The 56,909-nt window shown below is 72.0% G+C and carries 49 protein-coding genes and 1 tRNA gene (1 of these 50 running past the window's edge); 25 read left to right on the forward strand and 25 right to left on the reverse strand.

Features of this window, described 5'->3' with window-relative positions; all coding sequences use genetic code 11:
* Window positions 1-583 precede the first annotated feature (583 nt).
* Window positions 584-1,105 carry a polymorphic toxin type 44 domain-containing protein gene (locus tag ASG96_RS24730; RefSeq protein WP_369813641.1) on the forward strand — a complete coding sequence of 174 codons (522 nt, stop codon included), beginning with the start codon at window positions 584-586 and terminating at the stop codon, window positions 1,103-1,105.
* Here the strand turns inward: ASG96_RS24730 and ASG96_RS19310 are convergent.
* The 5 genes from ASG96_RS19310 to ASG96_RS19330 all read right to left on the reverse strand — a co-directional run bounded on the left by ASG96_RS19310 (window position 1,098) and on the right by ASG96_RS19330 (window position 5,444).
* Window positions 1,098-1,319: a hypothetical protein gene (locus ASG96_RS19310; RefSeq protein WP_162262058.1), complete on the reverse strand. Its 222-nt coding sequence runs from the start codon at window positions 1,317-1,319 to the stop codon at window positions 1,098-1,100. The two genes, ASG96_RS24730 and ASG96_RS19310, sit on opposite strands and share 8 nt — an antisense overlap.
* A 762-nt stretch (window positions 1,320-2,081) precedes the next feature.
* Window positions 2,082-3,929, reverse strand: a complete 1,848-nt coding sequence (locus ASG96_RS19315; RefSeq protein WP_057589007.1) for a hypothetical protein — start codon at window positions 3,927-3,929, stop codon at window positions 2,082-2,084.
* Window positions 3,926-4,444, reverse strand: coding sequence for a caspase family protein (locus ASG96_RS19320; RefSeq protein WP_057589008.1), 519 nt, complete (start codon window positions 4,442-4,444; stop codon window positions 3,926-3,928). The genes ASG96_RS19315 and ASG96_RS19320 overlap by 4 nt, the downstream gene beginning before the upstream one ends.
* Complete coding sequence (locus ASG96_RS19325) at window positions 4,441-4,815, reverse strand: hypothetical protein (protein WP_057589009.1); 375 nt, start codon at window positions 4,813-4,815, stop codon at window positions 4,441-4,443. The genes ASG96_RS19320 and ASG96_RS19325 overlap by 4 nt, the downstream gene beginning before the upstream one ends.
* A gap of 152 nt (window positions 4,816-4,967) precedes the next feature.
* Complete coding sequence (locus ASG96_RS19330; RefSeq protein ID WP_057589010.1) at window positions 4,968-5,444, reverse strand: SRPBCC domain-containing protein; 477 nt, start codon at window positions 5,442-5,444, stop codon at window positions 4,968-4,970.
* A gap of 111 nt (window positions 5,445-5,555) precedes the next feature.
* Between ASG96_RS19330 and ASG96_RS19335 the strand changes: the two genes are divergently transcribed.
* Window positions 5,556-6,911 (forward strand): glutamine synthetase family protein, encoded by a 1,356-nt coding sequence (locus ASG96_RS19335; protein WP_057589011.1) that lies wholly within the window; start codon window positions 5,556-5,558, stop codon window positions 6,909-6,911.
* A gap of 1 nt (window position 6,912) precedes the next feature.
* A complete protein-coding gene (locus ASG96_RS19340) occupies window positions 6,913-8,085 on the forward strand; it encodes an amidohydrolase family protein (protein ID WP_057589012.1) in 1,173 nt (390 codons plus the stop codon).
* 82 nt (window positions 8,086-8,167) lie between these two features.
* On the opposite strand, the gene ASG96_RS19345 is transcribed toward ASG96_RS19340, so the two are convergent.
* From ASG96_RS19345 to ASG96_RS19355, 3 genes are all read right to left on the reverse strand, one after another.
* Window positions 8,168-11,773 (reverse strand): TIM-barrel domain-containing protein, encoded by a 3,606-nt coding sequence (locus ASG96_RS19345; protein ID WP_057589013.1) that lies wholly within the window; start codon window positions 11,771-11,773, stop codon window positions 8,168-8,170.
* Window positions 11,774-12,288: 515 nt separating this feature from the next.
* Window positions 12,289-13,506: a hypothetical protein gene (locus tag ASG96_RS19350; protein WP_057589014.1), complete on the reverse strand. Its 1,218-nt coding sequence runs from the start codon at window positions 13,504-13,506 to the stop codon at window positions 12,289-12,291.
* Window positions 13,507-13,632: 126 nt separating this feature from the next.
* On the reverse strand, window positions 13,633-14,259 hold the full coding sequence (locus ASG96_RS19355) for an antitoxin (RefSeq protein WP_057589015.1): 627 nt from the start codon (window positions 14,257-14,259) through the stop codon (window positions 13,633-13,635).
* 174 nt (window positions 14,260-14,433) lie between these two features.
* Here ASG96_RS19355 and ASG96_RS19360 point away from each other — a divergent pair, with 174 nt between their 5' ends.
* From ASG96_RS19360 to ASG96_RS19370, 4 genes are all read left to right on the forward strand, one after another.
* Entirely contained in the window at window positions 14,434-14,952 is a 519-nt protein-coding gene (locus ASG96_RS19360; protein ID WP_056750115.1) for a peptidylprolyl isomerase, read from the forward strand.
* Window positions 14,953-15,043: 91 nt separating this feature from the next.
* A complete protein-coding gene (locus tag ASG96_RS19365) occupies window positions 15,044-15,994 on the forward strand; it encodes a rhomboid family intramembrane serine protease (RefSeq protein ID WP_057589016.1) in 951 nt (316 codons plus the stop codon).
* Between the two features lie 7 nt (window positions 15,995-16,001).
* A complete protein-coding gene (locus ASG96_RS23400) occupies window positions 16,002-16,169 on the forward strand; it encodes a hypothetical protein (protein ID WP_157611042.1) in 168 nt (55 codons plus the stop codon).
* Window positions 16,166-16,585: a hypothetical protein gene (locus tag ASG96_RS19370; RefSeq protein ID WP_057589017.1), complete on the forward strand. Its 420-nt coding sequence runs from the start codon at window positions 16,166-16,168 to the stop codon at window positions 16,583-16,585. Before ASG96_RS23400 ends, ASG96_RS19370 begins: the two co-directional genes overlap by 4 nt.
* A gap of 321 nt (window positions 16,586-16,906) precedes the next feature.
* On the opposite strand, the gene ASG96_RS19375 is transcribed toward ASG96_RS19370, so the two are convergent.
* A complete protein-coding gene (locus ASG96_RS19375; RefSeq protein WP_056750107.1) occupies window positions 16,907-17,158 on the reverse strand; it encodes a cell division protein CrgA in 252 nt (83 codons plus the stop codon).
* Between the two features lie 182 nt (window positions 17,159-17,340).
* Here ASG96_RS19375 and ASG96_RS23405 point away from each other — a divergent pair, with 182 nt between their 5' ends.
* The 3 genes from ASG96_RS23405 to ASG96_RS19385 are packed head-to-tail and all read left to right on the forward strand — an operon-like array spanning window position 17,341 to window position 19,010.
* On the forward strand, window positions 17,341-17,487 hold the full coding sequence (locus ASG96_RS23405; protein WP_157611044.1) for a hypothetical protein: 147 nt from the start codon (window positions 17,341-17,343) through the stop codon (window positions 17,485-17,487).
* A gap of 52 nt (window positions 17,488-17,539) precedes the next feature.
* Window positions 17,540-18,340 carry a DUF881 domain-containing protein gene (locus tag ASG96_RS19380; RefSeq protein ID WP_057589018.1) on the forward strand — a complete coding sequence of 267 codons (801 nt, stop codon included), beginning with the start codon at window positions 17,540-17,542 and terminating at the stop codon, window positions 18,338-18,340.
* 31 nt (window positions 18,341-18,371) lie between these two features.
* Window positions 18,372-19,010 carry an aminodeoxychorismate/anthranilate synthase component II gene (locus ASG96_RS19385; RefSeq protein ID WP_056750102.1) on the forward strand — a complete coding sequence of 213 codons (639 nt, stop codon included), beginning with the start codon at window positions 18,372-18,374 and terminating at the stop codon, window positions 19,008-19,010.
* A gap of 91 nt (window positions 19,011-19,101) precedes the next feature.
* On the opposite strand, the gene pknB is transcribed toward ASG96_RS19385, so the two are convergent.
* The 7 genes from pknB to ASG96_RS19420 form a co-directional block, all read right to left on the reverse strand.
* Entirely contained in the window at window positions 19,102-20,952 is a 1,851-nt protein-coding gene (gene pknB, locus ASG96_RS19390; RefSeq protein WP_057589019.1) for a Stk1 family PASTA domain-containing Ser/Thr kinase, read from the reverse strand.
* 88 nt (window positions 20,953-21,040) lie between these two features.
* Window positions 21,041-22,402, reverse strand: coding sequence for a serine/threonine-protein kinase (locus tag ASG96_RS19395; protein WP_057589020.1), 1,362 nt, complete (start codon window positions 22,400-22,402; stop codon window positions 21,041-21,043).
* Complete coding sequence (locus ASG96_RS19400; protein ID WP_057589021.1) at window positions 22,399-23,859, reverse strand: penicillin-binding protein 2; 1,461 nt, start codon at window positions 23,857-23,859, stop codon at window positions 22,399-22,401. Before ASG96_RS19400 ends, ASG96_RS19395 begins: the two co-directional genes overlap by 4 nt.
* Window positions 23,856-25,199 (reverse strand): FtsW/RodA/SpoVE family cell cycle protein, encoded by a 1,344-nt coding sequence (locus ASG96_RS19405; RefSeq protein WP_056754119.1) that lies wholly within the window; start codon window positions 25,197-25,199, stop codon window positions 23,856-23,858. Before ASG96_RS19405 ends, ASG96_RS19400 begins: the two co-directional genes overlap by 4 nt.
* A 50-nt stretch (window positions 25,200-25,249) precedes the next feature.
* Complete coding sequence (locus tag ASG96_RS19410) at window positions 25,250-26,677, reverse strand: PP2C family serine/threonine-protein phosphatase (protein WP_056750092.1); 1,428 nt, start codon at window positions 26,675-26,677, stop codon at window positions 25,250-25,252.
* A 4-nt stretch (window positions 26,678-26,681) separates the two neighbouring features.
* Window positions 26,682-27,284 (reverse strand): FHA domain-containing protein, encoded by a 603-nt coding sequence (locus ASG96_RS19415; RefSeq protein WP_057589022.1) that lies wholly within the window; start codon window positions 27,282-27,284, stop codon window positions 26,682-26,684.
* 49 nt (window positions 27,285-27,333) lie between these two features.
* A complete protein-coding gene (locus tag ASG96_RS19420) occupies window positions 27,334-28,116 on the reverse strand; it encodes a DUF3662 and FHA domain-containing protein (RefSeq protein ID WP_057589023.1) in 783 nt (260 codons plus the stop codon).
* 222 nt (window positions 28,117-28,338) lie between these two features.
* Here ASG96_RS19420 and ASG96_RS19425 point away from each other — a divergent pair, with 222 nt between their 5' ends.
* The 5 genes from ASG96_RS19425 (at window position 28,339) to ASG96_RS19445 (ending at window position 33,084) form a co-directional block, all read left to right on the forward strand.
* On the forward strand, window positions 28,339-29,922 hold the full coding sequence (locus ASG96_RS19425; protein ID WP_057589024.1) for a hypothetical protein: 1,584 nt from the start codon (window positions 28,339-28,341) through the stop codon (window positions 29,920-29,922).
* 30 nt (window positions 29,923-29,952) lie between these two features.
* Window positions 29,953-30,777, forward strand: a complete 825-nt coding sequence (locus ASG96_RS19430) for an NAD(P)-dependent oxidoreductase (RefSeq protein WP_057589025.1) — start codon at window positions 29,953-29,955, stop codon at window positions 30,775-30,777.
* A 168-nt stretch (window positions 30,778-30,945) separates the two neighbouring features.
* Window positions 30,946-31,028 (forward strand) — tRNA-Leu (locus tag ASG96_RS19435).
* Window positions 31,029-31,380: 352 nt separating this feature from the next.
* Window positions 31,381-31,791 (forward strand): hypothetical protein, encoded by a 411-nt coding sequence (locus ASG96_RS19440; RefSeq protein ID WP_057589026.1) that lies wholly within the window; start codon window positions 31,381-31,383, stop codon window positions 31,789-31,791.
* A gap of 315 nt (window positions 31,792-32,106) precedes the next feature.
* A complete protein-coding gene (locus ASG96_RS19445) occupies window positions 32,107-33,084 on the forward strand; it encodes a serine/threonine-protein kinase (RefSeq protein WP_082591898.1) in 978 nt (325 codons plus the stop codon).
* A gap of 62 nt (window positions 33,085-33,146) precedes the next feature.
* Here ASG96_RS19445 and ASG96_RS19450 read toward each other — a convergent pair whose 3' ends face one another.
* The gene (locus ASG96_RS19450) at window positions 33,147-33,752 is read right to left on the reverse strand and encodes a winged helix-turn-helix domain-containing protein (RefSeq protein WP_057589027.1); all 606 of its coding nucleotides are present in this window, start codon (window positions 33,750-33,752) and stop codon (window positions 33,147-33,149) included.
* 236 nt (window positions 33,753-33,988) lie between these two features.
* Here ASG96_RS19450 and ASG96_RS19455 point away from each other — a divergent pair, with 236 nt between their 5' ends.
* A complete protein-coding gene (locus ASG96_RS19455; protein ID WP_157611046.1) occupies window positions 33,989-38,401 on the forward strand; it encodes a S8 family serine peptidase in 4,413 nt (1,470 codons plus the stop codon).
* An 84-nt stretch (window positions 38,402-38,485) separates the two neighbouring features.
* Complete coding sequence (locus tag ASG96_RS19460) at window positions 38,486-39,136, forward strand: LON peptidase substrate-binding domain-containing protein (protein ID WP_056750076.1); 651 nt, start codon at window positions 38,486-38,488, stop codon at window positions 39,134-39,136.
* Between the two features lie 213 nt (window positions 39,137-39,349).
* On the opposite strand, the gene ASG96_RS19465 is transcribed toward ASG96_RS19460, so the two are convergent.
* On the reverse strand, window positions 39,350-40,057 hold the full coding sequence (locus ASG96_RS19465) for a M50 family metallopeptidase (protein WP_056750068.1): 708 nt from the start codon (window positions 40,055-40,057) through the stop codon (window positions 39,350-39,352).
* A 131-nt stretch (window positions 40,058-40,188) separates the two neighbouring features.
* On the opposite strand from ASG96_RS19465, the gene ASG96_RS19470 reads away from it, so the two are divergent.
* Window positions 40,189-41,034 carry a matrixin family metalloprotease gene (locus ASG96_RS19470; protein WP_157611048.1) on the forward strand — a complete coding sequence of 282 codons (846 nt, stop codon included), beginning with the start codon at window positions 40,189-40,191 and terminating at the stop codon, window positions 41,032-41,034.
* Window positions 41,035-41,089: 55 nt separating this feature from the next.
* On the opposite strand, the gene ASG96_RS19475 is transcribed toward ASG96_RS19470, so the two are convergent.
* The gene (locus tag ASG96_RS19475; RefSeq protein WP_057589229.1) at window positions 41,090-42,022 is read right to left on the reverse strand and encodes a 2-dehydropantoate 2-reductase; all 933 of its coding nucleotides are present in this window, start codon (window positions 42,020-42,022) and stop codon (window positions 41,090-41,092) included.
* A gap of 148 nt (window positions 42,023-42,170) precedes the next feature.
* Here ASG96_RS19475 and ASG96_RS19480 point away from each other — a divergent pair, with 148 nt between their 5' ends.
* Genes ASG96_RS19480 through ASG96_RS19490 form a run of 3 tightly spaced genes read left to right on the forward strand, consistent with a single transcriptional unit; the run spans window position 42,171 to window position 46,221 of the window.
* Window positions 42,171-44,795: a molybdopterin-dependent oxidoreductase gene (locus tag ASG96_RS19480; protein ID WP_057589030.1), complete on the forward strand. Its 2,625-nt coding sequence runs from the start codon at window positions 42,171-42,173 to the stop codon at window positions 44,793-44,795.
* The gene (locus ASG96_RS19485) at window positions 44,792-45,730 is read left to right on the forward strand and encodes a xanthine dehydrogenase family protein subunit M (protein ID WP_057589031.1); all 939 of its coding nucleotides are present in this window, start codon (window positions 44,792-44,794) and stop codon (window positions 45,728-45,730) included. The genes ASG96_RS19480 and ASG96_RS19485 overlap by 4 nt, the downstream gene beginning before the upstream one ends.
* Window positions 45,727-46,221 (forward strand): metallophosphoesterase family protein, encoded by a 495-nt coding sequence (locus tag ASG96_RS19490; RefSeq protein ID WP_057589032.1) that lies wholly within the window; start codon window positions 45,727-45,729, stop codon window positions 46,219-46,221. Before ASG96_RS19485 ends, ASG96_RS19490 begins: the two co-directional genes overlap by 4 nt.
* Before the next feature lie 17 nt (window positions 46,222-46,238).
* On the opposite strand, the gene ASG96_RS19495 is transcribed toward ASG96_RS19490, so the two are convergent.
* The 3 genes from ASG96_RS19495 to ASG96_RS19505 all read right to left on the reverse strand — a co-directional run bounded on the left by ASG96_RS19495 (window position 46,239) and on the right by ASG96_RS19505 (window position 48,627).
* The gene (locus ASG96_RS19495; RefSeq protein WP_056750054.1) at window positions 46,239-46,727 is read right to left on the reverse strand and encodes a DUF1269 domain-containing protein; all 489 of its coding nucleotides are present in this window, start codon (window positions 46,725-46,727) and stop codon (window positions 46,239-46,241) included.
* A gap of 173 nt (window positions 46,728-46,900) precedes the next feature.
* Complete coding sequence (locus ASG96_RS19500) at window positions 46,901-47,398, reverse strand: DUF427 domain-containing protein (RefSeq protein WP_235506331.1); 498 nt, start codon at window positions 47,396-47,398, stop codon at window positions 46,901-46,903.
* A complete protein-coding gene (locus tag ASG96_RS19505; RefSeq protein ID WP_057589033.1) occupies window positions 47,395-48,627 on the reverse strand; it encodes a cysteine desulfurase-like protein in 1,233 nt (410 codons plus the stop codon). The genes ASG96_RS19500 and ASG96_RS19505 overlap by 4 nt, the downstream gene beginning before the upstream one ends.
* Before the next feature lie 127 nt (window positions 48,628-48,754).
* Here ASG96_RS19505 and ASG96_RS19510 point away from each other — a divergent pair, with 127 nt between their 5' ends.
* Both ASG96_RS19510 and ASG96_RS19515 read left to right on the forward strand, forming a co-directional pair.
* On the forward strand, window positions 48,755-50,536 hold the full coding sequence (locus ASG96_RS19510; RefSeq protein ID WP_056750038.1) for an FAD-dependent oxidoreductase: 1,782 nt from the start codon (window positions 48,755-48,757) through the stop codon (window positions 50,534-50,536).
* Complete coding sequence (locus tag ASG96_RS19515; protein WP_056750033.1) at window positions 50,529-51,944, forward strand: adenylate/guanylate cyclase domain-containing protein; 1,416 nt, start codon at window positions 50,529-50,531, stop codon at window positions 51,942-51,944. The genes ASG96_RS19510 and ASG96_RS19515 overlap by 8 nt, the downstream gene beginning before the upstream one ends.
* A gap of 58 nt (window positions 51,945-52,002) precedes the next feature.
* On the opposite strand, the gene ASG96_RS19520 is transcribed toward ASG96_RS19515, so the two are convergent.
* Window positions 52,003-53,418, reverse strand: coding sequence for an FAD-binding oxidoreductase (locus ASG96_RS19520; protein WP_057589034.1), 1,416 nt, complete (start codon window positions 53,416-53,418; stop codon window positions 52,003-52,005).
* 207 nt (window positions 53,419-53,625) lie between these two features.
* Here ASG96_RS19520 and ASG96_RS19525 point away from each other — a divergent pair, with 207 nt between their 5' ends.
* The gene (locus ASG96_RS19525) at window positions 53,626-54,174 is read left to right on the forward strand and encodes a DinB family protein (protein WP_056754113.1); all 549 of its coding nucleotides are present in this window, start codon (window positions 53,626-53,628) and stop codon (window positions 54,172-54,174) included.
* On the opposite strand, the gene ASG96_RS19530 is transcribed toward ASG96_RS19525, so the two are convergent.
* Entirely contained in the window at window positions 54,161-54,880 is a 720-nt protein-coding gene (locus ASG96_RS19530) for a hypothetical protein (RefSeq protein ID WP_157611050.1), read from the reverse strand. The two genes, ASG96_RS19525 and ASG96_RS19530, sit on opposite strands and share 14 nt — an antisense overlap.
* Window positions 54,881-55,053: 173 nt before the next feature.
* On the opposite strand from ASG96_RS19530, the gene ASG96_RS19535 reads away from it, so the two are divergent.
* Window positions 55,054-55,881: a CPBP family intramembrane glutamic endopeptidase gene (locus ASG96_RS19535; protein WP_235509231.1), complete on the forward strand. Its 828-nt coding sequence runs from the start codon at window positions 55,054-55,056 to the stop codon at window positions 55,879-55,881.
* 120 nt (window positions 55,882-56,001) lie between these two features.
* On the opposite strand, the gene ASG96_RS24560 is transcribed toward ASG96_RS19535, so the two are convergent.
* On the reverse strand, window positions 56,002-56,909 hold the 3' portion of the coding sequence (locus tag ASG96_RS24560; protein ID WP_056750023.1) for a LysR family transcriptional regulator. Its footprint extends 133 nt past the window's final position; the window shows 908 of its 1,041 coding nt (coding positions 134-1,041); its start codon lies off the right edge, out of view — the gene reads right to left on this strand; it ends in the stop codon at window positions 56,002-56,004.

Raw genomic sequence — 56,909 nt, forward strand, 5'->3', positions numbered from 1 at the left:
TCCGACGCCGGGGGCGACGACGCTGACGGTGACTCCGGTCAACCGTGGGGCCGCCTTGACGTGGACGGCCGTCCCCAGCGCGACGGAGTACTACATCTGGGTCCGCAACCTGACGATGCAGGAAACCACCTTCACGAAGCTCCCCATCCCGATCGCCGGCACGAGTTGGACGGCAGGTGACATGGTGGCGGGCGCGTCGTACGAGTTCAAGGTGCAGTCGATGAATGGCTACATCGCCGGCGGAACGTCATCGGCCAAGCCGGTGGTTCCGACCGGGGTGCGGCCGGCGGCGCCGACAGTCACAGTGACGTACGCCGGATCGACCGCCACCCTGGACTGGGCCGCGGTATCGAACGCCACGGCATACGAGATCTACGAGAAGAACCTCACTGACGGGGCAACCACGTTCACGAAGATCGGGATGTGGGCTCCGTGGACCTCCACCCAGTACACGCCGTACGTGCAGTGGGGTCAGACGATCCAGTACTACGTCGTTCCCATGAACGGGCTTCTCGCGGGTACGGCATCGAACGTCGCACGAGTTCGACTGCCCAGCAACCAGTACAACGAGATCGCGGCGTGGATGGCGGGTGAGATCCGCACCAACGCGGTCAGCGACGTGGTCAACGACATCAAGTGGGCACTGAGCTCATCGTGCACCGGGAACCCCTATGGCGGCGGCCTCGGATGCCTCTCGTACGCTGCGACCAAGTGGCACGATCTCGTGTGCACGGGGTGCGTCTGGGACCACAAGCCGATCATCGCGCAGACCTGGGACGACCGGGACCGCTATTTCGCCGATGTACCGGGCACCGGGTGGAAGATCTACTACGACGTGTGGTCGAACATCCACTACGGCTACGTCGGGCGGGCCGCCGGCTGGAGTCGCAGCGATCTGATCACTGGATCCCACATCTCCGAAGGTGCGGGCCACACGGACGCGGGCGACGACCTATCGATCAACATCGGCATGGATCTGTACGAGCAGTACGGAGCCACGGGACTCACCACAGCTCGCCTTGATGCTGCGATTCGCAGTCATCTCGCAGATTGGCGGTCACTGACGGGAGACCTTCAGGTGCGCGCGATCGACAACTTCAGCTAAGCAGCCAGGTCGGCCACCAGTTGGGGACGTTGTCAGTGCACTCCGCCCGCGGGCTCGGGTAGCCCGCGGGCGGGGCCGTCACGGCGAGCAGGCCCATCGACGTGAGCACAAAGACGAGGGTGAGCATGGCGACGGCCCGGCCGAGAGAGACGAAGCGCGAGACAACTAGGGCGATCGTCACGTTCACGGCGAGCAGGCCCGCACCCAGGAACACCAGGTCAGCATCACTTGCGCCGCCGTTCACTCCGAGATCACACGCGGCTCTCGCTTCGCCGCGCAGCCGCACGGTCGCGAAGGCGATCGCGACCGCTGCTGCCGTCGCCAACCACCAAGGCAGGCGACGAGAGCTGGACGACGACCGCATGCCCTACCGCGCTCGCCATTGCGTTGCAACGAAACACGTGATGAGGCATCGACGAGCATCCTCGCTGCATCCTCGCCCCATGGCTTGAACTCTATCCGTGGCCTCTCGTCAGACACAGATGGGCAGGCGTTTCGGCGACGGTCCTCCCGCACTCGCGATCGAGCGCCGGGACGCCACAGCCCACCCGGTACGGTCACCGACCACGTCAGACCTGCGATGGGTGTCCTCATCTCCGGTCTCCTTGCTCCTCATGAACGTCGTGCGAACCACGTGAGCTCCCTCAGTCGTGATCACGAACGGCGACCGGCAGGGCGTTGAGGCGCAGCTGGAGGCCACCGCGGACGTGGGTCAGGTCCACCTCGCCCCTGCCGTCAGCCGTTGTGACGAGCGTGCCCTGCTCGCTCCACCGTCAGGTCGGTCCACCGTCAGGTCGGTCCACCGTCCCTCGGCGGCGGAGGCTCGCGCTCGATCGTCACGAGCGACGCCCACCGCACCAGGCCGTCAACCACCGCCCGTAGGCGAGGACGCGACGGCGGGCGATGACCGCGCGAGCCGCGCGGGCCCCGCCCCTTCGTGTTCAGCTCCGGGGGCGGACCGTCGTGCTCGTCCCGGTCAGCCGGCCGCAGATGTTGCCTCGCCCGACTTTGCCGGGAGTACCGCTGCCGACAGCAGCAACAAGACGCACATGAGCGTGAGCACGGGGACGGCGTGCGGGTCGATGTACATGCGGTTGTAGTAGAGCCACTCCGAGACGACGAAGCTGAGGGCCCCCACGGCCCAACCACCGAGCAGGACCCGCCCCACGGCGGGTTCGAGGAGCACTGCCGACACGGTGAACCCCAAGGTCAACAGACCCCAGACCAGCGCGACAGCTGCCCAGTACGGCGACGCCTGCTCCACGAGGTGGATGGCGTAGGCGATGAAGATGGCCGTCGTCGCGAACCCGACGCACAGGGCCACGACCGCAGTCCACGTGCGCTGGTCGAACCGTCGGAACGGTAGCGATGTGCGTGAGGTCATGGCGAGGAGGGTCCCGAGCCCGGTCGCGCCGACCAGGAGCTCGCCGACCAGCGCCACCGACCAGCCGATGTCGACGCGGGTGGCCCCGTACACGTTGAACACCCCGATCAGCGTGAGCGCGCCTGCACCGCAGGCCGCGGCGGTCGAGGTGAGCAGCGCCACCGCCACCAGCGTCCTGACGCGGGGCAGGAGCATCGTGACGCCGGCGGTCAGGGCCAGCAGTCCGCGCGTCCCCATCGCGGGAAGCTGCTCGGGGGCGTTGTCGGCATAGGTCCCACCGTCGAACCAGGGCAGGAAGATGCTCACGAGGACGAGCAGCCCACCGAGAAGGGTCGCCCCACCCGCGACCCGTCGCCACACGGGAGCCGTCGTGCGGTGCGCTGCAGCAGCCTCGACCGGCTTGTGCTGCGCGGCAGGCCGGGTCGGTTCGGCAGGTTGGTCGACCGTGGCGCCAGCAGATGGGGGTTTGTTCGGTCCGACGGTCGCGGGGTCCGCTGTGTCGGTCTGCCCGGGAGCGGAGTCCGAGGAGGCAGGCTGAACGTCCGGAACGGTCGCCTCGTCGCCTGGAGTCCCGACCGGCTGGAGTCGTCGACCGACGAGACCCACACCGCCGGAACCGGATTCCGGACTCGGGTCCGTTCCGGCCGTGGGTGCGGGCTCGGGGGCGGGCAAGGGTGACTCTAGGAACCCTGTGCGGCGGCCCACCGAGGCGGTGACCGGGACGACGACGGACCCGGTGGGACTCGTCAAGGTGAGGCTGCCGGCATACGGCCTGTCGATCGGCGAGAACGTCACGGTCACCACGGAACGGTCCGCGACAGCGCTCAGCGGTGGGTCCGCATCGACACGAACCTCCCGGGCCAGAGGCACCCCGCTCACGTTGAGCTCGCGCTCGACGGCGGCGACGGCTCCCGAGGGGATCTCGCCGAAGTCGAGAGTCGGCGGGGTGACGCGCGGTAGGGCGCCCTCGATGACGGCGGCGGCATCGTCAGCGACGGACTTCGTGTCGGACCGGGCGACAGCCTGGAGCGCCTCGAGGGCGCCGAGCGCGACGCCCAGGTCCGGGTGTCCGAGCCGGTCGCGGAGCTCGACGACGGCGCCCCGTCGGTAGGTCGGGTCGGGCTCACGCAGGGCGGCGACGATCGCCTCCGGGATCGGCACCGGCCGCACCTTCTTGTGCCGGCTCTTGGCGAGGTAGACGTCGCCGGACATCTCGACGTCCCGACCGGGCGTCTGTCGAGGGTTCTGCTCACGGACCCGGTCGAAGACGTAGTCGTAGAGCTCGCCGAGCGACACCAGGCCGTCCTCGTCACGATCGGCTTCGCCGGTCAGCAAACCGTGCACCACGGCGGAGGTGAAGACGGACGGCTGGACCTCGTGGTCGCTGGTCAGCGTCGTGCCCTCGAAGGCGTACTCCATGGCACTGGACGCGCCGATCACCGCGCGTCCACGGCCACCTCCAGGCGACCCGCGGGGAAGCTCTCCATGACGTTGACCGGTCCGGCCGCCCGGACGGCGACTCCCTCGCCGAAGGCACCCCCGTAGCAGCAGTCCAGGAAGAGCACGATGGTGCGTGCTCGCGCGCCGCGCATGCACTCCTGGATGAAGTGGGCGGGCACGGCCGTGGACTTCAGGCGGTCCGGCCGCGTGTTCCTGGCTGCGACGAAGAGCTCGCCCGAGTCGCTCTTGAGGCCGTGGCCGGAGAAGTGGAGCAGCAGCAGGTCGTCCGGACGGCTCTCCGTGAACAGGTCGTCGATGTGCGACTGCACCTCGTAGGAGCTTGCGTTGTGCACGATCGACACATCGAAGCCGCCGATCTCCGGGTCTCCGAGAACGCTCGCGAGGGCCCGCGCGTCGGCCTCGGGCGCCCGCAGCTGGCTGAGGCTCGTGTGGTCGTAGGTGTCGTTGGCGATGATGAGCGCGCGTCGGGTGCCTGCCGCCGTGGTCTCGGTCATGGTGTCGCTGCGTCGTGGCGCGACAGGAAGACCTGCAGCAGGTGCTCCTGCTCGAGCGAGGTCGCCCCTGACAGCTCGATGACGTCGCCGCTGATCTCGAGCCGTACGGTTCTGGCCTCGTTGGGCGCGCGCCCGATCCAGGCGCGCACCGACGAGACGAGCCCCGCGAGGCCACCCGAGCCGATCACGGTGACAGCCAAGGCATTGACGGTCTCGGGGTCCAGCCCGCGTGCGCCGGGCTCGACCGGCCCGGGGCGCTCTGCCGCGGGCGGCACCACATCGACGGCGTCGACGTGCCGCAACTCCTGACGGAACTGTCGGTGCAGCATGTCGACACGCGCGGCATCGGCCCCACGCTCGTGGAGCGTCACGTCAATGCTCGTCCCCATCGGCCCACCTCACGGCGCCGGAACCCCTTCTCTCGATGGTAGCGGCGCCGACACCTGCCGGGCAGGCTGCCAGATGTCGGAGGGTGACGCGGCGAAGGCCCAGTGGTCGCCCTCGTGGGCCGCCACCTCCGCGCTCAGTCGTGCTCGCGGACGGCGAGCGTCAGGGCGTTGAGGCGCAGCTGGATGCCGCCGCGCAGGTGGGCCAGGTCGACGTCGCCCGTGCCATCAGTCGTCGTGACGAGCGTGACCTGCTCGGTCCACGTGAGCTGCGTCGACCGTCCGTCGTCGGAGGGCTCCAGCTCGACGGTCACGAGCGAGGCCCAGCGCACCACGCCGTCGACCACGGCCCGGTAGGCGAGGACGAGGCGGCGGTCCGGCTCGAGGTCGAGGTAGTGGGACTGGTTCTCGAGGACCTCGGGCGGTGCCTCGAGCGTGGTGAACGACGCCCGCGCCGTCTCACCCCCGCCCACGCGAAAGTCGTGCTCGTAGCTCGCGCCCGAGCCGGGCATGCGGACCCAGCGTCGCCGGATCGCGTCGTCGGAGAAGGCCGCCCACACCGCACTCGGCGCGGCGGGGACGGTACGCGAGAGGCTCAGGGTGTCGTGCCGCATGTCTGCTTCAAGGACGTGGAGGGCGGATCTACTCCCGCCGGACGCCAGCCGGTGCCCACCGTTCCGGTGGTTGGGGCGCCGTGACGGGTCGGGCAGGAGCAGACTGCCGTCATGAGCTCGAGCGTGCCGGACGCCGACGACCTCACCGAGTCCCTCACCCGCCAGGGCGTACGTGTCGTGGCGGGGTGGGCGACCAACGCCTCCAACCTCGTCCACGCGAAGTCGATGCCGGTGGAGCGGACTGCCGCCTTCGTCGCGGCCGGCGCGGGCATGTCGCCGGTCCACCACGGCTACTCGCTCGACGGCTCGATCCAGCTCACGCCGTTCTACGACGCGGTCGGCGACCTGCGGATGCGTCTCGTGCCCGAGGGCGTACGCGTGCTGCCCGGTGGTCTGGCCGCCGGGCCCACGCACGTGGTGACGCAGGACGGCGAGCCGGATCCGACCGCGCCGCGTCACGTCCTCGCGGAGATGGTCGACCGGCTGGCCGCCGCCGGCCTGACCGCCCGGGTCGGCCACGAGCTCGAGTTCGTCCTCGTCGCCCCGGACGGGTCGGCGCTCCCACACGCGGCGTGGACGCCCTACGGCCTGTCGGCCCTCGTCGACCGGTCGGCGCTCATCGGCGAGATCGTCGACGTCGCGACCGCAGCGGGGCTCGGCATCGAGCAGGTCCACGCGGAGTACGGCGCCCACCAGCTCGAGGTGTCCCTCGCACCGGAGACCCCCGTCGCGGCGGCGGACTCGGTGATCCTGCTCAAGACGGTGATCGGGATCGTCACCCGCGCGCACGGACTGGCGGCCTCCTTCTCACCGGTCCCCTTCGCCAGCACGGTCGGCAACGGCGCGCACCAGCACCTCTCCCTCGCCTCCGAGGGCGTCAACCTCTTCGACGACCCGGCGGTCACGACGCCGCACCGCATCTCGACGCGGGGTGGGCACGCCATCGCCGGTGTGCTCGACGGGCTCATCGGGGCGCAGGCCGTGCTCACGGGCTCGATCGTCTCGGGTCGTCGGCTCCGACCCGGCCTGTGGTCGGGAGCGACGATCTGCTGGGGCGCCGAGAACCGCGAGGCCGCAGTGCGATTCCTTGCCGGCGGACCCTCGAACCCGCACGGCGCGAACATCGAGGCGAAGCTCGCGGACCCGTCGGCAAACCCCTACCTCGCCTCGGCGGTGCTGCTCGGCCTGGCCCATGACGGCATCCAGCGCCGGTTGCCGCTCCCGCCTGAAACCGTCCGCGACACAGGGCAGCTCGACGACGCCGACCGCGCCCGGGCCGGACTCTCGCTCGTCCTGACCGACCAGGGTGCGATCCTCGACGCCTTCACCGGATCGGTCGCCGAGCGCGTCCTCGGTGAGCGGGCGGCGGCAGCCCTGATCGCCGTCCGACGCCACGAGCGGGACGCCTTCGCGGGCCTCGCACCTGAGCAGCTCTGCGAACGACTCCGACTCACCTGGTCGATCTGAGATGGCACCCAGGACCGTCGGAGCAGTCCGCGACCTGCTCGCCGTGGTCGGCGCCACTCCGCTCGTCGACCACCACGTGCACGCCGCCTTCCGCGCTGCTCCGAGCCGGGCGGCATACGGCGACGCCCTGAACGAGGCGGACACCGACCCGCTCCCGGCAGGCGTCGACCCCTTCGACAGCCAGGTCGGCTTCGCGGTCCGCGCCTGGTGCGCCCCGGTGCTCGGGCTCGACCGTCACGCGGCCCCCGACGACTACTGGGCCCGCCGCACCGAGCTCGGGGAGGACGAGGTCAACCGGCGCTTCCTCACCGCCGCCGGGGTCAGCGACTGGCTCGTCGACACCGGGCACCGGGCCGACGACCTGCTGACGCCGACCGAGCTCGCGACGGCCGGGGGCGGCCGCGCCCACGAGGTGGTGCGGCTGGAGTCGCTCGCCGAGTCGGTCGCGCAGGCCGGGACCGAGCCGAGGGCGTATGCCGCCGCCTTCGGGGCGCTGCTCGCCGACCGGGTGCGTGGTGCCGTCGCGGTCAAGTCGGTGCTCGCCTACCGCGCGGGCTTCGACGTCGACCTGAGCCGGCCGAGCGATGCCCAGGTCGAACGCCACGTCGCGGCATGGCTCAAGGAGGTGGGACGGACCGGCTCGGTCCGGCTCACCGACCCGCGGCTCATCGCGTTCGGCATCCACGAGGCGATCGGGCTGGCCCTGCCGCTCCAGCTGCACGTCGGGCTCGGCGACCGGGACATGGACCTGCGGCGCTCGGACCCGTTGCTGCTCACCGACTTCCTCCGGATGCCCGAGGTGTCGAGCGTGCCGGTCATGCTCCTGCACTGCTACCCGTTCGAGCGGCAGGCCGGCTACCTCGCGCAGGCCTTCCGCAACGTCTTCCTCGACGTAGGCCTGTCGGTCAACTTCCTCGGCGCACGGGCGGCGTCGCTCGTCGCGCGGAGCCTCGAGCTCGCGCCCTTCGGCCAGGTGCTCTACAGCTCGGACGGCTGCGGCCCGGCGGAGCTGCACTTCCTCGGAGCCCGCCTGTGGCGCAACGCGATCGCCCGGGTCGTCGGTGGCTTCGTCGCCGACGACGAGTGGGCGGCCGCGGACGCGAGCCGGGTCGTGCGGATGATCGCGCGCGACAACGCCGTCCGCGCCTACGGCCTGCCCGCGACCGGCTCCTGACGCGACGAAGGCCCGGTTCGAGGTATTCGCGTGCGTGTTTCCACGCGCGGAATACCTCGAACCGGGCCCGTCCCGGCGCCGGTTAGTTCGCCGTCGCCGTCCAGCGCTGCGTCGCTGCACCGGTGTCGGTCACCTGGACGGCCTTGCCGGCCCCGTCGACGGCGAGCGAGAGCCCGCTGTGCTTGGCGGTGATCTTCAGCTGCGTGCCCGACCGGGTGACGTTCCACTGCTGGTTCGTCGTGCCGGTGCAGGTGTACTGCCCGACAAGCGCGCCGGACGTCTGCGAGCTGTAGAAGACGTCCATGCACTGCCCGCTCTGCGCGTTCTTCACCTGGTAGGCGCCGGAGTCCTGCAGCGTCACGACCCACTTCTGCGAGCCCGACGACGACACCGCCGCCGTGCCGAGCTGGGACGAGTCCGACCCCGGTGCCTCGAGGGCGAGCCCCGACCCGACGTTGCCGAGGGAGTACTGCCCGTCGGCGATCGGCGGCGGCACGACGTCCTCGGTGCCCACCGTCATCGCGAAGACGTGCACCGCGGAGTTGGCCGGCAGGGTCACCGCGGCCACCTCCTTGGCCGGGTCGAGCCGCACCGTCTTCGTGTAGAGGCGGTACGCGACGGTCGGGTAGGCCGCGCCGGTGGGCGTGTTCTTGCCCATCGTCGTGACCGCCGTCCTCGCCCCGTAGGTGTCGGTCGCGAGGCAGCACCAGTTCGGGAAGCCGACCGTCACTGCGGCCGACGACCCGTCCGTGTAGTGCACGGTCGCCGCACCGCCGGCCGAGCCGCTCGTCCCGGTGCCCAGGAACGCCAGGGCGTTCCCCCTGCCCGACACCTGGATCGTCTCTCCGGCCGATGCGACGTTGTCCTTCGTGCCCGGCTGCGACGACGGCCACGTGAAGTCGAAGCCGTTCGCCGTCACCTTCGCCCCGGGCGAGACGCCTTGCGCTGCAAGGCGTTCGGCGATAAAGCTCGACCCACCGCCGTCGATGTCGCCTGCTGCGGGCGACGCCAGCGCCGTCACGCCGACGTTGCTGAAGGCGCTCGCCAGCGACGGGAACGCCAGACGGGTCTTCGTGCTGTCGGTGACGGTCCGCGAGACGTCCCGCGCGGTGTATGCCGCAGACGCGCTCACGGCATACGACCCGGGCTTCGCCCCGGCTGGGGGTGTCACGCTGAAGCGGGCGGTGAAGGTGGCGCCGTCCTTGAGGTCGGTGGCCGTCGTCGGCCCGGAGGCCACCGACGTCCAGCCGGTCGGCACGCCCACCGACGTGGACGTCACCTGGACCGGCTTGCCCGTGGAGTTCGTGAACGTCGCCGTGACCTCGCGAGCCTCGCCGGGAACCGAGATGACGGGTGCCTTGACGTCGAGGGTCGCGTCGAGCTCACCCGGCTGGGCGCCACCGACGGCGCCGGCGCCGGTGATCTTCACGGTGTGCGCCGACGCGGTGGACGTCGACGCCGTCCGGACGTGGATGACCCCGGTGGCCGAGTCGTAGAACCACCCGCTCACCGCGGCGTCCAGTGCCGCCTCCGAGCCCACTTCGGCGACGTCGACACCGTCGACGGCGACCGCCGACGGGGCCGAGTTCGTGTGCACGGCGAGGTCGTAGCCGCGCGAGGCGGGCTTGCCGGCGTACGAGCCGTTCAGCGACCCGAGGGTCACGGTCACCGGACCCTTGCCGACCGTCGGCGCCCCGACGTCGAAGCGCTGCGTCGCGCTCGCGCCGGACGCCCACGCCTGCGAGCGGCCGTCGTCCTCGTAGTTCGTGAACGTCGACGTGCCCGACGGGTAGACCTCGAGGTCGAGGCGACCCGAGTCCTTGCCGGCCTTCCAGTCGAGCGTGCCCTCGGGGAACATCGGCACCACGGCACCGGCCCGGACGAAGAGCGGCAGCCGGTCGAGCGGGGCCTTGTAGCCGTCGACCGTCTGCTTGCCGGCGTAGAGCCGGCCGGTCCAGTAGTCGACCCACGTCCCCTCGGGCAGGTAGATGCCGTCGCGCACCGTCGTGTCGGAGTAGACCGGCGCGACGAGGAAGTCGTCACCGGCGAGGAACTCGTACTTCGCCGCGTCGCCCCACGTCGCCGGGTCCTTCGGGTAGTTGGCGTAGAGCGGGCGCGTCGGCCCCAGACCGGTCTTCGACCCGTTGACCGTGTGCGTGTAGAGGTAGGGCAGCAGCCGCTCGTGCAGCTGGAGGTAGCTCCGGTTGATCGTCGTGTACGGCTCCCCGTAGCGGTAGGGCTGCTTGTCCTTGGCCGCCCACCCGCTCATGGCGTACGTCATCGGCAGGAACATCTTCCACTGGAGGTCACGCGTGTACGTGTCCGCGCTTCCACCGAAGATGCCGTCGATGTCGCCCGTCGTCACCGGCTGCCCCGAGAGCGTCGAGCCGGCGTACGTCGGGATCTGCCACTTGATGTAGTCCCACGACCCCGACTGGTCGCCGCTCCACATCGCGCCACAGCGCTGCGTGCCCGCCCAGCCCTCGATCGTGAGGACGGTCGCGCGGTCGGTGCTGCCCGACTGGATGCCGTCGCGGGCCTTCTCGCAGGCGTCGAGCGCGAAGCGGTAGCCCGGGCCGACCCAGGCGACGTCGGTCTTGCGCACCCGCACGCCGCTCGCGACCTCGTACGGCTGGTGGGTGAGGTCGGACTGGGTCCAGAGGCCGAGCTCGGACCCGTGGTCGACGAGCATCTCGTGGGTCTCGGGGAGGTCCTCGTGGCCGCAGCCGTAGCCGTCGTTGACGAGCGTCCAGCCGAGCGGCATGCCACTGGCCCGGTAGCCGTCGGCGATCGCCGTGGTGTCGCGCAGCGTCTCGCGCTCGCCACGGTTCGCGTTGTGGAGGTAGCAGTCCGCGTCCCCGAGCTCGAGCGCGTACATCGGCAGCATGTGGGGCCGGCCGGTCAGCTCGGTGTAGCCGTCGAGGACCTGCCGGGTGTCGCCGACGAAGTAGTACGCGTCGAAGCGCTGCTCCTGGTGGGTCGTGCGCACCGGCGAGTGGAAGTCGTAGGTGCCCGGGGCGAACGTGTTGCGCAGCACGCCGTAGCCCGCGCTCGAGAGGTAGAAGGGCGCGGCGTTGGGGTTGCCACCGTCGTCCCAGTTGTAGTCGCGGCTGATCGTGATCGCGGTGTCGCGGTGGCTGAAGCGGCCGTTCTGCATGCCCCCGCCGAAGAACTGCTCCTGGGCGCCCTGGGCGAGTGTCTGGGTCATGCCGCTCGCGTTCCAGGCCAGCGGCGCGGTCTCGCGCATCAGCTCGGCCCCGCTCGCGTCCTCGAGCCGGAAGGTGATCGGTGCCTTCGTCACCGTGAGCCGCGCCTTCGCCGTCGAGATGACGTATGCCGTGCCGGTGTCGGTCACGCTCGACGCACCGCCCGGGTAGTCCCGCTTGACGACGATGTCGGCGTCGGGCGCCGACGGGTCTGCCGGGTCCGCGCTCGCGGGGTCGGTGAACGTGCCGTCGGGGGCGACCTGCACGCGCAGCAGGTCGGTGTCGTCGACCTCGACGCGCAGCTTCGCCGTGCCCGATCCGAACGTGTACGTGTCGCCGCTGCGGCTGTAGGCCGTCACGTCGCCGAGGTGCGAGTCGGCCGCCTGCGCGGGGCCGGACACGAGCACCAGGCCGGAGAGGGTGACGGCGGCGCCGGCGAGGGCACCCACCCCTCTCCGCACTGTGTGTTTGAAACTGCTCATTCAAGCATCCTTTCGCTCACAATCAGTCACCCTCTGTGGGTAGGACCGTAGGGGTGGGCGGAAAGGGGCGTCAAGAGGTCGGGGCAAATCGGTCGTGCTCGGCGTGTCCCGACCACTCCCGAGGACCTACAGGCAATCCACGGGATCTTCCTCTGGCGCAACCTCGACTCTGGTGCCATGCTCAGTGGTGCAGCAATCTCCGCGCCTCTTCAGGGACGCCGGAACTCGTGGGTGTGATGCGTGGAAGGAACCGAACTGACGCGCTTGATGTGATGCAATCTTCATCGAGCCCCTCGCGCAACCAGCCGGACAGGGTCTAGACTGGTGGTAGCGAAGGGTTGGGCCCGCACGAACCGCGCCCAGCCCTTCTGCATGTGCTGGCTCGCACTGTCCCCCTGTCGGTGCGAGCCAGCTCAAGCAGAGAAGGACCCGGATGCCATGGGCATCCGGGTCCTTCTCTGTCCACTCCCGGTTCCGGCGCCGAGCCCTGCACGGGCCCGGCACCAGAGGGGGACTCAGCTCGTGCTGTCGCCGTTCTCCTTGGCGACCCTGGCCTTGGCCGACCCCCGGGGGGACGACTTCGTCGAGGCGCCGTTGATCGTGCCGCCCTCGACCGCCTCGGACGTGATCGCGTCGGAGTCGGGCGCGGCGTCGACCGCCGTCACCTCACCCTCGGCGGTCGCCGGAGCGCCGGCGAGCTCGTCGGTCGCGTCGTCCACGGCATTCGTTGCGGACTCGGTCGCGGAGTGGACGGCATCCGTTGCGGCGTCGGTCGCGGCGTCGACGGACTCGCCGGAGCGGTCCTTCGCGTCGGCGATCGCGGCCTGGCCCTTGGCGGCGAGGTCGCCGGCCTTGTCCTTGGCCGCGTCGGCGAGCTCGGAACCCTTCTCCTTGGCCTTGCTCGCGGCGTCGGCGACGGCCTCCTTGGCGTGGCCGACCTGCTCGGCGGCCTTGTCCTTGAGGGTCGCGGCGTCGGACGCGAGCGCCGAGGTCGTCGAGCCACCCGCGCCCGCACCGGAGCGCGAGTCGAGGGGCGTGGCCCACGGGTCGTCGGCCTGCTTCTGCTTGCGGAAGGCGGCGACGGCGGCGACAGCGGCAGCGGTCAGGCCGATGGCGATGAGCCACTTGCCCTTGCCGCCACGCTTCTTGGCGACCGCGTCACCCTTGAGCACCGAGTAGGCGTCCTGGGCGCGATGGCCACCGACCGCCGCCGACTCCTTGGCCTGCGCCGCAGCCTGCTCGAGGTGCGGCTGGGCCGCCTCGCGAGCCTGCTCGGCACCGGAGGCGAGCGCAGCGGCCGCCGTGGCGATGGCGGCCCCGACCTTCGGCAGCACGGTGTCGACCAGCGTCGACTGTGCGGCCTCCACCTTCGGCTTGGCTCGGTCGGCAGCCTCGTGCAGCGCGTCACCCGCAGCGTCCTTGGCGGTCGCCGCGGCGTCGTAGAAGCGCTCGCGAGCCGTGTCGGCCGCGTCCGCCAGTGCGGGCGTCGCAGCGTCCTTGGCCGCCACGAGCCGCTCGCGCGTCGCGCCGGCCGCGTCCTGCAGCGCAGGCGTCGCGGCGTCCTTCGCGGCATACGCGCGATCCTTCGCGGCTGCAGCGGCGTCGCTCGCGGTGTCGGCAGCGCTGTCCTTCAGCGTGCCGATCCGGTCACCGGCCGCCGACCCGAGATCGGCCGCCGTGGAGCGTGCCTGGTCAACTGCAGCCTCCGTGCGGGACTGCTTGGTTCGGAACATACGTCCTCCTAAGTCCACTCGTCCTTACCCATCCTGCCAAGTTCGGCCACGTACTGCACGGACACCGCCCATGCGTGGACGGCGCCGTCACCGGCGCCGCTCGCGTATGCCGTCACGCCCCGCCGTTCAGCTCGTGCCGTCGTGCGGCGGGCGAGGCCCGCGCGGGGTCGCGTCGGCGTCCTCGGGGGCCGGCGCGTCCGGGTGCCCGGCCGGTGCTGTCGGCGGGTGGTCGAGACCGAGCACGGTGTCCTCGAGCGTCGTGTCGGTGAGCGACTCGCGGGCCGGGACCGGCAGGTCGCCGGCGGCCGCGTCGAAGCCGCCCTCCGTCACGGGCGTCGGCCGGTCGATGGGGGACGGGGCGTCGAGGGGGCTGGCCGACACCGGGGCGGGAGCCTCGGGGTCGACCGGGAAGGGCTCGCCACCCGTCACGTCGGTCGCGCCCGCGGCCGCCGCCGCACCGGTCGCGGTGGTCGGCCCCGAGGTGCGGCCCTCGGCGACCTTGTCGACGCCGCGGTCGACGTGCCCGCGGACCTTGGCCACCTTGTCGGCGTACTTGCCCTCGGTCTTCTCGTCGATCTTCGTCGTGGCCGTCTCGACGTAGCCGTCGATCTTCTCGCGGTTCTGGGCGGCGTAGTCGCCCGCCTTCACCCGCGCCTGCTTGGCCGCCTGCGTGGCGGACTCCTGCAGCTGTCTGGCCTTCGTCTCGAGGTCGAGCTCCTCGGCCTTCTTCTTCAGCTTGTCCATGAACGACATCGGCACTCCGTCCTGCGCCGGCTCCTGGCCGGCTGCTCATCGGGTCGCGTCCTCGACTGCTGTGAGGATGATCCTTCTCCTTGGCCAACGGTGGGTCCACCCCCAGCGTTCCGCCACCCATGGCGCATACCCGCCCGGACGGCATACGTGCTCGGTCGTGCGAGGATTGGGCCCATGAAGGCAACCCTGCACACGAACCACGGTGACATCGTCATCGACCTCTTCGAGCACCAGGCCCCGAAGACCGTGGAGAACTTCGTCGGTCTCGCCAAGGGCGAGAAGGAGTACAAGGACGACGCGGGCCGCACCAACCCGACCCCGTTCTACGACGGCCTGATCTTCCACCGCATCATCCCGAACTTCATGATCCAGGGCGGCTGCCCGATCGGTCAGGGCTTCGGCGGTCCGGGCTACGCGTTCGACGACGAGATCAGCCCCGACAAGGACTTCACCAAGCCCTACATCCTCGCCATGGCCAACGCCGGCAAGCGCATGGGCAAGGGCACCAACGGCTCGCAGTTCTTCATCACGACCGCTGCGACCACCTGGCTCCAGGGCAAGCACACGATCTTCGGTGAGGTCGCCGACCAGGCCTCGCGCGACGTCGTCGACAAGATCGGCGCGGTCGCCACGGGCGCCAACGACAAGCCCGTCGAGGACATCGTCATCAACTCGGTGACCGTCGAGGACTGACCCTCCGGGTCCATCGCACGACCGCACCATCCGGCACCACCCGCACCACCCGCACCACCGCCCACGGACGTGACCGGCAGGGGGAACCCCGTTGTCTGACAACCCGCCCAGCGGCCAGCCCGGCCAACCCCCGCCCGAGTCGGGGGTCCCGCAGCCCGCTGCCGGTCCGTCCGTGTGCCCGCGCCACCCCGACCGGGAGGCCTACGTCCGCTGCCAGCGCTGCGGCCGGCCGGCGTGCCCGGAGTGCCAGCGCCCCGCCGCCGTCGGCATCCAGTGCGTCGACTGCGTGCGTGAGGCCGCCCGGACCACGCCCAGCGCCCGCACCGTCTTCGGTGGTCGCGCGACCGACGGCACCCCGGTCGTCACCTACACGATCATCGCGGTCTGCGCCGTCGTCTACCTCGCGCAGCGCGCCAACCCGAGCGTCACGGAGAACTTCGCGTTCGCGCCGTTCCTCGGGTGGACCGAGCCGTGGCGCTTCGTCACCGCGGCCTTCCTGCACTCCCCGTCGACGATCTTCCACATCCTGCTCAACATGTTCGCGCTGTGGACGCTCGGTCAGTACCTCGAGCCGATGCTCGGCCGCGCGCGGTTCGCCGCGCTCTACCTCATCAGCGGCATCGGCGGTCAGGTCGCCGTGACGCTCCTGGCGGGCTCGCCCACGATCGCGGGCCTGCGCGCCGGTCTGGATGATGCCTGGCTGACTCCCGTCGTCGGCGCGTCCGGCGCGATCTTCGGACTCTTCGGCGCGCTCCTCGTGCTCAACCGGCACCTCGGGCGCTCGTCGGCCGCGATGTACGCGACGATCGCGATCAACGCCGCGTTCGGCTTCTTCTACCCCGGCATCTCGTGGCAGGCGCACGTCGGCGGCTTCGTCACCGGCATGGCCTGCGCCGGTGTCATCGTCGTCTTCCGCCGCCAGGGCGTGCGCCACCTCGTGTGGACCGCGCTCGGAGCCGTCCTCGTGCTCCTCGTGGCCGTCACCGTCGTCAAGTACCTCACCGTGCCCGAGGTCATCCGCGAGCTCAGCATCTTCGGCTGAGGTCGTCGTGCACCTCGTCTGCGTCACCGGTCCGCCGGCCGTCGGCAAGATGACGGTCGGTCGGGCCGTGTGCGACCTGACGGGCTTCCGGCTCTTCCACAACCACATGTCGATCGAGCCGCTGCTCGGGGTCTACGACTTCGGCACCCCTCGTTCCAGCGGATCAACGCCATGATCCGCCGGGAGGTCATCGCCGAGTCCGTCGTCGCCGACCTGCCCGGCCTCGTCTTCACCTTCGCCATCGACCTCGACCACCCGGCCGACCTCGCGCAGCTGCGGGAGCTCGTCGAGCCGGTCGAGCGAGCCGGCGCTCCCGTCGACGTCGTCGAGCTCTATGCACCCCAGGACGTGCGCCTGGCCCGCGAGGGCGGCACCGACCGGATGGACCACAAGCGCAGCAAGCGGGACGTCGAGTGGGCCCGTTCCCATGTCGTCGACCTCGAGTCGCGGGCGCGGTTCAGCACCGACCCGGCCCGGGACGGCGAGCGCCTGCTGCCCGGGCACCGCCACCTGCGCCTCGACAACGACCACGGCGATGCCCGCGCCACGGCCGAGCGGGTCGTCACCGAGCTCGGCCTGCCCCGGCTCTGACGTCCTCGACGACCGGCGCCCACGGGTCGTCGTGGCTGCTGTCCCCAACCGACGGGTGGAGTTGTCCACCGGGTGTGGATAAGCCTGTGGATGTAGTTACACACCTGTCATTCATCCCCAGCTGGGGACAACGGTGTGGATAACTCTCGTCATCCGCGCCAGAGGTTGTGCACGGGCGTCATCCACAGCTGTGGACCGGGAACCACCGTGCCGGCTGTCCACAGGTGTGGACAGCCGGCACCGGGACGCTTGTGTGCAAAAGGGCCGCTCCGTCGCGTCGACGGAAGCGGCCCCTGTGTGCTCTGGGTGATGCCTGGTGCGTCAGCGCCAGCGCATCGTCATGATGAACCCGCCCATGAGCAGGACGAAGCCCACCCCGAGGTTCCAGACCCCGATGGACCCGATCGGGTACTTGTACTCGGTCACGTAGTAGACGACGATCCACAGCAGCCCGAGGACGAGCAGCGTGATGAAGACGGGCGCCCACCAGGTGGGGTTGGGCTCGGCGGCCTTGCTCGTGCGGGGCGGGGTGTAGGCCGTCGCCTTGTGGTCGCGGCCTTTGGACTCGGGCACTGCGTTCTCCTTGGGTCTGAGTTGAGGCAAGGGTAACCAATGACACGCCCGGCGTCCGCGTGTCCCGACGGCGAGCGGGCGGATGCGCCCCCTGTCTGCGCCCCGCCCGCCGCCGGTCCCCACACGGTGACGGGACGAGGATGACACCCGGATGCCTCGATGTCGCGTCCGTAGTTCCTCCGTTGCACGAACACGCAGCCCCACGCGGCCTCGTCACGCAGCTCGGGGCGACCAACCGCGCCGCGGCCGGCCTCGCCCTGCGCGGCGGCACCCAGATGAGCGAGGCGGCGTCGGTCGTCCCCTACCTCCGGTCGGTCCACGCGCCGTGACGAGGCACAATGGAGGCGGCGCGGACGGTCCGCGCGAGCGAGGACACCTTTCATGAACGACGTCGAGCCGCCCGAGTCGGCGACGGTCGAGCACGCTGCCGAGCCGGCGGCGTCCCCCTCGACCGCCCGGCGGCGACTCCGTCTGACGTGGGGGCTGCTCGTCCCGGTCGTCATGGCGGCGGCCGGCGTGATGTTCGCGATGAGCTTCCAGACCGCGCAGGGACGCGACCTCCGGGCCGACCGGGACCTGCCGCAGCTGATCATGGAGGGTGACTCGCGGGTGGCCGAGAAGGCCGGCGTCCTCGACGGGCTCCAGAAGGAGGTCGAGGCGCTGTCGAAGTCGAACGCCCCGACCGACGACCACCTCTCGAGCCTGACCCGCACCGCCGACGAGCTCGCCGCGTCGGCCGCGACGACCACGGTCCGGGGCTCCGCCCTCGAGGTGACCCTCGACGACGCGAAGCGCACGGCCGACTCCCTGCCCGACGGCTTCACCGCCGACGACATCGTGGTCCACCAGCAGGACGTGCAGGCCGTCGTCAACGCGCTCTGGACCTCGGGCGCCGAGGCGATGATGATCCAGGACCAGCGGGTCATCTCGACGAGCGCCGTCCGCTGCGTCGGCAACACCCTCATCCTCCAGGGTCGCGTCTACGCCCCGCCCTACCGGATCACCGCCATCGGCGACGTCGACCGGATGCAGCAGGGGCTCGACGCCGACGCGTCGGTCAACATCTACAAGCAGTACGTCGATGCCGTCGGTCTCGGCTACGCCCTGCACACGCACGGCTCGATCGAGTTCCCGGCATACTCGGGCTCGGTCGACTTCCAGTACGCGTCGCCGATCCGCTGAGCGCGCCCCACCACCCCTCTGAGGCCCCCGCATGACCAGCCCCACCCGCATCCTCGTCGTCGACAACTACGACAGCTTCGTCTACACGATCGTCGGCTACCTCGAGCAGCTCGGCGCCGACTGCACCGTCGTGCGCAACGACGCCGTCCCCGCGTCTGACGCGGCCGCCTACGACGGCGTGCTCGTCTCCCCGGGACCCGGCACGCCCGAGGCCGCAGGGGTGTCGATGGAGATCATCCGCGAGTGCGCCCGCCTCGCGAAGCCGATGTTCGGCGTGTGCCTCGGCCACCAGGCGCTCGGCGTCGTCGCCGGCGCGGTCGTCGGGCGCGCGCCCGAGCTGCTCCACGGCAAGACCTCGCTCGTGCACCACGACGGCACCGGGGTCCTCGAGGGCCTGCCCAGCCCGTTCACCGCGACCCGCTACCACTCGCTGACCATCGACCCGGCGACCCTGCCCGACGAGCTCGTCGCCACTGGCAGCACCGACTCGGGCCTCGTCATGGCGGTGCGCCACCGTGACCTGCCGCTGCACGGGGTGCAGTTCCACCCCGAGAGCGTCCTGACCGAGGGCGGCCACCGCATGCTCGCCAACTTCCTGGCCCTGTGCGGCGACACCGACGCGGTCGAGCGCTCGGTCGGTCTGAGCCCCCTCGTGACCGCCGCCGTCTGACGCGACGGTCGACACGGCATACGCGACCTCACACGACGAAGGGCCCCTCCCGCTCGGGAGGGGCCCTCGGCCGTATGCCGTGTGCTGACCCCTAGGGGGTCGGTGGCGGGCTGGTCCCCGTATCGGTCGTGGTGTCGGTGGGCGGCGGCGGGGGCGTGATCGTGACGGTCGCCGTCTGGCTCGGCGTGCGCGCCACCTTCACCGTGATGTCGGTGCCGAGCTTGACGACGTCTCCGGACCGGTCGACCGAGAGCACCTCGTCGGGGTTCTTGTCGGAGTCGACGGTCTGCTTGACCGGGTTGAGCCCGGCGTTCTGGAGCGCGACGGCCGCGAGGGCCCAGTCCTTGCCGACGAGGTTGTCGGGCACCTTGACGTTGCCGGTGGCGTAGAAGATCTTGATCTTCGACCCCTTGGGGACGACGGCCTGTGCAGCCGGCTCGGTCTTGGTCACCTTGTTCTTGTCCTGGTCGGGGGTGTTCTCCTCCTGGAAGCCCGACACGACGAAGCCCTGCTTCTCGAGCTCGGCGCGGGCGTCGTCCTTGTTGAAGCCGGTGACGTCGGGGACGGTGAGGTTGTCGGGGCCGGTCGACACGACGTACTGGACGACCGACAGCTCGGCGATCCGCGTGCCTGACCTGGGGTCCTGGCTGATGACGTCGCCCTCGGTGACGGTCGTGCTGGCCGCCGTCGACTTCTCGCCCCGGAGGTTGTTGGTCGCCAGGGTGCGCGCGGCGACGTCCTCCTTCATGCCCTCGATCGTGGGCACGGACACCAGCGTCACGTCAGGGGTCTGGTTGCCGAACCACTTCACGCCACCCCACCCGACGAGGGCGAGCAGGGCGATGACGAGGCCGGTGATGAGCACCGCCTTGCCCGTGCCGCCCTTCCGGTCGTCCGCGTCCTGCTCGTCGTGGCCGACGGCGGGCAGGCCCGCGGTGTTCGCGTAGCGCTCGCTGCGGGAGGTGACGGGGGCCTGGACCGCGGTGGGAGTGCCGGGAGCGGCATACGCCTGCGGGAGGGTCTGGGTGGCGGCGGCGCCCACGGCGGCCGCGGTCCCGAGGGCCGCCGCGCTGATCCGGCGGCCGAGCCGGACGTTCTCGAGGTCGTCGCGGAAGGCGGTGGCGTCCTGGTAACGGGCCTCGCGGTCCTTGGCCAGGGCGTGCAGGGTCACGGCGTCGAGGTCGCCGGCGACGGCGTCGTTGAAGACGCTCGGCGGCTGGGGCAGCTCGCCGACGTGCTGGTAGGCGATCGCGACCGCGGAGTCACCCGTGAAGGGTGGGCGGCCGGCGAGCAGCTCGAACAGGAGGCAGCCGGTGGAGTAGAGGTCGGAACGCTCGTCGACCGTCTGGCCCTGGGCCTGCTCGGGCGAGAGGTACTGCGCGGTGCCGACGACCGACTGGGTCTGGGTCATCGTCGCGGCCGTGTCGGCGATCGCCCGGGCGATGCCGAAGTCCATGACCTTGACGTGGCCGCCGGTCGTGATCATGACGTTGGCCGGCTTGATGTCGCGGTGGACGATGCCCATCCGGTGGCTGTAGGCGAGGGCATCGAGGATGCCCTCGGTGACGCGGATCGCCTCGGCCGGCTGGAGCTGCTGCTGGTCGGTCAGCTGCTGGCGCAGGGTCTCGCCGTCGACGTACTCCATGACGATGTAGGGCAGCGTCGTCCGCGTGCCGTTGGGGCCCTCGACGACGCTGTCGTCCTCACCCGAGTCGAAGATGGCCACGATCGCCGGGTGGTTGAGCCCGGCGGCGGACTGCGCCTCGCGGCGGAACCGCATGAGGAAGTTCGCGTCGCGGGCGAGGTCGGACCGCAGCATCTTGATCGCGACCTGGCGCCCGAGTCGCGTGTCGTGGCCGAGGTGGACGTCGGCCATGCCGCCTCGACCGATGAGCTCGCCGACCTCGTAGCGTCCGCCGAGGACACGGGGTGCGGTGCTCACGTCGTTGGCCTCTGGTCGTTCGGGTGCTGGGTCATCCTGGTCCACTCGTCGGGCGCCTGGATCGCGCTGCTCGGGCTGGTCGGTCATGTCAGTTCGCCTTGCCCTTTCCCTTGCCCTTGCCGGCATGGGCGGGCTGCTGCTTCGTGCTCGTCGTGATGGGGACGGGGGCCTGGGTCACGGTGCGGCTCGGGGCCGCCGTGGTGGTCGTCCGCGTGGCGCTCGGCGTGGCGGTCGGCGTGGCGGTCGGCGTGGCGGTCGCCGTGGTTGCCGGGGCGGTGGCCGCGGGCGGCGTCGGTCGGGCCGCCGGGCTCGCGTCCGGTCCGCTCATGACGCTGCCGAGCGCGAAAGCACCCCAGGCCACGAGAGCGACGGCCGGGACGGCCAGCCAGGCCCACCGGCGTGCGGCCGGGTGCTCCGAGGGGCTCCCGGTCAGGCGATGACGGTCGGCGCGCGAGGCGAGTCCCTCTGTGGCGGAAGCGAGTCCGGCCGCGGCGGGCGCAGCGCGGCCGGTCGTGTCGGCATGGGCCACCGGAAGGGCTCGCGTCGCGACGGCGGCCGGGACGATCGCGGTGGTGTCGGCGGCGACGGGCGGGGGTGTGACGCCCGGGAGCGACCCCGGGAGCGACCCCGGGGGCACGCCGGCGGCCTCGGCGACGGTGCGCGCGTCGGCCGGACGGTCGGATGCTGCCTTGGCCAGGCACGCGTCGACGACCTCCCGCAGGTCGAGGGGCACGGTCGAGGGCAGCTCGGGCGGAGGGTCGTTGACCTGCGCGATGGCCGTCGCGACGGGCGTGCCCATGTCGAACGGCTTGCGGCCGGTGATCATCTCGTGCGCCACGACGCCGAGCGAGTAGATGTCGCTCGCCGCGGTCGCCGGCTCGCCGAGGGCCTGCTCCGGGCTGATGTAGTCGGGCGTGCCGAGCACCTCGCCGGTGAGGGTGTGCCCCGAGCCGTCGCCGACCCGGGCGATCCCGAAGTCGGTGAGCTTGGCCTGCCCCTCGGGCGTCACGATGATGTTGGCGGGCTTGACGTCGCGGTGCACGACGCCTGCCTCGTGGGCCGCGGACAACGCCAGGGCCGCCTGGCCGAGCAGCGAGCGCACCTCCTCGGCCGGCATACCGCCGTCGCTGTCGCGGATGAGGTCGCCCAGCGTGCGTCCGGGGACGAGCTCCATGACGAGGTAGGCCGTGCCGTGCTCCTCGCCGTAGTCGAAGACGGACGCGATGTTGGGGTGGTGCAGGGAGGCGCTGCCCCGGGCCTCGTCGCGGAAGCGCTCGAGGAAGGCGTCGTCCTCGGGACCCTGCGGCCGCATGACCTTGACCGCGACGGGACGCTGGAGCACCTCGTCGGTGGCCTCCCAGACGTCGCCCATCCCGCCGGACGCGATGGCCGTGCCCAGGGTGTAGCGACCGCCGAGGGTCGCACCGGTCGTGAGGCTCGCGAGACTCATCGGCTCAGCACCGCCTCCATGACGTCGCGGGCGATCGGGGCGGCGACGCGGCCGCCGCCGATCTCGCTGCCCGTGACGCCGCCGTCCTCGACGACGACGGCGACGGCGACCTTGGGGTCGGTGGCCGGCGCGAACGAGATGAACCACGCGTGCGGTGGCTTGCCGGGGTCGTGCTGCGCCGTGCCGGTCTTGCCCGCGACCTCGACGCCGTCGATCTGCGCCCGGGCCCCGCTGCCGTGGTCGACGACCGAGACCATCATCTTGGTGAGCGTCGAGGCGGTCTGCTCCGAGACGGCCTGGGAGAGCTCCACCGGATCGGGGGTCGACTCGATGATGTCGAGGTTCGCGCTGCGCACCGACTGGATGAGATAGGGAGTCATGACCCGGCCCTGGTTGGCGATGCCGGCCGCGACCATGGCCATCTGGAGCGGCGTCGCGCGCACGTCGTACTGGCCGATCGCGGCCTGCGCGGCCTGCGGGGCGTTGAGGTCGGCCGGCACCGAGCTCACCGACACGCGCATCGGGATCTGCAGGGCGTCACCGAAGCCGAACTTCGCGGCCTGGGCACGGATCTTCTCGCCACCGAGCTCGAGGCCGAGCGAGCCGAACGCGGTGTTGCACGAGATCTCGAGCGCGTGGATGAGCGTCGTCTCGTTGCCCGGCCCGCAGGCCCGGCCGTCCTCGTTGGGCAGGTTGGTGCTCGTCAGCGGCAGGTCGAGCTCGGGCGGCCCGGGGACGGTGGAGTTCTCGTCGCTGACGACGCCGCTCTCGAGGGCCGCGGCCGCCGTGACCACCTTGAAGGTCGACCCGGGCGGGTAGACGCCGTTGATGGTGCGGTTGAGGTAGGCCTTGTCCTTGTCGGTGGACAGGGCCTGCCACGCCTTCGACGCCTTGTTGAGGTCGTGGCTCGAGAGCGGGTTGGGGTCGTAGGAGGGGTGGCTCACCATCGCGAGGATCGCGCCGGTCTTCGGGTCCAGCGCCACCACGGCACCCTTGTTGTCGCCGAGGGCCTTGTCGGCGGCGGCCTGCGCCTTCGGGTCGATCGTCAGCTCGATCGTCGCGCCCGAGGTCTTGCGGCCCGTGATGAGGTCGGTCACCCGCCGGACGAACAGCGTGTCGGCGTCGCCGGAGAGCAGGTCGTCGGAGGCGTGCTCCAGACCGTAGGGGGCGCCCACGGCATACGAGTAGAAGCCGGTCGTCTGCGCGTACAGCTGGTCCTGGGGGTAGGTGCGCAGGAAGCGGTACTGGTCCTGGACGGGCACCGACTTCGCCACGGCCTGGCCGCCGACGATGATCGAGCCGCGTTCGCGGGAGTAGCTGTCGAGAAGGGTGCGCTTGTTGGACGCCATCGCGCCCAGCGACTTGGCCTGCGTGAACTGGACGACCGTCGACGCGACGAGCAGCGCGGTGAAGAGCGCTGCGATGACGCCCGACAGGCGGCGGATCGGGGTGTTCACGTCAGCCTCACCACCTGGGTGACCTCTGCCGGGGCCGGCTCGTCGGCGGCGACACCGACCGGGATCTCGGGCATCGGTCGGCGGGCCTGGTCGGAGATGCGCAGCAGCAGCGCCATGATCACCCAGTTCGCGAGCAGGGACGAGCCACCGAGCGACATGAAGGGCGTCGTGAGGCCGGTCAGCGGGATGACCCGCGTGACGCCGCCGATGACGATGAAGAGCTGGAAGGCGACGGAGAAGGACAGGCCGATGGCGAGGAGCTTGCCGAAGCCGTCGCGTACGCCCAGGGCGGTCCGGATGCCGCGCTCGCAGAAGATGAGGTAGAGCACGATGATCGCGACGGAGCCGAAGAGGCCGAGCTCCTCACCGAGGCTCGTGAAGATGAAGTCGCTCTCGGCGAACGACGTCAGGTAGGGGCGGCCGGCGCCGAGCCCGGTGCCCGTGAGACCACCCGAGGCCATGCCCCACAGGCCGTTGGCCAGCTGGTTGGACCGCTCGAGGTTGTCCTGCGAGAACGGGTCGAGCCACAGGTCGACGCGCTTCTGGAAGTGCGTGAAGGCCGACAGGGCGAAGGCGACGGCCGCGGCGAAGAGGATCAGGCCGATCGCGATCCAGGACACGCGCTCGGTGGCGACGTAGAGCATCGCGACGAAGAGACCGAAGAAGAGCAGGGCCGAGCCTAGGTCCTTCTGGAAGACGAGGACGAGCAGGGCGAGGACCCAGGCGACGAGGATGGGTCCGAGGTCGCGCCCGCGCGGGAACGTGAAGCCGAGCACCTTCTTGCCGGCGAGCGAGAGCACGTCGCGGGTCTGCACGAGGTAGCCGGCGAAGAAGATCGCGAGGGCGATCTTGGCGAACTCTCCGGGTTGGAAGTTCATCGGGCCGATGGAGATCCAGATCTGCGAGCCGTTGATGGTGCGTCCGATGCCGGGCACGAGCGGCAGCAGGAGCAGCGCGAAGCCGAAGGCCATGGTCACATAGGTGTAACGGCGCAGCAGGCGGTGGTCGCGCAGCAGGAAGAGGACGGCGATGGCGAGGACCACGGCGAGCGTCGTCCAGATGATCTGCCGGTAGGCGTCGCCGTCGGTGCCGAGCTTGCCGCGGGCGAGGTCGAGCCGGTGGATCATGACGAGACCGAGCCCGTTGAGCACGGTGGTGATCGGCAGGAGCACGGGGTCGGCGTACGCCGCCTTCCACCGGAGCACGAGGTGGACCGAGAGCACGAGGGCGGTGAAGCCACCGGCGATCGGGATGATGTTGGCCGGCACCGTGCCGTTGCGGTTGAGGTCGGTCGTGACCCACGCGAGCAGCACGATCGCGATGGCGAGGACCAGGAGCATCAGCTCGGCGCCACGGCGGGTCCGGGGGGTCAGGGGCTCGACGGTCGTCGTCACGCCACGACCCCGGGGAGCGTCACGAGACCGTCGGTGGGCAGCGCGACGGCCGGAGGCGTCGTGATCGACGGGCTCAGGCGCGGCGTCGACGGCAGCGGGGAGGTGGGGTTCGTCGTCGGAGGCGTGGTCGGGACGGTCGACTGCGCCGGCGTCGGGGTCGTGCCGCACGGGGTGCCGGTCGCGGCGAGGTGCTGGCAGCGCACCGCCTCGGCGCGCAGGGCCGTGACCTTGACCAGCGCGTCGGCGAGGTCACGGGCGGGGATCGTGTTGCCGACGGCCGCCTGGACGTCGCTCGGCAGGTCGGAGACGAGGACGTCGGACGGCGACTCGACGTGGGAGAGGCTGATCGGGCCGAGGTCCTGGGAGACACCTCGGAAGATCGCGACGTGCCCGGCGTCGGTCGCGACGAAGTACTGCTTCTGCGACCAGGCCCACGCGGCATACCCGCCGGCGGCGAGGATGGCCGCGACGACGACGACGCTGATGGTGCGCAGCGCGATCTTCGAGCGGCGCGAGCGGGTGGGGTCCTCGGCGAGCTCGAGGGAGTCGTCGTCGGGCTCGGCGCGGCCGGTGGCCTCGCGTGACAGGGCCGCGGCCTTCTCGGCGGGGCTGGTCGGGATGGCACGCGTGCGGCCGCGCATGCGCTTGCCCGCGGCGCCCACGACCTGGGGCACCGTGGTGGGCAGGTCGTCGCCGTCGGCGTCGACGACCTCGGCCACGATGACCGTGACGTTGTCGCGGGTGCTCGCCTTGAGGGCGACCTCGATGCACCGGTCGGCGGCCTCGTCGGGCGTGCGCGCCTCGCGGACGATCTCCTCGATGACGTCGGCGCCGACGAAGTCGGACAGGCCGTCGGAGCACAGCAGGAAGCGGTCACCGATCTTCGCCTCGCGCAGCGACGTGTCGGGCTCGTCGTCGGGCTGGCCGGTCATGACGCGAGTCACGACGGAGCGCTGCGGGTGGTGGCCGGCGTCCTCCTTGGAGATGCGGCCCTCGTCGATGAGCTGCTGGACGAAGGAGTGGTCCTTCGTGATCTGCGAGAACGTGTCGCCGCGCAGCATGAAGGCGCGCGAGTCGCCGATGTGGGCCATCGCCAGCTTGTTTCCGGTGCGCAGCATGACGATCGTCGTGCTGCCCATGCCGGCGAGGTCGGAGTTCTCGCGCATCGCCTTGGTCAGCCTGGCGTTCGCGGCGTGGAGCGCCTCCTCGAGGAGCGGGATCGCCTGGTCGGCGGTGACGTCCTCCTCGTCGAGCGGGGCGAGCTCTCCGACGATCATCGAGCTGGCGACGTCGCCTGCGGCGTGGCCGCCCATGCCGTCGGCGAGCACGAGCAGGTTGGGCCCGGCATACCCCGAGTCCTCGTTGCGGGACTTGGGGCCCAGCCCGAGGTCGGAGCGCGCGGCATAGCGCAGGGCGATGGCCATCCGGTCAGCCTCGCAGTTCGAGGACGGTCTTGCCGATCCGCAGGGTGGTGCCGACCTCGACCGGTCGCGACCCCGTCAGCCGGTCGCGACCCATGAAGGTGCCGTTGGTCGAGCCGAGGTCCTCGACGACCCAGCCGTCGCGGCCCGACGGGTCGGGATGGATGCGGCAGTGGCGGCCCGACGCGTAGTCGTCGTCGAGGACGAGGGCGCACTCGGGGTTGCGGCCGATGAGGATGCCGCCGCTGCGCAGGGGCAGCGACGTGCCGGTCAGCGGGCCCTCGGTGACGACGAGCGTCGTCGGGCTGCCCTTGCCGCGCCCCCGGCCCTTGCGGGCGGCTGCCTCGGGCGTGGTGGCAGCGGCGCCGGCGGCACCGGCGGCACCCGCGGCACCCGCGGCACCCGCGGCACCCGCGGCGGGCACCGGCGTGCGACGGGAGGTGGCCTTGCGGTCCTGCTTCTCGGCCTGCTTCAGCGCCTTGCGCTGCCCGCGGCGGCTCACGGCGGTGCCGTAGATGTCGGTGCGGAGCACGCCGACGACGCTGAAGATGAAGATCCACAGCAGCGCGAGCAGACCCAGCCGCAGCAGGGTGAGGGTGAGTTCACTCATGCGTCACCAGATGTCATCACCGGAGGGCTGTCCAAGGGGGTCATCGGGCTCACCGGCGTCCGGCTCGGAAGGTCGCCGACGTCCGGCCGATCGTGAGGCGGTCGCCGTCCTGGAGCCGCTGGCTCGAGACGCGCTCGCCGTTGACGAAGGTGCCGTTGGTGGAGTTGAGGTCGCGGATCGAGGTCACGAGGTGGGGACCGTCGGTGGTCACGCGGATCTCGCTGTGGCGGCGGGACACCCCGGGGTCGTCGATGACGATGTCGGCCGTCTCGTCGCGGCCGAGCGTCGTGAGGCTGCCGAGGAGGGGGTAGCGGTCGCCCCCGATGTCGAGCCACGGGCGGGCCGACGGGTTGGACCGGGGGGCCGGGCGGTGCACCGGCGCCTCGTCGATGGCCGTGCCGTTGTAGGTCTGCGGCCGCGCCGCAGGGGCCGGCTCGCGAGCGGCGGGCTCGCGCCCGGCCTGCTTGGCGGTGGCGGGGCGCACGCGGAAGACACCCGTCTCGAGGCCCTCGCCCTCGACGAGCGCGACCTCGAGGGGGCCGCCGGGCTGGTAGCCCTGCGAGTCGGCGTGCTCCTGGGCCGCGGCGACGAGGTCGTCGGACAGGTCGTCCTCGTAGTCGCCGAGCCGCTCGTAGTCGGTCTGGCTCAGCTCGATCGTGTAGAGGTTGGGCACCATGGCCCGGCCGTGACCGAGGAGCGCCGCCCGGTCGTCCATGGCGCGGCGGATGGCCGAGGCGATCTCGACAGGCTGCACCTCGGACTTGAACGCCTTGGCGAAGGCACCGTGGACAGCCTTGGCGAGACCGTGCTCGACACGGTTGATGATTCCCACGCCGTCTCCTCCTCCTTGGTGAGCGCTCCTGTCGGGCGCTTCATCGTAACCGGGTCAGCACCCCGAGCCTCCAACCGACAGTCGGCGCGGGGTGCCACGAAACGTCCGTTTGCGCCCGCTGGGGCATGGCCGGCGGGTTTGATGTGTGGCGGAAGCATGGGACTATCACACGGGGTCCCGCGGCGGGGTCCCGCACGTGGTTAGGCCAGCAAGGAGTGCTCGATGAGCAAGGACGACACCGGAAACACCGAGAGCCAGGGCATCCCCGGCTTCTCGGCGAACAACTCCATCCCGGGTGGTTTCGCCCTTCCCATCCCGACGGCGACCGGCGGTGCTGCCCAGCCCGACGAGGCCCCGGCCGACCCGTGGAGCTCGACGTGGGAGGACACCTCCTGGCAGTCGGGCGACACCGGTGAGATCCCGACGGGCGCCGACGACGCCGACTCCTCCACCAACCAGTGGACCGACTCCTATGAGTACGGCGGCGAGACCGCCGCCCACGACACCTCCGAGCGCAACGGCCACGCCCAGAACGGCAGTGCGGTCAACGGGGCGGACACCTCGGACGCCTCGTCCTCGACGAGCTCGTGGACCGACTGGGAGCCCTCCGACCCGGGAACGGCCGACTGGTCGGCGAGCGGCACCGTCGCCTCCGACGAGACCTACGCCGAGGAGACGTACTCCGGGTGGACGCCCGCCGGTTCCACCGCGGCGGACGAGCCCTCGGCCAATACGGCCGACCACTCCGCCGCGCAGCAGGCGTATGCCGCCCGGCCGGCCGTCGACCCCGACGTGGCCGCCGCGGCCGCCGAGCTGGGCTACGACATCGACACCCCGGCGGACCCGTCCTACGACCTGACCCCCGCGCCGCGCACCGGCAACTCCGACCGCCCGAGCGCCGAGGACCTCATCACGGCCCGCTCGAAGGGGGAGCGCCAGAAGGTCAAGGCCAACTCGGGTCTGCGCAAGGCGTTCGGCCTCGGTCCGAGCGTCAAGGAGATGCTCGAGCGCGACCGCATCGACCGCATCGCGCGCCCGCTCAACGGCCGCAAGACGATCATGGTCATCAACACCAAGGGTGGCGGTGGCAAGACGCTCGTCACCCTCATGCTCGCCAGCTACCTGGGGCGCTACCGCTCGGGTTCCGTGCTCGCGTGGGACAACAACGAGACCGAGGGCACGCTGGGCATGCGCGCGCCGTCGCAGAGCCACCACCGCACGGTCGTCGACCTGCTCGGTGCCCTGCCGACGATCGCCAACGACCCCACTGCCGGCACGTCCGAGCTCGAGCACTGGGTGCGCGAGCAGCGGGGCCTGTCGTTCGACGTGCTCGCCTCGGCCGACGACGACGAGGCGATGCGCATCATCGGCGAGTCGGAGTTCGAGAACCTCCACACGCAGCTCTCGCGCTTCTACCGGATGATCGTCGTCGACACGGGCAACAACCGTCTGTCGCCGAACTGGCTCGCGGCGGCTGCCCGCGCCGACATCCTCGTCTTCGCCACGTCGCTCAAGGACGACACGTCCGTCGTCGCGGCCAAGAACCTCGACGCGCTCGTCGCGATGGGCCGGGGCGACCTCGTGCGCAACGCGGTCTGCGTCATCTCGCACACCTCGGCCAAGGGCAACGACGTCGGAGCCGGCGTCCACACGCGCGAGCACTTCGAGCAGTGGGTGCGCGCCGTCGTCGACATCCCCTACGACCCGATGCTCGCGCCGGGCCTGCACCTCGACCCGCTCAAGATCAGCCGCAAGACGCACGAGTGCTGCATGGAGATGGCTGCCGTCGTCGTCGACGGCCTCTGATCCCGGAACCCGAGCGGCGAGGCTGCTGACGTGGCCGTCATCGCGCTGACCGGCGCCGCAGGGCGCATCGCGACCGCGGTGCGCCCCCGTCTGCGCGCGGCGGGCCATCGGCTCGTCCTCTGCGACGGCGCCGGGGTGGTCGTGCCCGGCGTCGACCCGGCGACCGAGCGGGTGCTCGCGTGCGACCTGCGTGACGTCGCGGCCCAGGCCGAGGCGTTCGCGGGCGCCGACCTCGTCGTGCACCTCGGCGCCCACTCCGACGAGCGGTCCTGGTCCGACATCCTCGCCGTCAACATCGACGGCACGCACGCCGTCTGCGAGGCGGCCCGGCTCGCCGGTGTGGGTCGGATGCTGCTCGCGAGCTCGGTGCACGCGGCGGGCTACGTGCCGGTGGACTCCCCGCTCGCCCGCGAGGGGATGCCGCTGCCGGCGCCCGACACGTACTACGGCGTCAGCAAGGCGGCGCTCGAGGCGCTCGGCGGGTTGTATGCCGGCCGCTTCGCCATGACGGTCGTCAGCGCCCGGATCATGACCTTCGACGACGCGCCGGGTGGCCCGCGCTCGCTGCAGTCGTGGCTCTCCCCCGACGACATGACGCGGCTCGTGCTGGCGGCGCTGACCACGGACGCCGGCGGTCACCACGTCGTGTGGGGCGTCTCGCGCAACACGCGGCGCCGGGTCGACCTGGCGCCGGGGCTCGCGATCGGCTTCGACCCGCAGGACGACGCGGAGGCGTATGCCTGGGGCGTCGAGCAGCGGGACCCGAGCAGCCCGCCCGGAGTGCTCGGAGGCGGGTTTGCGACTCCGGACTACCGGCTGGGCGAGCCGCACGGCGGTGCGCGCGACCGACTCTGACCCGGCAGGTCGATCGGCCGATGGTCTGCGCCCTGGTGTGGTGATCACCCAACCGGACGGCGGACCATCCGACGTGTCACGGCGAGCCGGATGGGGCTGACGAGCCCACGCCGGGGGGACCCGGTTTGGCGATAGCGGGCCTGATACAGCACACTGTCTCCTTGTCACGCGCGAGTGGCGGAATGGCAGACGCGCTGGCTTCAGGTGCCAGTGTCCGAAAGGGCGTGGGGGTTCAAATCCCCCCTCGCGCACGCGATGACGAAGGGCCCCAGTTCTCGGAACTGGGGCCCTTCCGCGTGTGCGGGCCCTTCGTCATCGCGTGCGCCGCCCGGGATTTGGGAGGAGCCGGAGCGAAGCGGAGGCGACGGTTCCCCCCTCGCGTACCAGGACCGATCCGTCCGTTCTGAGGTGGCTTCGTCCGCGAATTCGTCGAAGCAGCACGCCGTTCGGTATCTGGAGCCCGGATCGAGCGTCTGTCCGCTACCCAGCTAGATCAGCTCCAGTCGCGCCACACGGAACCCCGGACGGCGCGACGCCCCCGGGAATGATCGCGGTCCAGGCGCGGCCGTGCGGGGTCGACTCTCCACCCGAAAGGAGCGCCACATGTCCAGTCAGTCCTCCACCACCACCACCCTTGCGCGTCGCTCGGCCGCAGCGCTCGGCACCTCGGCAGTCCTCTGCCTGGGTCTCGCCGGTCCGGCGCTCGCCATGAAGCTGCCCGACCCGATTCCCGTCCCGCAGGCCTCGTCCGCCCCGTCGGACTGCGTCTACGTCGGCGGTGCCTCGACCGTGTCCTGCCGCGACCAGTCGTCGGCGTCCCCGGGCTCCGGCGCGGGGTCGGCCTCCGCGGCCGAGCAGGGTACGCCCGAGGTGGCCACGCCCGTGTCGCCCCGCGTCGTCCTGCCCTCGCCCGAGCCGTCCGACCTGCCGGCGATCGGCATCGGGGTCGCCGCTGCGGTCGTCATCGCCGGTGGGCTCATGATCGCGTCGACGAACCGCCGACGCGCCGCTTGAGATCCCGCCTGAGATCGCGCCCGCGATCTCGCCCCAGGACCCCCGACCGGGGCCCCGGACGCGTCACCCGGCCCGACGGCACACGACCATCGTGTGCCGTCGGGCTCGTGGCGCGAAGCGGACCACATCGACGGTTCGAGGCAGTGATGCGAGGGGTATGTAGGCGGGAGCCGTGCGACCGGGGGACGGTTTCTGCAGAGCCCCAGCCCGTGAATGTTCATTCATTGCGGGGTCCCGTACCATGACCGCTGACGAAGGCCCCTGAGATGTCAACTGACGTGCACCTTCAGACCGAAAGGCCCCGGTGCCACTGACATGAACCGCCTGCAGGAAGGGTTCGTCCTCGGCGACCGCTATCAGCTGGAGAGCCGCATCGCTTCCGGGGGGATGGCCGATGTCTGGGCCGGCACCGACTTCGTGCTGCGGCGCGAGGTCGCGGTCAAGGTCATGCGCCCCGACGCCGACCACGAGCGGCTCTTCGCCCTCCGCTTCCGCGACGAGGCGGTGCACTCGGCGGCGCTGCTGCACACCAACATCGCGACGGTCTTCGACTACGGCGAGGACCAGGGCCTCGCGTTCCTCGTCATGGAGCTCGTCTCCGGCGAGCCGCTCTCCGCTGTCCTCACCCGACGCGGGCCGCTGGTACCGAGCGAGGTCCGCTCGATCATGGGCCAGGCCGCGCTCGCGCTCGGCGTCGCCCACGAGGCGCGCGTCGTGCACCGCGACATCAAGCCGGCCAACATCATGGTGCGCGAAGACGGGCTCGTGAAGCTCACCGACTTCGGCATCGCGCGCGCACTCGACGCGTCCGGTCACACGCAGCACGGCGAGATGCTCGGCACGCCCAACTACATCAGTCCCGAGCAGGCGCTCGGCCACGCCGCGACGGGTGCGAGCGACCTCTACGCCCTCGGCGTCGTCGGCCACGAGATGCTCGTGGGCAAGCGTCCCTTCGACCGCGGCACCCCCATCGCCACGGCCCTCAGCCACGTCAACGAGCCGCCCCCGCCGCTGCCCGACGACGTGCCCGAGGACCTGCGCGACCTCATCGCCGAGTGCCTCGAGAAGGACCCCGAGAAGCGTCCGGCCAACGCGGCCGCTGTCGCCGTCCGCCTCGGCCTGGGCGACCAGGAGCTGCGCGGTCTCGCGCTCGGCCTGGCGACTGCCATCAACGGAGCCCCGGCCGAGCTGCTCGACGACGTCGAGGGTCTGGCCGAGGCCGTGGAGGCGGAGTACCTTCCCGAGACCCAGCATCTGGCGAGTCCGGCGACCGGCGGCAGCGCCGGCACCTGAGTCGAACAGGTCGTGGGGTCGACCGAGTCCTTGACGTCGATGCCCTCGCCGTCAGGTGGCGGTCAGGACGTCACGACACGCAGCCGGTAGCCGATGCCGTGCACCGAGGCGACTTGACAGCCCGCCGCGGCGCCGAGCCGCCGGCGAAGCCGCTTCACCGTCGAGGTGAGCGGATCCTTGTCGCCGAGCAGGTCGGTGCCCCAGAGCTGTTGGGTCAGGGTGGCGAACGACCACACGCGGCCGATGTCGGACGCAAGCACGGCCAGCAGGTCGAACTCGCGGGCTGACAGGTGGACGGGGACACCCCTGACCGTCACCTCGCGGGCGGCGGCGTCGATCGTCACGGCGCCGACGGCCAGGGCGTCGGACGGTGGCCCAGTCTCGTCCCGGACGGCGGGTGCGAACGCGCGGACCGGTGCGCCCCAGCCCGCGTCGAGCAGACCGGCGGCGGGCCATGCCGCAGCCACAGATGCCACGTGGTCAGCCATCGGGAGCACGTTCACCCCGGCCCCGTGCTCGGCGGGCTCGAGGAGCGTGCGTGCGCCCTCGAGGTCGGCCGTGACGAGGACGACCGCGCTGTCGCGCAGTAACCGCGCCACCCGCGTGGCCTCGCCCAGTGGGAGTCCGACACAGAGCACGAAGCCCGCGCCGACCGAGCTGTGGAACATAGTTCCCCCCTTGTCTCTCGCACCGTGAATAACTCTCTAGCAGAGCCACGGGGGTCGCCGTCCACCCCCGGCGGCGCGGCTTGACCAAGATTTGACCCTTTTCCGCCCGGGTTCTGCCCGTTCGTCGACCTATGCCCGGCCGCCTCCACCTTGCGAGCGTGGTGAGCGTCCTTCCCACACAAGGACGCCCGTGCTCTCGGGGGTTTGCCGGGCTATCGACCGGACACGGAGGATCGATGACACCCACGCCACCCAGGGCCAGACGACTGATCCAGGTCGTCGCGGCCGTGGTCGCCGTCCTGCTCACCAGCGCAGGCTTCGGCGCACCGAACGCCTATGCCGCAGACCCTGACCCGAGAGACAAGCTCAGCGCCGCCGCCGAACAACGGCTGACCCAGAACAAGACCGCGGACTTCTGGGTCCGGATGATCGACAAGGCCGACCTGTCCAAGGGCAGCCAGGTCGCGGACTGGAACCAGCGCGGCAAGGCGGTCCACGACGCGCTGCGCAGCCATGCCACCGCCTCGCAGGCGAAGGTGGTCGCCCAGCTCAAGGCGGCGAACGCCGACTACACGCCGTACTGGATCACCAATGCGGTGCTCGTGCGCGGTGGCACCCTCGGCCTCGCCAACACCCTGGCCGCCAACACCGAGGTCAAGGAGATCGTCGAGACCTCCGTCCTCGAGCTCATCAAGCCCGTCGACCAGAAGCCGTCCAGCAGCTCGACCGGCCCGAACGCCGTCGAGTGGGGCATCTCCGCCATCAACGCCGATGACGTCTGGGGCAGCGGTGTGACCGGCGAGGGCATCGTGGTCGCGAGCATCGACAGCGGCGTCGACGTCACGCACCCGGCGCTGCGGTCGAAGTACCGGGGGCTCCTGCCCGACGGCACGCTCGACAACAACTACAACTTCTTCGACAGCTCCGGCGACTGCAACGCGGCCGGCGACCCGTGCGACACCGACGGCCACGGCACCCACACGATGGGAACCATGCTCGGCTCCGACGGAGCCAACCAGATCGGCGTCGCCCCAGGTGCGAAGTGGATCGAGGCCAACGGCTGCAGCACCTGCGCCGATGCCGACCTCATCGAGTCGGGTCAGTGGATGCTGGCCCCGACGCGTCTCGACGGCACCGGTGCCGACCCGTCGAAGCGCCCCAACGTCATCAACAACTCGTGGGGTTCGCGGAACCCGTCGACAGCGCCGTTCATGGAGGACATCCAGAACGCCTGGGCCGCCTCGGGCATCTGGGGGCAGTGGTCCAACGGCAACAGCGGGCCCGCTTGCACGACAAGCGGATCCCCCGGCTCGCGCCTCATCAACTATTCCGCTGGAGCCTTCGACGTCAACGGCAACGTCGCGAGCTTCTCGGCGCGAGGACCCGGCCAGGACGGGATGACGAAGCCGAACATCTCGGCCCCCGGGGTCAACGTCCGCTCGTCGGTGCCCGGTGGCGGCTACGCCACCGCAAACGGTACGTCGATGGCGTCGCCGCACGTCGCGGGCGCCGTGGCGCTCGTGTGGAGCGCGGCCCCCTCGCTCGTCGGTGACATCGCCGGCACGAAGGCGCTGCTCGACGAGACGGCCGTCGACACGAGCGACCTGACGTGTGGCGGTACCGCCGCGGACAACAACGTCTGGGGCCAGGGCAAGCTCGACGCCCAGCGCCTCGTCGCGGGCGCGCCCGTGGGCGACGCCGGCCACCTCGCAGGCACCGTCACCTCCGGCGGCTCGCCCGTGGCCGGTGCCAGCGTCCAGGTCAGCGGCCCGACGTCGCGCACCGTCACGACCGGCAGCGACGGCACGTACGACATCACCGTGTCTGCCGGTGCCTACGCCATCCGGGTGAGCGCTTTCGGATACGTCACCGCCGACCGGACCGCGACGGTCGCGGCCGGCTCGACGGCCACGGTCGACGTCGAGCTCACGGCGGCGCCGCGGCACACCGTCTCCGGCACCGTGACGCTCCAGGGCGGCGCACCCGTCGCCGGTGCCTCGGTCACGGTCAGCTCCGCGATCCCCGCCGTGACGACCGCAGCCGACGGCGCATTCTCCATCGCCGAGGTGCCGGAGGGCACGTACACGCTGGCGGTGAACGCGGGCGGATGCACGGCCCCGTACTCGGCCGAGCTCGTCGTCGACGGCGACGAGAGCGTGCCGGTGGCACTCACCGCGCGCGCCGACGGCTACGGCTACACGTGCGCCGTGGGTGGCGCCGGCTACGTCCAGGGCACGACGAAGACCACGCTGGGCGGTGACGACGCGGCTCTCGCCCTCGACCTGCCGTGGGCGTTCTCCTACTACGGCCAGTCCTACTCCAAGGCGTATGTCTCCACGAACGGCCACGTGAACTTCCTGGCCAGCGTGACGGCATACGCCAACACCGCCATCCCGAACCCGGCCGCGCCCAACGCCGCGATCTACCCGTTCTGGGACGACCTCAACGTCGACGCGTCGGCGGGGGTCTACACCGGGACGACGACGGTGGGCGGCGTGGAGGCGTTCGTCATCGAGTGGCGCAACGTCCGCTCGTACTCCGACGCCAACGCCCGGACGAACTTCTCCGTCGCGCTCCTGCGCAGCGGCGGGGTCCTGCTCGGCTACGGCGCCCAGACCGACGCGAAGCCGGTCCTCACCGGCACCTCCGCGACGGTCGGCATCGAGAACGCCAATGGCAGCGTGGCCTGGCAGTACGCATTCAACACCGCTGGGTCGGTGGCCCCGCAGACGTCGATCCGCTTCACCCCGCCGCCCTCCGGCGTTCTGAGTGGCACGGTCACCGACGCCAACGACCACCAGCCGGTCTCCGGTGCGACGGTCACCATCACGCCGTCGACGGGTTCGCCGACGACGCTGACGACCGCGGCCGACGGCACGTTCAGCAAGGTGCTGTTCCTCGGTTCGTACGAGGTCAAGGCCTCCGCGACGAACTACGTCACGGAGACAACGACCATCACCTTCGACAGCGACGGTGACACGGCGACGTTCAGCCCGGCCCTCAAGACCGGCATCGCCGAGGTCTCCGGCGCGACGTCGTACGACTGGGGTGTGCTCGGCATGGGCGACACGCGCAGGGAGAGCTTCACCGTGAAGAACACCGGTTCCGCGCCGCTCGCGTTCTCCATTGGTGAGGGTGGTCGCAAGACCTCGTCGGTCGCCGAGCGGCCGGCCGCGCTGAGCGGCGCGTCCGTCAAGGCCGCGACGGCGTCCGACCGCGGCGCGACGTCGGCCAAGGGTCTCTACAGCGCGACCCAGCGGGCCGCGCAGAAGGGCCTCGCGGCCGCGCCGAGCGCGGACGGTGACGTGCTGGCCTCGTGGGACACCGGCCTGTCCGTCGCCTGGGGTGTCGGCTACGACTCGAGCGTCTGGATCTCGGACCCCGAGGCGCAGACGAACACGAAGTTCTCGACGGCCGGTGTCGCCCAGGCGACCTACCCCGGCCGCTGGGGCGGCTCGTGGAACGGCGATATGGCCTACGACAGCACGACTGGCAAGGTCTGCCAGGTCAATGTCGGCGGCGACAACGCCATCGTCTGCGTCGACCCGGCGACGGGTGCCGAGAGCAGCCGCATCTCGGGCACGCCCTGGACCGGGACGTCGCAGCGTGGGCTCGCCTACAACGCCGCGGACGACGTGTTCTACATCGGTGGCTGGAACGAGGGCGTCATCTACACGGTCGCGGGCACCACGCACGCGACCCCAGGTGCCACGCTCGCCACCTGTGAGCCGGCCGAGCCCGGCATCGCCGGTCTGGCCTACAACAACACCTCCGACACGATCTGGATGGTGCCGAGCGCGGAGACAACGGTGTTCTACCAGCTGTCGCCGGCCGACTGCTCGACCCTCAAGACCGTGGCCTACCCGACCGACGACGACTTCCCGGGCTCCGGGCTCGAGTCCGACGACCAGGGCAACCTCTGGACGGCGAACCAGCTGGACGGCAAGGCGTACCTCGTCGACGTGGGCGACCCGGAGAACACCGACCTTCCGTGGCTGTCGGTCGCCCCGACTTCCACGACCATCGCCGTGGGTGAGACGAGGACCTTCACCGTGGACGTCGACGCCTCGCTCGCCGAGCCGGGTGTCTGGTCGGGTGCACTCACGCTCAACACGGGGGCGGGCCGGACCCGCGCCGTGAACGTGCCCTTCCGGGTGGTCATCTCGGCCTACCAGGTCGGCGTCAACAACGCCGGTGGCGCTGTCGCCGGGAAGGACCTGTTCAGGTGGCAGGCCGACAAGGCGTACGCGGCGGGCGGCTGGGGCTACCTCGGCACCGACACCAAGGTCGAGTCGACGAAGAAGGCGATAGCCGGGACGCAGGACCAGACGCTGTTCCAGACGCGCCGGTCGGGCGCCGTGACGTACCGCTTCGACGCGGCACCGGCGGGCACGTACCAGCTCGAGCTCGGCTTCGCCGAGTTCACTGCGACCAAGCCCGGCTCGCACGTCTTCGACGTAAAGGTCAACGGTGCGTACAAGATCGTCGCGAAGGACATCGCGGCCGAGGTCGGCTCGTTCACGGCCGACGTCGACACGCTCGTCATCGAGCACGCGGGCGGTCCTCTCACCGTCGAGCTCGTGCCCCGCAAGGGGCTCGGTTCGCCGGTCGTCAACACCCTCAAGGTCCAGGAGCGAGGTGACCTCTGAGATGTGAGCGCCTGACCGCGTGAACGCAGCGGCCGGCCGTCGTCGGGGCTCCCGACGGCGGCCGGCCGTGCCTACTCTGGCTGCATGGCGACACTGCCGCTCTTCCCGCTCGGCACCGTGCTCATGCCCGGTGGGCGGTTGCCCCTGCAGATCTTCGAACCGCGCTACGTCCGGCTGCTCCGGGACCTGCTCGACGGGCAGGACGAGCGCTCCCCCGTCTTCGGGGTCGTCGCGATCCGGGAGGGCTACGAGGTCGGCGAGGAGGGCGTGCGCGCCCTGCACCCCATCGGCTGCGGCGCCCTGCTCACCCAGGCCGCTGCGCTCGAGGGCGAGCGGTTCCTCGTCGTCTCGGAGGGCACGGACCGCTTCCGGCTCGACGCCATCGACGAGTCCGCCGGCACGCCGTACACCACGGCCCGCGTCACCTGGCTGACCGAGCCCGACGGCGACGCCGCGACCGTCACCCTCCTCGCGGCCCGCCTCCGCGCCGAGCTCGCCGTCTTCGCCGCGGTGACGGGCACCGACCCCGAGCTCCCGGCCGACGACCGTGCCCTCGCGTATGCCGTGTCCGACGCCGTGAGTCTGGACGTGGCCGACCGCCAGCGCCTCCTCGCGAGCAGCGACACGGAGTCGCGCCTGCGGCTCGGCCTCGAGCTGGTCAGGCGTGAGCGCGAGTTCGCCGCTGCCCTCGGCGCGGTCGCCCGGCCGCCGATCCCGCCCTTCAGCCTCAACTGACCTCATCGCGAAGGCCGACCGCCTGCAGGCGGGGCCCAGCCCGGCGGCATGCCAGTGATCTCCCTGCATGCCGCCGGGCCGTCGCCGTGGTCATCCGTGCACCGGATGCGGCGTCCCCGAGGTGTGGTGCAGGGTGGTCCCCCTGGCTCCACCCGATCTTCGCTTACCCATTTTCCCGGCGCGTCGACCACCGACAGCCGGCCTTCGTGCCGGTCAGTGCAGGGTGGCGACGACCTCGGCCGCGACGACCCACGTCGCGAGGGCGCACACGACGACGAACGAGAGGTTCCAGGCGGCACGTGGCAGGTGCGTCAGCGAGGCGAGGACGCCCGGGTCGCTGCCGCTGCTGCGGTCGCCCAGCACCGCGAGCAGATGGCGCCAGGCCCCGACGACGAGCACGACGCCCAGGCCGACGAGCACCTGCGTCTGCAGCGCGTCGTCGCGCCACCACCAGAGGGCGGCCGAGCCGGCGATGGCGACGAGCATGACGACGACCGTGAGCGCCGACCGCACCCGGACGAGGGCGAAGAGGAGGACGGCGAGACCGGCCGTGATGACGGGGGCCGCCCAGCCGCGCTCGGCCGCCCACACCATCGCGGCGCCGAGCAGCGCCGGCATCGGGTAGCCCGACCACGTGGAGGCCATGCGGCCGGGGCCGCGCACCGGGCCACGGGTCACGGCGTGGCCGGACATGTCACCGCGGAGCACGAAACCCGTGAACTGCCGCCCGACGAGCACCCCGACCACGGCGTGACCGAGCTCGTGCACGAGGGTGACGGCGAGGCGTACGACCTTCCACAGCGGCTCGACGGCAACGAGGACGAGCGCGATGCCGAGGACGATCAGCAGCCGGGGGGCGGCCAGGGCGACGTCACCGGTCGCCGGGACCACCCGGTCGCGCACCGCCTCGAACCAGTCCACGGACGCAGAACCTAGCCGACACGGTTGTGGGTGCCCGAGGTGGACCCCCGTTGGGTACGGAAAGAGGAGTCGCGCGCGAGGCGCAGGCTCTCGATGCGACAGGACGGGCGGTTCACGGCACCATGCATGACATGCGTCAGGGGTCCCTCGTTCGCGCACCCGGTCGGCACCGACCCACCGGCGCGAGTGCGTCCCGCGGGCGCCGGCCCGTGTGGCTCGGCACCGTGATCCTCGCCGTGCTCGCGATCACGGTCCCGCTGTGGCTGTGGCAGGCGCGGCCGTTCGACTCGAGGCACGGCATCGGGGTCGACTCCCCGCCGGCCGGCATCGGCGCGGCCCAGGCCCCGCTCGGTGACCCCCCGTCGATGCCGGGCGGCCACGGCGGCTACACGTTCATGCGGATGCAGGCCGACGGCCTGGACCCGGTGGCCTACGACCCCTGCCGGCCGATCCACTTCACGACGAGCACGGTCGGCCTGCCTCCCGGTGGCGACGCCCTCGTGCGCGAGGCCGTCTCGACGATGTCCGAGGCGAGCGGGCTGCGCTTCGTCGACGACGGCCTGACCGACGAGGGGCCTACCCCCGAGCGCGACCCGTACCAGCCCGACCGCTACGGCGACCGCTGGGCGCCGGTCTACGTCGCCTTCGCGACGCCCGAGCAGATCCCGAGGCTCGCGGGCGGCACCGTCGGACTCGGCGGCAGCACGCCGCGGGCTGCCGGTGACGGGGTCCTCGTCTACGTCACCGGGTCGGTCTGGCTCGACGCGAAGGCGATGCACGACCTGCTCGCCGCGGGCCGACGCGACTCCGCCCGCGCCGTCGTCGAGCACGAGATCGGGCACGTGCTCGGGCTCAACCACGTGTCCGACGGCTCGCAGCTCATGTCGCAGACGGGCGGCACGGGGGCCGGCCCCGCCGACGGCGACCGGCGCGGACTCGCGATCCTCGGTCGTGGGGTGTGCCGCCCCGACCTCTGAGCGTCACCCGGGCTCGGACGCCGCCGAGGGCGTACGCCATCAGCGCGGTCACCGGTCAGCCGAGCAGCGCCCCTGGGTGGCGTGAGGTGAGCACCTCGAGCAGCAGGCGGTGCAGCGGCACGTCCACGCCGGACTCGCTCGCGAGGCGCACGACGGCGCCCGTCCACGCGTCGAGCTCGGACGGCCTGCCCTCGAGCAGGTCCCGCTGCAGCGACGTCGTCGCGTCGGCGGGCTGGTCGTCGACGAAGGCCATCGTGCCCGCGACCACGCGCTCGGGCAGGTGTGTGCCGCGTGCCCGGGCCAGCGTCTCCACCTCCCGCATCGCGTCCTGAAGGAGCGCCCGGCTCGACGGCTTCGTGCGCAGCTCGCCGATGGTCGAGTCGAGGGCGGCGCCGAGCCCGCCGAAGGGCACGACGAAGAGCATCTTCGACCACAGCTCGGCCCAGATGTCGTCGGGCACGGGCGACACCGCACCCGAGGCCGTCACGGCCTCGCGGAGCCGGGCGACCCGGTCGGACGGCGCGGGAGCGGCCGACCACTCGTCGAAGGCCAAGGAGGCGGGGCCGCCCGCGTGGGTGATGCGGCCGGGACCGTCGATGTAGGCGAAGATCTTGGCGATGCCGGGCAGCACCGCGGAGCGCCCGACGACGGCGGCCACCTGGTCGGGCGCCTCGACCCCGTTCTGGGTGGTGACGACGGCCGTGCCGGGTCCGACGAGCGAGCGCAGCGACTCGAGGACGGGTGGCAGCTGCCACGTCTTGACCGCGAGCAGGACCGCGTCGACGACGCCGATCGACGTCACGTCGTCGGTGGCGTGCGCGGGCTCGACCGTGAAGTCGCCGGCGACGCTCGTCACGACGAGACCGCTGTCGCGGATCGCCTCGAGGTGGTCGCCCCGCGCCACGAACGTGACGTCGTGCCCGGACGCCGCGAGCCGCCCGCCGAAGTAGCCGCCGATCCCGCCCGTGCCGAGCACCGCGATGCGCATGACCGTGTCCTCCTCGTCGCTGCGGGTCGCCGTTCCGGCCGTGGGTCGGCGCGGACGAGAGCCCTCCACACCATCATCGCGCCGCGGCCGATCCGGAGGTAGCGTCGGTTCGCACCGTCTCGTCGAGACGCACCCGCAGGGAGGCCTCATGGAGCTCACCACCACGGTCAACGACGAGGCACGGGTCGTCGAGGTCGAGGGCACCGAGTCGGCCGTCGACGTCGTGCGCGACCGCCTCGGCCTGACCGGCACCAAGCTCGTCTGCGGCAGCGGCGTCTGCGGCGCGTGCACGATGCTCGTCGACGGCGAGCCGGTGCTCGGCTGCCTCACCCCGGCGACCCGGCTGCGCGACGCGAGCGTGACGACCGTCGAGGGCCTGGCCGACGGCGACGACCTCCATCCCGTGCAGCGCGCCTTCGCCCACCACGACGGGCTCCAGTGCGGCTACTGCACGCCGGGATTCGTCGTCGACGCAGTCGCCTTCCACGACCGGTGGCGGGCCGAGCGCGGTGCCGCCGGTGCCGCCGGGGAGGTCGGAAAAGCCGGTGCCGACGGGCCCGACCGCGAGACGATCGCCGAGGCCCTCGCCGGCCACCTGTGCCGCTGCGGCTCGTACGAGGGGATCTACCGCGCGGTCGCCGCCGCGTGCCGCGGCGAGCACGACGACGGGGCCGGCCACGTCGAGCGCGTCGACGCCCCTGCCAAGGTCACCGGGGCCGCCGTCTACACGACGGACGTCGTCCTGCCCGGCATGCTGCACGCCGCGATCCGCCGATCCGACGTGGCGGCCGGGACCGTCGGTCCGATCCGTTTCCCGGACGGCGTCGTCGGCCTCGACATCCTCGGCGACGACCGACGCGTGCGCTGGGCCGGTCAGCCGATCGCCGTCGTCGCGGCAGAGTCCCTCGCCGAGGCGCGCCGGGTCGCGCGCGAGCTCGTCGTGCCCGTGACGCCCCTCGACTTCGTGCTCGATCCCGAGGCGGCCGTGCGCCCGGGCGCCCCGCTCGTCTACCCGACGCGGGGCGAGCGCAAGGCCGCGCCGTCCGCCGGTGAGGGTGGGTCGATGCCGGCGCCATGGGACGGCAACCGCCACGGGCCCTCGCGCAGCCCCTTCCTGGGCACCCTCGCCAAACGCCGGGTCGGTGCCGCGCGCGCCGCCGGGAGACAGGGCCTCGTCGAGCTGGAGTTCCACACCGCAGCCCAGCTGCACACGGCCTTCGAGCCGCACGCCTGCGTCGCCGACTGGACCGACCCGCAGCATCTGCGGGTCTGGCTCAGCACCCAGGGCGTGGACCTCATGCGGCACGCCATCGCCGACCGCTTCGACCTCGACCCCACGCAGGTGGAGGTCGTCGCCGAGCACGTCGGCGGCGGGTTCGGCGCCAAGCTCTCACTCACGACGGAGGCCACGAGCGCGATCTCCCTGAGCCGTCTCGCGCGTCGACCGGTGCGGCTCGTGCTCGACCGGCACGAGGAGCTGACCGGCACCGGCAACCGCCCGGGGAGCCGGTCGCGCGTCTCGATGCTCGTCGACGACGACACGCAGGCCGTCAGGGCGCTCGTCGTCGACACCGACAGCCACGCGGGGGTCGCGATCGGCAACAGCGTGGCCGCCCTGTCGATGCTGCTCTACGAGCGCACGCCGCGCCTGGCCCGCGACGTCGACGTCGTGACGAACGCGCCTCCCGGAGCGCCGTTCCGGGGACCCGGCGGCCCGACGAGCGCCTGGTCGCTCGAGCAGACCGTCGACGAGGTCGCGCACCGCTTCGGCCGCGACCCGATCGGGCTGCGCGCCCAGTGGGACGGCAACCAGAAGCGTCAGGCGCTCTACCGCTGGGCGAGTGCGCTCCCGACGTGGGAGCGGCGACCCGCCACCGGCAGCCAGTCCGGGCGCTTCCGGCGCGGCGTCGGTGTGGCTGCCGGCAACTGGATCTACCTCGTCGACCCCGACTGCGAGGTCGTCGTGTCCGTCGAGGCCGGTCACCTGGTCGCGTCGACGGCTGCGCAGGACATGGGGACCGGGAGCCGCACGGTCGTCGCCCGGGCGGTGGCGGGTGTCTTTGACGTCGACCCGTCCGCCGTCGAGGTCCGGCTCGGTCGCTCCCACGGCGGCACGTCCCACGGCCCGGCGTCCGGGGGCAGCCGCACGACGGTGTCGCTGTGGTCGACCGCCGTCGAGGCGGCCAGCAGCCTCCGCGACCGGGTCGGCACCGACCTCGACCGTGCCCCGGCCGGCGCGTCGGCGGCGGCCAAGCGCGGGGGCGACCGCGGGCTCCGAGCCGTCCCGATGACGATGAACGGCATCCAGGTCGGCCGCGGCTTCTCGGCGGCCCTGCACGTCACCGAGGTCGAGGTCGACACCCGCACCGGGAAGACCCGGGTTCTCCGCGTCCACGGCGGCATCGCCGTCGGCCGCATCCACGCCCCGGTCCTCGCCCGCAGCCAGTGCGAGGGCTCGATCATCCAGGGCGTCGGGCTCGCGCTCTACGAGAACCAGGTCCTCGACCCGCACACCGGACTCACCCTCACGGCCAACCTCGAGGACTACCGCATCCCGCAGCTGGGAGACACCCCCGAGATCGACATCCACTTCCACGAGGAGGGGTGGGACCGCGTGCCGGGCGGTGGCGTCGGGCTGGGCGAGGTCGCCACCGTCAGCCCCGCGGCCTCCGTGGGGAACGCCATCTTCAACGCCACGGGCTGGCGACCCCTGTCACTGCCGGTGCGTCCAGACCGGCTCCTCGAGGGACTGCGCACGGAGGTCACGCGATGAGCATCACGATCCTCACGGCATACGACGAGCGGCCCGACGGCGCAGGCGAGCTCGTCTATCGCGCCGGCGGCACCGACCTGCAGGAGCGGCTGCGCACGACCGGCGCGACGCCGCACGTCCTCGACCTGACGGGGGTGCGCGGCTTCGCCACGGTCGAGCGCACCGACGCCGCCACGACCCTCGGCGCGGGCGTCACCGTCGCCACCATCGCTCGAGACCTGGCCGCCGACTACCCGGCGCTCGCGCTCACGGCCGCGGGCCTGGCGACCCCCCAGGTGCGCGCGGCCGCGACGATCGGCGGCAACCTGCTCCAGCGCACCCGCTGCTGGTACTTCCGCCACCCGCACACGTCGTGCTTCAAGTCGGGCGGCGAGGGCTGTCCCGCGCGCGACGGGCGCCACCTCTACGGCGTCGTCTTCGACACCGCCCCGTGCGTCCACCCGCACCCGTCGTCCCTCGCCATGGCCCTGATGACGTATGCCGCCACCATCGACACGACGCAGCGTGACGGTCTCGGGGTGGGCGACGTGCTCGGCGACGGGTCCGACCCGAGCCGTGACCACCTGCTCGCCGACGACGAGGTGCTGACCCGGGTGACGCTGCCACCTCCCGCGGCGGGCGAGCGGGCGGCCTACTTCCGCTCCATCAGCCGGTTCGAGGCGGAGTGGCCGCTCGTCGAGGCGGTCGTCCGCGTCGTGCGCGACGACGCCGGGACCGTCACGTCGTGCGGGGTCGCGATCGGCGGGGTCGCGCCGGTTCCCTTGCGGCTCAGTGCGGTCGAGGAGCTGCTGACCGGGACGTCGCTCGATGACGACACCGTCTCCGCGGCGGCTGTGGAGGCGACGCGCGGTGCCCGCCCGCTCCCCGAGACCGGCTACAAGGTGCAGCTCGTCGAGGCCACGGTCCGCGAGGTGCTCGAGCGCGTGCGGTCGTGAGGGTCCTCGTCGTCTCCGACACCCACGGGCCCCGCCACTGGAAGGCCTGCCCGCCGGCGCTGCTCCCGCACCTCGAGTCGGCCGACGTCATCCTCCACGCCGGTGACGTCTGCACCCCCGACGTGCTCGACCTGCTGGCGACCTTCGCGCCGGTGCACGTCGTCATGGGCAACAACGACGTGCCCGAGGTCGCCGCGTGGGGCGCCCCCGAGACGATGGAGATCGAGCTCGAGGGCCTGCGCATCGGGATGGTCCACGACAGCGGGCAGCGACAGGGGCGCACCGCGCGGATGCGGCGGCGCTTCCCCACGGCCGACCTCGTCGTGTTCGGGCACTCGCACATCCCGCTCGACGAGACCGGCGACGGCGTGCGCATCCTCAACCCGGGCTCGCCCACCGACCGACGGCGCCAGCCGGCCGGGACCTTCGCGACCCTCGACGTGCGCGACCGGACGCTCGTCGAGGCGCGGATCGTGCCGCTTCCGCGCTGAACCGCTCCCGGCAGGGCTCAGCGACCGCCGAAGGTCTCCAGGAGGATCTGGCGCTCGCCGTCCGTGAGGTTGGTGGCGACGAGCTTGCTGTGGATCCCCCGGAGGCGCTCGCCGACGCGGTCGAGGTCGCCCTGCTCGGTGACGACGAAGAGCGCCGACGTGCCCGGGGTCAGCTCGGTGCGGATCGTCTCGAGCTGCTCCTTGGTGATGCCGGCGTCCTCCGTCATCTTGCTGATGGCCCCGATGGCCGCTCCGACGACGCCCCCGACGACCGGGACGAAGAAGAGCGCGCCGACCAGCACTCCCCAGAGCGCGCCCCAGCCCGTGCCACGCCACTTCTCGTCGTTCCCGTGGCTCATGCTGGGATGCTCGTCGCCCTCGGGCCACGTGACGACGGCGTGGTCGACGACCTTGAGGAAACCCTCCGCCTGACAGTCCTCGAGGACGGACTCGGCGTGGTCTGCGCCGTCGAGGTCGTCGAACTTCCATACCGTGAAGGCAGCCATGTCCTGCTCCTTTGCGTGGCGCCGTGGCGGGCCCGGCCGTCCGGCGGTGGGTGCGAGTGGTGTCGTCGGGTCCACGTGCGTCGCCGGACGCACGTCTCCCCACGGACCACCCTGCCGCTCCCGGCCGCCGTGATCCTCCCCCTCTCAGGGTGAGGTCTGGCGCCTCCGCGCCGTCACCAGCCCCAGGAGCCGGGGCCGCCCTTGAAGGGGCCGACGACCCGGTCGGTGATCCAGCCGCCGTAGAAGCCGCCCTCCTGCGCCCGCACCCTCTCGCCGTCCACGAGGCACGCGTCGACGAGTCCCGGCATGACGGCGACGTGACCGGCCAGGACGGCATACGTGGCCACGGGCTCGGGGTAGGTCCACGCGGCGCGGGCCGCGCGCAGCCCGCCACCGACGACGTCGAAGTAGGCGGCGCGACCCTTCCACTCGCACACGGTGCTGCCCTGGACGGGCACGAGCGCGCCGTCGACGAACGCGTCGAGCGGCAGGTAGTAGGTCGGCGGGTGGCTCGTCTCGAGGACGCGGAGCGAGGAGCGGGTGCGGGCCACGACCTCGCCGCCGAGGTGCACCTCGACCAGCTCGTCGCTCGGGTCGACCGCCGGCGGACGCGGGTAGTCCCACACCGACTCCTGGCCCGGGCCGGCCGGGAGGGGCACCGCTCGGCTCACCGGGACACCCCGCAGATCTCCTCGAGCCCGGTCGCGAGCCGGTCGACGTCGTCGGCGTTCGTGTAGGGCGCGAGGCCCATCCGCAGCCCGCCGCTGGCGCCGAGCCCGAGGTGGTGGCTGCACTCCCACGCGTAGAAGCTGCCGGCTGGGGCGTTGACACCGCGCTCGGCCAGCGCCGTGCGCAGGTCCTGCGGGTCGTGCCCCTCGACCGTGACGAGCACGGTCGGCGTCCGACGCTGCGCGTTGCTGTATGACGTCAGCCCCGGGATCGCGCGAAGCCGCGCCTCCAGCGTGGCGAGGAGGGCGTCCTCGTGCGCCTCGAGGGCGGCGAAGGAGGCGACCAGTCGCTCCCGGCGGGGCCGCGAGGGGTCGGTGAGGGCGAGGTCGGCGAGGAAGTCGACGGCCGCCGTCGTGCCGGCGAGCAGCTCGTAGGGCAGCGTGCCGAGCTCGAAGCGCTCGGGCACGGTGTCCGACGAGGGCACGAGCTTGCCGGGGTGCAGCGTCTCGAGCAGCGCGGACGAGGCGCCGAGGACGCCGAGGTGCGGGCCGAGGAACTTGTAGGGCGAGCAGACCCAGAAGTCGGCGCCGCTCGCCGGCACGTCGGTGAGCACGTGCGCGGTCGCGTGCACGCCGTCGACCCAGAACAGCGCCCCGGCCGCGTGGACGATCTCGGCGATGGCGGGCAGGTCGGGGCGGGTGCCGATGAGGTTGGACGCGGCGGTCACGGCGACGAGGCGGGTGCGCTCGCCGACGACGGCGGCGACGGCCTCGGGTGCGAGCTCGCCGGTGCTCGGGTCGAACTCGGCCCACCGGACGGTGGCGCCCCGAGCCTCGGCAGCGAGGACCCACGGACGGACGTTGGCGTCGTGGTCGAGGCGGCTGACGACGACCTCGTCGCCGGGACCCCAGTCCGACGAGAGCGTGCGCGCGAGGTGGAAGGTCAGCTCCGTGGCCGACCGGCCGAAGACGACGCCGCCCGGCTCGACCGACAGCAGGTCGCCCATCGCGGCGCGCGCCTCGACGACGACGCGGTCGGCGCGGCGCTCGGCCGCGGTCACGGAGCCGCGGTTCGAGATGGCGGAGGTCAGCGTCTCGACGACAGCCGTGGCGACGGTGTCGGGCACCTGCGACCCACCGGGGCCGTCGAAGTGCGCCGCCCCCTCGTGGAGGGCGGGGAAGAGCCAGCGGATCCGGTCGACGTCGTACGCGGAGGGTGCCAGGGGTGCCATGGCCCCATCTTCGCCGAGGGACCACGAGATCGTCCGTTCGGGACCCGCGGGGTCCTGATGCGGCCTACCGTCGGTGTGAGGGGTGGTCGTCCATCGTCCTGCCCGCACCACTGCGTGAGGGGGTTCCATGACCCGTCCTCTCCTGCTCGTCGTCGACCATGACCTCGACGGGCTCGCCCGGACCGAGGCCGAGCTCGCGCGGCGCTTCGGCGCCGACTTCCGCGTGCGCGGCGAGTCCGACAGCGCCGTCGCCCTCCAGCACCTCCAGCTCGCGGCCGAGCGCGGCGACCCGGTCGCGCTCGTCCTCGCCGACCCGTGGCTGCCCGGACTCGGGGGCGCCGAGCTGCTGCGGTCGGTGCGCACCCTGCACCCCGACGCCGCCCGGGCCCTGCTCGTGCCCTGGGGCGCGTGGGCCGACGGTCGCACCGCCCACGCGATCCTGCGAGGCATGTCGCTCGGCGACATCGACTACTACGTCCTCGAGCCGTGGACGTCACCGGACGAGCTCTTCTGTCGCACCGTCTCGGAGTTCGTCCAGGTGTGGTCCCGGACGGTGGCGAACCGCCGGCGCGAGGTGGTCGTCGTCGGCGCGGCCCGCGACCCGCGCGGCCACGCCGTGCGAACCCTGTTGACTCGCAACGGGATCCCGCACGCCTACCTCGACCGGGGCACGGCGGAGGCGGTGGACCTGCTCCTGACGATCGAGGCCCCGCGCCCGACCGACCCGGAGGGTCCGCTCGTCATCTGGCTCGCGGCGCTGGGCGGCCGGGTCCTGCTCGACCCGACCGACGTCGAGATCTGCCAGGCCTGGGGCATCGGCACCGACCTCACCGTGCCCGGGGGCGGGCCGGAGGTGCGCGACGTGGACCTGCTCGTCGTCGGGGCCGGACCGGCCGGGCTCGCGGCTGCGGTCTACGGCTCGTCCGAGGGACTGTCGGTGCTCTGCGTCGAGGAGCAGGCGCTCGGCGGTCAGGCCGGCACGAGCTCGCTCATCCGCAACTACCTCGGCTTCTCGCGCGGGGTCTCGGGCGCCGAGCTCGCCCAGCGGGGCTTCCAGCAGGCGTGGGTCTTCGGCGCGCGGTTCGTCCTGACCCGGCGGGTCACGGCGATCGACCCGACCCCGGACGCGCACGGGGCCCCGTGGTTCGTCGCCACGGTCTCCGACGTCGGCGACGTGCGGGCGCGGGCGGTGCTGCTCGCGACCGGCGTCGCCTACCGGCGCCTCGGGGTGCCGTCGCTCGAGGCGTTGAGCGGGTCCGGCGTCTACTACGGCGCGAACGTGTCCGAGGCCCATGGGCTCACCGGGGCGCACACGGTCATCGTCGGCGGCGGCAACTCCGCCGGCCAGGCGGCCCTGCACCTGCAGCGGTATGCCGCGGACGTGACCGTCGTCATCCGCACGCCGGACCTCTCGACGACCATGTCGCGCTACCTCATCGACGAGATCGAGGCCTCGCCGAGGATCACCGTCGTCCCGAACGCCGACGTCGTCGACGGGGGCGGCGACGGATGGCTGTCCGAGATCGTGGTGGCGGACCGGACGACCGGCGAGCGGCGCTCCATCCCGGCCGACGGTCTCTTCGTCATGATCGGCGCGCAGCCGCACACCGCGTGGCTGCCCGAGGCCGTGGTCCGCGACGGGTGGGGCTTCCTGCTCACCGGCGCCGACGTGCGCGAGGCCGGCGCCTGGAGCCTCGAGCGACCTCCGTGCGCGCACGAGACGTCGGTGCCGGGACTCTTCGCGGTCGGGGACGTGCGAGCGGGGTCCGTCAAGCGGGTCGCGTCGGCGGTCGGCGAGGGCTCGGTCGTGGTGTCCGAGGTGCACCAGTACCTCTCGCTCGTCGAGTCGATGTCCCGGTCGACCGAGAAGGAGACGGAGACGGACGGGCAGGCCCACCCCCATGGCTGACGACCCGGCCGTCACCCCGCTGGCCGCGCCCGCGACCAGCCCGGGCGAGTCACGCCCCGGGGCCCGCCGACGCGGTGTCGTCGGCGCCGTCGCGCTCGCGCTGCCGCTGCTCGGCCTCGTCGTGCTTCGGCTCTCCGAGCCCCTCGACCGGCAGTGGCAGCACGACCCGACGCACTTCTGGATCGTCCTCGGCGCGGCCCTGCTCAGCGCGCTGACGGCATACGGCACGGGCGCGGCTGCGGTCCGGCGCGGCGACGTGCGCGTCATGTACGTGTCGCTCGCCTTCCTCTCCGCCTCGGGCTTCCTCGGGCTGCACGCGCTCGCGACCCCGCACATGCTCCTGGAGACCGCCACGGCCGGGTTCAACATCTCCACCCCCGTCGGCATCGCCATCGGCTCGCTCTTCGCCGTCGCGTCGGTGCGCGAGGTGGCTGCCGACCGGGCGGCCGCCGAGATGCGGAGGGCGCGGATGCTGCGCCTGGCCCTGCTGATCACGATGGTCGTCTGGGGCTTCGCGTCGCTGCTGCGGGTGCCGCCGTTCGACGTGGGGCCCGGGCTCGAGAGGGGATCGCCGCCGATGGTGGGCGCGGCCGTGGTGTCGGTCGTCCTCTTCGCGGTGACGGCGGTGACGTACGCGCGGCTGTGGTGGCGGCGTGGTGGGCTGCTCCCCGCGGCGATGGCGTCGGCGATGGTCCTGCTCGCCGAGGCGATGGTCGCCATCGTGTTCGCCCCCAACTGGCACTACTCGTGGTGGGAGTGGCACCTGCTCATGCTCGCGGCGTTCGTCCTCGTCGCCTGGGGCGCGCAGCAGTCCTGGCACGAGGAGCGCTACGCCAGCCTCTACACGGCCGACACCCTGGCCGGCCGCCGCGAGATGTCGATCCTCTTCGCCGACCTCAAGGGCTTCACGACCTTCTCCGAGGGCCATGACCCGAGCGAGGTCACCGAGATGCTCAACGCCTACTTCACGGTGGCGATCCCGGCCGTCGTCAAGCGGCACGGGGGCACGATCGACCGCCTCATCGGCGACGCGATCATGGCGACGTTCAACCGTCTCGGCGACCAGCCCGACCATGCACACCGAGCGGCTCGGGCCGGTCTGGACCTCCAGGTCGAGACGGCGCGCATCGCCGACCAGCACCCCGGCTGGCCGCGCTTCCGGGTCGGGATCAACAGCGGCGAGGTGCTCGTCAGCGTGCTCGGCAGCGAGGGCGGCCGCACCCACACCGTCATCGGCGACGCCGTCAACGTGGCCTCGCGGATCGAGGGCCAGGCGCCGGTCGGCCGCGTCGCGGTCACGGCCGACACGCTGGCGATGCTGCCCGGCGCGACCACCGAGCCGCTGGGTCCGCTCGAGCTCAAGGGCAAGGGCGAGCCGGTGGAGGCCTTCGTCCTCGTGACGCTCTGACGCCGGTCGAGGTGATCCCGTGAGGCACGTGGCCCACGGGATCACCTCGAACGAGCCGTCACTCGGTGACCGCGCCGTCCTCGGAGAGCCGGGGGACGCGGTGGTTGGCGAGGAAGCGGTCGTCGGGGTCGTACGCCGACCGAATCCCCTTGAGCTGCAGCCACGCCGACTCGGTGTAGCCGGTGCGCACGTCGACCTCGTTCTCGGCGAAGTTGAGGTAGCTGCGGCCGGTCGACCACGGTTCGAGCGAGCCCGTGAGCCGGTGCGCGTCGAGCTGCCCCTGCATCGCCAGCTCGGGGGTCGCGGCAACCGCGACAGCGAAGACGGCGTATGCCGCATCGATCGTCGCGAGGGCGCCGTGGCCCTCGGGTGCCCGGCCGAGGGCCCCGCCGAGCTGGCGCAGCTCGGTCGACAGCAGCGACGACGTCGAGCCCGGGCCCACCTGCTCGAGGAGCGTGTCGACGGTCGCGTCGCCGAGCTCGCCGATGAGGGTCCCGTCCGAGACGGCGGGTGTCGGGCCCTCCGGGTCCATGTGCAGCCGGGTCAGCGACCGGGCCGGCACGCGGTCGAAGGTGTCGATCTCGGGTCCGAGGCCGCGGAGCATCCCGAGGATCGAGCGGGCCTCGGCGTCGCAGCCGAGCACCGCGCCGTCGATGACGACGAGCGACCGCCCACGCAGCGGCTCGGGGATCGTCGGCAGCGGCGGCAGGTCGAGGAAGCGGAACGACGTCGAGACGGCGTCGGGGGCCTCGGGAGCCCAGTCGGCCCAGCGACGCAGCACACGCTCGGCGTGGTCGCGGTCCCAGACGAGCATGCCGGCATACGCCGCCTCGATCGGGTAGAGGCGGAACTCGAGAGCCGTGACGACCCCGAAGTTGCCGCCACCCCCGCGCAGGGCCCAGAAGAGCTCGACGTTCTGCGTCGCGTCGGCGCGCACGTGCTCACCGTCGGCCGTGACGAGCTCGACGGCCGTGAGGCTGTTGGAGGCGAGACCGAGCTTGCGGGCGTACCAGCCGATGCCACCGCCGAGGCTGTAGCCGGCGATGCCGACGTCGGGCGAGCTGCCGTGCAGGGCCGCGAGCCGGTGGTCGGCTGCGGGCTCGGTCGCGTCGATCCAGAGCGCCCCGCCCTCGACCCGGGCGACCCGGCGGGTCGCGTCGATGCCGACACCGCGCATCCGCTCGGTGCGCACGAGGACGACGTCGTCGAGGCCCCGCCCGACGAGCGGCCCGGCGTTGTGGCCCGTGCTCTGCGGCGCGACCTTCAGCCCGTCGGCGGCGGCCGCGCGGACGACCGCCTGGACGTCCGCGACGGTGCGAGGCAGGGCGACGGCGGCCGGGCGCTGGTCGAGGGCGACGTTCCAGGGCAGGCGTGCCGCGTCGTAGCCGGGGTCGCCGGGGAGGTGTACCGCACCGTCGCAGAGTCCGGCGAGGCTCGTGGCCCGTCGGGCGGTGGGGGTGAGGATGGTCGTCATTGCTGGTCTCCTGTGTCGGGGTCGGCCCTCGTGGCGGGCGCGGGGGTTCAGAGACCGGGCGGGCCCTCCAGATACATCGCGCGGCAAAGGTCTGATTCGTCCGGAGTCACACGGGCGCAAGGTGATCCGCCGCACTGCGGGTCGGGATGCAGTAGGGGCACGGCGTGGGAGGTCCGCGCCCGGGTGCATGCTGGGGAGGTGGACGACATGACGACCGACATCGCACGCGACCTGATGCTCGACGGCTTCGGCCGCATCCGTGACGGCCTGCCGGAGGTCGTCGACGGTCTCTCCGTCGAGGAGCTGCTCTGGCGCCCCGACCCGGACGCGAACCACATCGCATGGCTCGTCTGGCACCTCGCCCGGCAGCAGGACGACCAGGTGGCCCAGCTGGCCGACGCCGACGACTCGGTGTGGCGCGGCGACGGCTGGGTCGAACGGTTCGGGCTGCCCTACCGGGCGGACGCGCACGGCTGGAGCATGACGTCGGCAGACGTCGGACGCTTCACCGTCGCCGACCCGGCCCTCTTCGCGGCATACCACGCGGCGGTCCACGAGCGGACGGTCGAGCTCGTCGAGGAGCTCGACGACACGGCATACGCCCGGGTCGTCGACGAGCGCTGGGACCCGCCCGTCACCGTGGCGGTGCGTCTCGTCTCCGTCCTCGACGACGGGGCGAAGCACCTCGGCCAGGCCGAGTACGTCCGCGGGCTCGTCGAGCGGCGCCGCCGAGGCCGTCGGCTCAGGAGCGGGTGAGGGCTCCGTAGGCGGCCGGTGCCACGAGGTAGAACAGGATGAAGGCCCAGCCGCCGGTGAGGCGACGCCCGGACCGCCCCGTGTCGGGCACCCCGGGCGGCGGGCCGGAGACGAGCAGGAACAGTGGCACGGCCACGACCGCGGCCGGGGAGAAGAGCGCCCAGAACCAGGCCCAGCGGGTGGCCCACCACGGCTGAGCGCCGTTGAAGAGCAGCGCCACGGTCGCGAACCAGAGCACGAGCGCCGCAGCGGCGAACCACCCCGGCACGCGCCAGCCGGCGAGCTCGTGACCGGGGTCGCGCCACGTGTCCGCCACGATGCGCACGCCCGGTTGCAGCGCGCGGAGCGACTCCTCGAGGTTCTCGGTCACGACCTCGCGGGCGCCGATGTCGCCCGGCGACGAGACCGCAAGATCGCTCACCTGGACCACCTCGGCGAACCGGTTGCGGCCGCCGTCGCGCCACGCGAGGGACACGGTCACCAAGCCCGTCGCCCCGGGGGGCAGCGCCCCGGACACGTGCACCTCGTCGACACGGCCGGCGCTGACGCCTGCTCTGAGGTCGGCGAAGGTCGCGGGAGCCGAGCCCAGCACCAGGCCGCACCCGAGGAGGACGAAGCAGGCCACGACCAGTCCGTAGCGGAAGCGTCGCCACGCGTCTGGGTGGACTCTCGCCAGCACCGGTGCCGGCACCGGAGATGTCGCCATGGGAAGACCCTAGAGCGACCGGCCTCGGCGTCGCCCCGGAATCGCCGGAGATGTCTGCTGTGGCGGCGTGGCCTTCGGGGTGGGTTGAGGCGCTTGTGACCGGGGTGGCAGGCGGGATCGCCGGGCGGTTCCAGCACAGGTCGCGCACAGGTTGACGTGCGAAAATGGCGGCAATGAACAGCCCAGCCGTGAGCCCCGTTGTCGCCGTCGCGTCCCCGACCGACGGCATCCCCATGGTCTCCGTGGCCACGGCCCACGACCCGGTGCGTCGACGCCGTCTGGCACTCATCGCCCGCGGACGGCGGGCCCGTATGGCCGCCACCGTGGTCGTCGTCTTCGCCCTCGCCGGCGTCAACGTCGCCAACCACGTGCTGGGCTGGGACACCATGTGGCTCGGTCCGCTCGGCGCCGTCGCCCTCCTCGGCTTCGCCCGCTGGCAGGGCCTGTCGTGGCACCAGCTGGGGCTCGCCCGGCACACCCACGCCCGCGGCATCCGGTGGGGCCTCGGCGTCATCGCCGTCGTCGGGCTCGTCTACCTCGTCGGCATCCTGCTCCCGTCGACGCGCACCGCGTTCCTCGACGTCCGCTACCACCTGCCCCCGGCGGGTGCGCTGCTCACGGCGTTCGTCATGATCCCCGTCGGCACGATCCTGCTCGAGGAGGTCGCCTTCCGCTCCGTGCTCTGGGGCTTCCTCTCCCGGCACGCCCGGATGTGGCAGGTCCTCGCGGGGTCGTCCCTGCTCTTCGGCCTCTGGCACGTCTTCCCCGCCATGGCCTCGGCCACCGGCAACGAGGCGATCGGCTCCGCCGTCGCTGGGCTGGGCCCCTTCGCCAAGGCCGCCGTCGTCGGCGGCACCGTGCTCTTCACCGCGCTCGGTGGCGTGCTCGCCGGTGAGCTGCGCCGTCGCAGCGGCAGCCTCTTCGCGAGCGTCGGCATGCACTGGGCCACGAACTCGCTCGGCGTGCTCTTCGGCGTCCTCGCCTGGCGCCTCGCGGCCTGACCTGGCTGTCTGCCTGATCCGTTCGGGCCCGACCTGCGGCCATCGCGCGGGACCCAGACGCCGGCGCCTGCCCCAGCGGCGACGAGTGAGGTTGCACGTGCGCGCGTGACAGGCGACCTGTCAGGCGCCCGTTGCACTCTCTGGCGCAGTGCCCGTCGCCTGAGCCGTCTCGTGGGCGCCCGGGTCGGCTGTGTGGACCTCCTGCCAGGCCGGGTCGTCATCCGGCAGCCAGGCGGGGGCGTGTCTGCCGTCCCGCCCCGAGTCCAGCCAGCCGAGCTCGTCGGCCACGCCGACCGAGACCTCGATGAGTCGAGTCGTCGTCGCGTCGACGTCGTCTGCGCGCCAGGCGAGCGACCACGGGTAGTACGGCTGGATCTCGTCGGGCCAGGACATGTGGAGCCCCTCGGCGACGTACTTCTCCGCGTAGCTGAGGAACTCGAGGTAGTGGACGCTGTCAGGTGCCCATCTAACATGAGAGAGGCAGTGACTGAAGGCCCCCGGTGTACCGAGCCACTGCATCGTGTGCCCGAGTCGTTGCTCCAGGGCGGTCAGGTACTGTCCGTGCGCGTTGTAGGTACCGGAACTGGGCGGGTCCCCGAAGACGTGCAACGGCCGTGCGCCGAACGACACCCTCCCCTGGTGCCCATCCTCGTGTCGCCCCACGAGTACGAGGGGCTCGAGGCGCAGGAGCCGGTGGCGCCAGCCGGTGGGGTGCGCGACCTTCATCCGCGGCGTGACGCGCAGGATGGCGACATCGAGGCGGCCCTGCAGGAGCGCGTTGAGCTGCGTGACGCTGTCCATGGCATGCTCTCGCAGCGGGATCCCCGGCTCGGCCACCCTGAAGGCGTCGGCGACGACCTGGCTCGTGGACAGCTCGAACACATGGGCGATGCGCACCCCCGCCGATCGGGTCCGTTCGGACATCGAGTCCGCCAGCGCCAGTAGGCGACGGGCGTCCACGAGGAAGCGCTCCCCTCGCGTCGTCAGGGTCACGTGCCGGCTGTCCCGCACGAAGAGGGGTTCGCCGA

Source organism: Terrabacter sp. Soil810 (assembly GCF_001429645.1).
Taxonomy (GTDB): Bacteria; Actinomycetota; Actinomycetes; order Actinomycetales; family Dermatophilaceae; genus Terrabacter.

Excerpts from the sequence above, each read along its gene's own strand:
- ASG96_RS24730 (WP_369813641.1), top strand. The coding sequence starts at position 584 with ATGGCGGGTGAGATCCGCACCAACGCGGTCAGCGACGTGGTCAACGAC.
- ASG96_RS19320 (WP_057589008.1), bottom strand. The coding sequence starts at position 4,444 with ATGACCGAGACCACGGCGGCAGGCACCCGACGCGCGCTCATCATCGCC.
- ASG96_RS19330 (WP_057589010.1), bottom strand. The coding sequence starts at position 5,444 with ATGCGGCACGACACCCTGAGCCTCTCGCGTACCGTCCCCGCCGCGCCG.
- ASG96_RS19335 (WP_057589011.1), top strand. The coding sequence starts at position 5,556 with ATGAGCTCGAGCGTGCCGGACGCCGACGACCTCACCGAGTCCCTCACC.
- ASG96_RS19340 (WP_057589012.1), top strand. The coding sequence starts at position 6,913 with ATGGCACCCAGGACCGTCGGAGCAGTCCGCGACCTGCTCGCCGTGGTC.
- ASG96_RS19345 (WP_057589013.1), bottom strand. The coding sequence starts at position 11,773 with ATGAGCAGTTTCAAACACACAGTGCGGAGAGGGGTGGGTGCCCTCGCC.
- ASG96_RS19350 (WP_057589014.1), bottom strand. The coding sequence starts at position 13,506 with ATGTTCCGAACCAAGCAGTCCCGCACGGAGGCTGCAGTTGACCAGGCA.
- ASG96_RS19355 (WP_057589015.1), bottom strand. The coding sequence starts at position 14,259 with ATGTCGTTCATGGACAAGCTGAAGAAGAAGGCCGAGGAGCTCGACCTC.
- ASG96_RS19360 (WP_056750115.1), top strand. The coding sequence starts at position 14,434 with ATGAAGGCAACCCTGCACACGAACCACGGTGACATCGTCATCGACCTC.
- ASG96_RS19370 (WP_057589017.1), top strand. The coding sequence starts at position 16,166 with ATGATCCGCCGGGAGGTCATCGCCGAGTCCGTCGTCGCCGACCTGCCC.
- ASG96_RS19380 (WP_057589018.1), top strand. The coding sequence starts at position 17,540 with ATGAACGACGTCGAGCCGCCCGAGTCGGCGACGGTCGAGCACGCTGCC.
- ASG96_RS19385 (WP_056750102.1), top strand. The coding sequence starts at position 18,372 with ATGACCAGCCCCACCCGCATCCTCGTCGTCGACAACTACGACAGCTTC.
- ASG96_RS19395 (WP_057589020.1), bottom strand. The coding sequence starts at position 22,402 with ATGAGTCTCGCGAGCCTCACGACCGGTGCGACCCTCGGCGGTCGCTAC.
- ASG96_RS19405 (WP_056754119.1), bottom strand. The coding sequence starts at position 25,199 with ATGCTCCTGGTCCTCGCCATCGCGATCGTGCTGCTCGCGTGGGTCACG.
- ASG96_RS19410 (WP_056750092.1), bottom strand. The coding sequence starts at position 26,677 with ATGGCCATCGCCCTGCGCTATGCCGCGCGCTCCGACCTCGGGCTGGGC.
- ASG96_RS19415 (WP_057589022.1), bottom strand. The coding sequence starts at position 27,284 with ATGAGTGAACTCACCCTCACCCTGCTGCGGCTGGGTCTGCTCGCGCTG.
- ASG96_RS19425 (WP_057589024.1), top strand. The coding sequence starts at position 28,339 with ATGAGCAAGGACGACACCGGAAACACCGAGAGCCAGGGCATCCCCGGC.
- ASG96_RS19440 (WP_057589026.1), top strand. The coding sequence starts at position 31,381 with ATGTCCAGTCAGTCCTCCACCACCACCACCCTTGCGCGTCGCTCGGCC.
- ASG96_RS19445 (WP_082591898.1), top strand. The coding sequence starts at position 32,107 with ATGAACCGCCTGCAGGAAGGGTTCGTCCTCGGCGACCGCTATCAGCTG.
- ASG96_RS19450 (WP_057589027.1), bottom strand. The coding sequence starts at position 33,752 with ATGTTCCACAGCTCGGTCGGCGCGGGCTTCGTGCTCTGTGTCGGACTC.
- ASG96_RS19455 (WP_157611046.1), top strand. The coding sequence starts at position 33,989 with ATGACACCCACGCCACCCAGGGCCAGACGACTGATCCAGGTCGTCGCG.
- ASG96_RS19460 (WP_056750076.1), top strand. The coding sequence starts at position 38,486 with ATGGCGACACTGCCGCTCTTCCCGCTCGGCACCGTGCTCATGCCCGGT.
- ASG96_RS19470 (WP_157611048.1), top strand. The coding sequence starts at position 40,189 with ATGCGTCAGGGGTCCCTCGTTCGCGCACCCGGTCGGCACCGACCCACC.
- ASG96_RS19475 (WP_057589229.1), bottom strand. The coding sequence starts at position 42,022 with ATGCGCATCGCGGTGCTCGGCACGGGCGGGATCGGCGGCTACTTCGGC.
- ASG96_RS19480 (WP_057589030.1), top strand. The coding sequence starts at position 42,171 with ATGGAGCTCACCACCACGGTCAACGACGAGGCACGGGTCGTCGAGGTC.
- ASG96_RS19485 (WP_057589031.1), top strand. The coding sequence starts at position 44,792 with ATGAGCATCACGATCCTCACGGCATACGACGAGCGGCCCGACGGCGCA.
- ASG96_RS19495 (WP_056750054.1), bottom strand. The coding sequence starts at position 46,727 with ATGGCTGCCTTCACGGTATGGAAGTTCGACGACCTCGACGGCGCAGAC.
- ASG96_RS19505 (WP_057589033.1), bottom strand. The coding sequence starts at position 48,627 with ATGGCACCCCTGGCACCCTCCGCGTACGACGTCGACCGGATCCGCTGG.
- ASG96_RS19510 (WP_056750038.1), top strand. The coding sequence starts at position 48,755 with ATGACCCGTCCTCTCCTGCTCGTCGTCGACCATGACCTCGACGGGCTC.
- ASG96_RS19515 (WP_056750033.1), top strand. The coding sequence starts at position 50,529 with ATGGCTGACGACCCGGCCGTCACCCCGCTGGCCGCGCCCGCGACCAGC.
- ASG96_RS19520 (WP_057589034.1), bottom strand. The coding sequence starts at position 53,418 with ATGACGACCATCCTCACCCCCACCGCCCGACGGGCCACGAGCCTCGCC.
- ASG96_RS19525 (WP_056754113.1), top strand. The coding sequence starts at position 53,626 with ATGACGACCGACATCGCACGCGACCTGATGCTCGACGGCTTCGGCCGC.
- ASG96_RS19530 (WP_157611050.1), bottom strand. The coding sequence starts at position 54,880 with ATGGCGACATCTCCGGTGCCGGCACCGGTGCTGGCGAGAGTCCACCCA.
- ASG96_RS19535 (WP_235509231.1), top strand. The coding sequence starts at position 55,054 with ATGAACAGCCCAGCCGTGAGCCCCGTTGTCGCCGTCGCGTCCCCGACC.